This is a genomic window from Vibrio sp. B181a, assembly GCF_030248375.1.
Lineage (GTDB): Bacteria > Pseudomonadota > Gammaproteobacteria > Enterobacterales > Vibrionaceae > Vibrio > Vibrio campbellii.
Window position 1 is genome coordinate 230,685 of record NZ_JAHGAD010000020.1, and the last position, 57,671, is coordinate 288,355.

The following is a 57,671-nucleotide window of genomic DNA, read 5'->3' on the forward strand; positions in this document are numbered from 1 at the left end:
CGTGAGCACAAAGCCAATCAAAAGCACTTGGTGCATATCACGTTGAAATTTCTTGAGAACCCAGAATTGAATCGCAAATGAGTACATAAGGATCAGCAGTGTTGATATAGCGAAATTACCGACGACACCAAGCGCTGCGCTTCCTGCTGTTCCTGCAATTAACAATAGTAGGGACTGCCATACGAGGTAAACAGACTCATACCCCATGATTGAGGGTGTTAAAATTCGGTTGCCGACTAAAGCTTGAAAAATAACTGCGGAAATGGCAACACAGCTGCCACCCACAAAGATCGCCCCGAGCTTAATGAGCCTTTTCGGAATGATGTAATCAAAATCCAATCCGGAGTTAGCGAAAACAAAAGTCATAGATAGAATGCTCAACAGCACCATCGTGACAACTGCGTTTGTGTTAAGAGCTTTCATACACGTGCTCCTTTAAGGAGCAATACCAGAAATAGGGTGCCACCAATCGCACTCGCGGTAAGGCCGATCGGAACCTCAAAAGGAAAGACCACGAGCCTGCTTATCACATCGCAAAAAATAAGCAGTGATGCGCCACCCAAAGCCACGATTGGTAATGTGTTTTTCAGGTGATCGCCATATTTTAATGCGACAAGGTTTGGGATCACTAAACCGACAAAATGAATTGCTCCGACGGTCACGACGGTCACAGCAACGGTCACGGAAACCAACATCAGGCCTAACGCTGCCGTTGTTGCGAAGTTAATGCCCAAGTTAGATGCTGCATCTTCTCCCATGCCCATGACGGTAAATTTATTCGCGTAGAAGTAGGTCAACAGAGTCGTGGGTAAGATCAAGTAAATGATCTCGTAGTGTTCCTGTACGACCTTAGAAAAGTCGCCCATTAACCAGCCAGACATGCTTTGAAGAACGTTATTTTGATAAGCGTAAAATTCAGCGATTGCACTCAATACGCTGCCGAACATCAGTCCAATGACTGGGACCAATGCTGAATTGCTGAATTTAATTTTTCGTACGATCGCGATGTAAATGAGCCCTGCGGCAAAGCAAAATACAACAGCGAAAATCATGCGCTCAAGCTTGTCTGAATTTGGCAGCATGACGATGGACACCAAAATACCAAGCTTGGCAGCATCTAGGCCGCCAGTAGTCCCAGGCTCTACAAAACGGTTTCTGACGATGTGTTGTAATATGACGCCGCATATCGCCAAGCCGGCCCCTGTTAGAATCAACGCAACCAACCTCGGAAGTCTACTAGAAGTAATAGGCAACCAAGCAATTTCGTCCATTTTCAGCAGTAGTGGCCAATCAATTGGATTGGCGCCAATAAAAATGGAAACGATGCACAATAAAAAGAAAACAAAGATGATTTTAGCGTTCATACGGCATGTAGTCCGAAATAAATAAGAGACGAGTGCCTTTCAATTTTTTTGAATGGAAATAATAGTATGAGATACGAATAAAATAATATTCCACGTCCGTATTGATTAGGGGTTAGGAATACAAAGACGCCTTTTTTATTGCTGGATAGTAAGGTCACAACTTCACTCTCAAAAAGCCTTTATCGGCAATTAAAACTGAGATCTATAATTAGATTTCCCATCAATAGGCTAAAAGAATGAGTGAAAGAATTTGTGTCTTTAACTCAGGCTTATTATTAGCTTGACGTAAAATGCAAATCTAAATGATAATTAATCCTATCATTATTGTATCGAGTTCGTATACAGTAAAATACATAAACTTGAAAAAATATTTTCCTGCCTATTGAGCGGTTAAAAAAGAGTCAGAATTATATGTACAACGTCACAGAAGAAACTAAAAAGCGATTACCAATCACCGACGCTGAAGAAACAATATGGATGCAGCAGCTTCAAGAACCAGAAAGCATCTCATGGTTGTTTAATTGCTATATTATTGATAGTAATGGCAAAAACTGGCTTATTGAAGAGGCATTTAAAAAGCTCGCTATCGAAGATTATGAGCTCAATTTGCGCTATGGATTTTCTGAAGAATTTGAGCTGGAAAAATGGCTCGATGCAGAAGGCGAGCAGATAAGCAGTATTATACAAATTCCAAAAAAACAACTCTCAGGTCTAATTGAAACCCTGAAAACGACACCGTGGCAACCTGAACATCAATCTCCATTTAGATTAGTTATCGTAGAAACAGAGCAAGAAAAGTTCGTATTTATCGTCAGCCATCCTATAATTGAAAATCAATTAAGTGACTTTAATGTCATTAATTTTCTCAAGAGTAACTATGACTTGTTGAATAAGGATTCTTTGGTAAGCAGCTTAGTTTTTCAAGAAGTCGATTTATCTGAGTTTAATTGTCATAGTGGTTCTAATGATAATATTAAAGATATAATTTTGACTGAGTTTAGAACGAGCCTTGATGACTCTAGTGTTGAATTAGATGACGACTTTTTTGAAGTCGGTGGACATTCTCTGTTGGCCACGCGAATTATCGGTAACTTGATGAACAATCATGGTATCGAAATCAGCTTTAATGATTTTTTCAAATTCCCAAGTGCTGAAGCGCTTGCCGAATGTGCTTCGTTAAATCAGTCTGCCTCAAATTTCATTCTTGAAGAAGAGGGTATCTCACAACGCTCAATATCGGATGAGGGCGCGCCACTGTCATTTGCGCAAGCGTTCCTTTGGGATGCACACATTGCCACCGGGAAATGTGCGATCTTCAATTTGCCATTTGCCATGCGTTTTGATGCGGAGGTTGATGAGGAGGCATTTAAACTCGCATTTCTAGATCTGTTGATTCGTCATACTGGGCTAAGAACGCTATTCGTTGATATGGACGGTGGAGCCGTTCAGCGTGTGATTCAAAAACAGGATCTTTCAAGCTATGTATGGTTCTGGAACAGCTCAGAGGCGGGTGACGCAAGCTTGAAATCCGAAGCGGCTTACGTTTTTGATTTAGGTAAAGAGTTACCTCTACGAGTTCGCTTCTTTAAAGATGATCAGACTGGTCAACAAGTTCTTTCTTTCCTTATTCATCATATGGTGATTGATGAATGGTCATTGAATAATCTGATGCCGGAACTTTCTAAAGCTTATTTAGCACGTGTTCAAGGTTTAGAGCCTACGTGGGATAAACCGGCGAATTCTATTCATGATTATGCCACTATTCAAAGGGAGCGTGGCGTCAATGCAGTGGACCTTGCTTACTGGGTTGAACGATTACAAGGTGCGACTCGCGGGTTGGATTTAGCCACGTCAGATGTTGGTCAGCTGCCTGCGGATATCAATCCAATTGAAGCTAACTGGTTGGAAATTGATTTAGGTACGCATGCGCATGACGTTGTCTCTTCGATCTCAAGAGAGCAAAACTCGTCGATTTTTAGTGTCGTATACTCGGCAATTGCTCAAGCCCTCCACGAAGCCGGCAATTTAAAAGATCTTGTGATTGGTACATCTGCATCTGGACGAGACGAGGCGAAGTATTTCGATTCGGTAGGGTACTTTACGACCATGGTTGCGCACCGTGTGATGTTTAAACCTGAACAGTCCTTTGTTGAATTGGTTCAAGAGGTCACTCAAACCATTAATGACTCGATGCCACATGCAACGGTTCCTATCGATAGAGTACAGCGGGAACTTGGTTTAGATCCTAAAGATGGACTTATGTTCGACGTTTACGCTCAAATTCATGCAGATAATGCACTATACGGCGCTTTGGAACAGCCTGATGGTGATTCAATTGCGTACCAGCAAATTCTACCGAATAAAACTGAGTCGCTATTTGGCTTGCACTTCGAGATGATGGAGAATGTTGTCGATGGTGAACGAACCTTACGCTTAATCGTGACTTATCAGACCGCACGTTACAGTGCTGAACAAATAGCAAGTATTGGTCAGAAAATGAAAGACCTTCTAACCAATCAAACTGTGTTTAAGCATGAATTAGCCTAGATCCAGCGATAGCAACAATAACTTGTAGAACCAATTACCAGTGTAACCAATGGCCATTGGAGCTTAGAAGGTTGTTGTTGCTTATCTAGCGCTGAAATGGGAACTGGGCTGATGTAGGCCTAGTTCCTGTTTGTTGAGTATCGGAACAGTCTATACCCTCGACCTATCGCACAATTGGTTATTTTGATTCGTTACGCGGTAACCAAATGGGCGTCGCGGTGATACCATCACCCTCGAAGCAGAGCTTATTCACGCCAATTTGCTCACTTCGATTATATTCTTTAATGCTGTGATCAAAGCCGTAGGCTGTCGCTGGTGCCATGTGTTGGGTGACGCCTCGCTGTGTGGCCGTTAATGCATCATGGCCATGTCCGCAGATAACGTCTCGAACCTGATGTTCGGCCAACAATCTAAGTAAGCTCGCGTCGTTCTCTAAGCAAATGGCTTTCATCCATTCTGAACCGACGGGAATAATAGGATGATGGACAACAATAATTGGATTGGTTGTGTCGCGAAGTTGCTTGGTTAAACGCGCGATTCCGCGCTTATCGATCCTGCCTGAGCCCAAAGGATGGCACCTATCAAGCGGTTTGGTGCTGGAATCCAAGAACAAGACTTCACGATTATGGATTCTCGCTTTATTTGTGACTTTAATACTACTGCCGAGCAGTTCTTGCTTCATCAATTTAGCATCATCGTGGTTGCCAGCAATCGCGAAGATATTTTTCCCCTCGACATGAGCCTCTACCAAATTAACGAAGGCGTGATAGTCACCGGGTTTAGGATTGCAACAAAGATCACCAGTAAACAAAAGGGTATCGCAGGAAGCGTCGCTTTGGGCAAGAAGTAATGCTTTACGCAAGTTCTCAAAACTGGATTTATCACTCAAGTGACAATCACTGATCTGGATAATGGACTTCATATCGTTTAGGTTCGCGGGGGAATTAATATTTTTCTGCCAGTCTAACATTCAACTTGATGGCTGCAATCGTAAAGTGAATGATAAGGCATCGCTAAGAGAGCGAAAGAGTAAACATAAGCAATAACGGTAACGTGATTATGCTGAAAAAGTTCCCAAACAGAACCATTGAAGCGACGGTCATTGGCTCAATGTTCAGCCTCTCGGCAAACAAATAGTTCATTACGGCTGGTGGCAGCATGGTGAACAACACCATCATTTGCAGTTGCATCGTAGGCAGTGGAATCAACCAATAAATAATTGCAAACGCTACTGCTCCTGTCACAAGTGATTGTAACGTACACATCATACCAACCTTCAGGCCACTGAGCCTTAGATTGAGCATTTGTGCGCCCAATGAGAGTAGCATAACCGGTACAGCAGCTTGACCAAGTAACGCGGTAGCTTCGTAAAGCGGGTTCCAAACGCTAACCCCGGACAGGTTAATCACTAATGCGAGCGTAGCGGATAAAAAAATTGGCATCTTGATGATTTGCTTGAGCGGATTGCCGCTACTAAGCAGCATGACGCCTAAGCTGATGTGCAAACAGGCGGAGACAACGAACAAGAGTACCGCAGAAGTGAGAGCTAATTCCCCAAAGGTATAAGTGAACAACGGGATGGCAAGGTTTCCGCTATTTCTAAACATATGTGGTGGTGCCCATGTTTTGAAGGATAGCCCGCTTAGCTTTGCGATAGGTATCATCACAACACCCGGTATGACAACGCCAATAATAGCAGCAAGTAAGAGAGGAACTTGGCCCATATTAATCGGCATGCTGACTAGCGATGAAAATACAAGTGCTGGTATAAACACATCCATATTGATGCGATTGATCGGGCGGAAATCTGGCTTTATGTAGCGCCCAACTAAATACCCAACAAAAACTAACGCAAAAACAGGGAATAGAATACTGACGACTTGGTGAAGCATGTTGGTACTCTGACGATGGGGTAGAATGCGCAAACAGTATCAATCTTTCCATTCATCGTCATGGTAATGGACACAGAACTTTGTCTTTGTTCAAGGTTTGATTTTCTGCCGGAACAGCAGAAACAGAATAAAAACTCTAATGAATACAACTGGTCAGATCTATTTGTAGAGTGGCTCAACCCACTGAAAAATTAGGAGGTTTTGTGTCAGTTGTTTGTAAAATGACCAGTATCTGACATTTTTATTAAATAGTGAATAATCTTGTTTTTGTGTCGATTTTTAGGTTATTTAACTGGATAATTTCCATAATTTAGAAGTAATTAAAGTAAAATATGGTATTGGTGGTGGGTAAAGTACTTCGATGATGAAACATTCGGTATATTAGCAAAGAAAAAAGTTGGCGAAAATCATAAGCTTGTCATACACTTCCAAATGTAACCCCGATATGTTGTTGAAATGGTAGGGTAAAACTGCTCTGGCGCTACACTAAGGTAGCATTGTTTAACATAGCTTTGAGGAAAGTTTTATGGCGCTCACAAAAGCCGAACTTGCAGAAAACCTGTTTGATAAATTGGGATTTAGTAAACGGGACGCCAAGGAAACGGTGGAAGTGTTCTTTGAAGAAATTCGCAAGGCACTAGAAAGTGGCGAACAGGTAAAACTGTCAGGTTTTGGTAACTTTGACCTTCGTGACAAAAACGAACGACCTGGTCGTAACCCGAAAACGGGTGAAGATATCCCTATTACTGCTCGACGTGTCGTTACGTTCCGCCCGGGTCAGAAGTTGAAAGCTCGCGTAGAGAACCTAAAGGCAGACCAGTAAGCCATGTAAAATGGAATGAGACCACGCTTTGTCGTGGTCTTTTTGTTTGTGTGTTCCGGTACTTGCTAAAGAACAAATAAAAAGCCACCGCAATTGCGGTGGCTTTTTAGTATTAGTGAGGGTAGAAACGGCTCGCTTACGCAGCTTCTAAGTGTGTTGTTAGGTATGGTTGCCAAGCTTCTTGATACAAGTTTTTCGATTGAGTACGCATGTTACGAATCGATGCCGTCTCGATGTCGTTGAGGCTTCGGCCTTCCACTAACGCTTGTCGTTCGATCTTTTGGATCTGTTCATACAAGTCATGCTCTGGACCACTTTTCACGTCAGCAATGGCTTTAAGGTGCAGTTGAACTTCAGCAATCAAATTCGTTTTAGGAAGACGTACCAGTAAGTTCAAGTCACGGTAACCAGATGCGGTTGGTTTCTTAAATCGGTTTTTCACTTTAACGATAGTTGTTTCACGTTCTAGTGCTTCATATACGGATACAAGGCTTGCTACGTCATCCGCTACGATAGTTGCTCGTGCTAAGTCTGTAATTCGCTCTACTTGACCATCCAATTCGTGAGCAATTTTTTCTTCGGCACGATGTTGAGATTTAACGCCTGCGAAGTAAGGTTGGGCGTCAGTAAGAAGGGCAGTACTTTTACAGATGGTTTCTAACTCGAATTGTGCTTGGTGAGCTTTGCTGTAAAGTACGTCGAAATCTGAATAAGGCTGAGTTGGTTTGGAGTCGATTGACTGAATGCCATACAAACCACTAAGGCTATGCTTAAACAATTTTGAGCAAACTTCGTTTTGGCTAGCAGAACGGTCTTGCTCGTTACTCGGGACATTTGGAAGTGCGGCGAACGCCGGCGCACGGCTTAGTACTAAAAGCATCAATGCTGTAGTACGTAGAAATAAGCTCATTCACTCTCCTTAACTTGCTTGCACTTAGAAAATGGGTAACGAAAAGGCCACTAAGATTCGCAAATCAGGTACTACCTAAGTTAATGGGGGCTCTACGATAGATTCCAAGGTAGGTTTTTAACCTTATAGTGGAATCGAGCTCTAGAGCACCATTTTGCTTTCCTTTACTCCGACATCCATAAAAAGGAAGGGCTCATTCTTGAACGATTTCTATCTTACCATTGCAGTATTAACCAAAGATGAACAACATAGACAAATTTAAAAAAATCATTAGTCTTAGCTCACAAAAGTAAAGCACAAAGCTCGAATCCACAACCAGCCGACAAGTAGAAGTAAAATGAGAGATCAAGAATTTTGGCACAACAAATGGGCGAGTAACCAAATTGGTTTTCACCTTGATGATGTGAACCCACTGTTACCAGCATTTTGGCAGCATACGAACCCGAAGCGTGAAGATACGGTCTTGGTACCTTTATGTGGAAAGTCAGAAGACCTAATTTGGCTTGCAACGAAACACGATGAAGTACAAGGCGTTGAGCTAAGCTTGATCGCTGTGCGTTCTTTTTTTGCAGAGCACTTCTACACACCGACTGTAACGCCAGTCAATGGTATGCACGAGTTGTATCAGTTCGATGAGTTGTCAATTTATACCGGTGACTTCTTTACGGCGCCGGTTTCTAAAGCCGATATCATTTATGACCGCGCAGCACTCGTTGCGTTACCACAAGAGATGCGAGAAGAATACGCAAGTCGCGTTAAACAACTGTTGAACCCTGGCGGACGCATTTTACTTGTGACACTCAATTACCCACAAGATGAGATGTCAGGCCCTCCGTTTAGTGTGCCAGCCGAAGAGATTGAACAGTTGTTTGAGGGCTACAAGGTGACTTGTTTGAATGTCGATCAAGCCGACGAGAATCATCCGAAAATCGCTAAGAAAGGGCTCAGCCGCTTCTCTGAGGAAGTGTATTTAATCGAGACCAAGTAACGGTTTCGTGCCTACACAAAGAAAAAGCGCAGCCAATTGAGCTGCGCTTTTGTTTCTCTTGAGTGAAGCTGCGGAACTAGTAAATGATTTGCACTTTAGAAGCGCTGTTCACCGCATCTTCAATCGAATCTTCAATCGTCTTACGGCGCGTTAAAACAACGCCCAAGCGACGGCGACCATCAATTTCAGGCTTACCAAACAAGCGAACTTGTGTTTGTGGCTGAGCCATTGCTTTGGAAAGATTATCAAATCGGATATCAGTTGATGTACCTTGCCCTAAAATTACCGCTGATGCTGATGGTCCATACTGAACAATATTGTTGATCGGCATACCTGTAAATGCACGTACATGAAGCGCAAACTCAGACATTTCTTGAGATATCATGGTTACCATACCGGTATCGTGTGGACGAGGGGATACTTCGTTGAAAATGACCTTATCGCCTTTAACAAACAGTTCCACACCAAAGATGCCGTAGCCACCTAGTGCATTCACAACTTTCTCTGCCGTGTATTCAGCTGCTTTGATGGCGTTTTCTGACATGGCTTGTGGCTGCCATGATTCACGGTAATCTCCGTCTTCTTGGCGGTGCCCAATCGGGGCGCAGAAATGTACGCCATCAACGGCGCGTACCGTTAGCACTGTGATTTCGTAATCGAAGTCAATAAATCCTTCAACAATCACGCGTCCAGCTCCTGTGCGGCCGCCTTCTTGCGCGTATTCCCAAGCTGTCTGAACATCTTCTTCTGTTTTAATCACGCTTTGGCCTTTGCCAGAGGAGCTCATGACTGGTTTAACGACACATGGAATACCAACATGCTCAACAGCGGCTTTAAAGTCTTCAAAACTATCAGCAAACTGATAAGGGGAAGTGTTTAGAGCTAATTCTTCAGCAGCAAGGCGGCGAATGCCTTCACGGTTCATCGTCAATTTAGCCGCTTTTGCTGTGGGAACAACGTTCAAGCCTTTTTCTTCTAATTCGACTAATTTATCTGTCGCGATAGCTTCAATTTCAGGAACCACGTAAGCAGGTTGTTCTTTATTAATGATCTCTTCCAGTGCCTGACCATCAAGCATGTCGATGACGTAGCTACGATGGGCCACTTGCATCGCAGGCGCATTGGCATAACGGTCGCACGCGATCACTTCTAAACCAAGACGTTGGCATTCAATTGCCACTTCTTTACCAAGCTCACCAGAGCCTAAAAGTAATACACGGGTAGCATGAGTGCTTGTAGCAGTACCGAACATAGTGTTCCCTTACAAAATAAAGTGATGAAACCGAATTTGCAGGGGATCATACTGAATTTTAAAAATGATGCAAACGTTTGCTTTATCGCTGAGCATCTTAGGTTGTAATAATTACTATGCAATTAATCACAATTAGTGATTCTTTGTGTTGAGAGTATATTTCATATTGATAGATTTCATCGCTTCTATAAAAAGGAGCAGTAAAATAATGAAATATATAAGAATTATCGGTTGTGCTATTGCAGTAATGCTTTTGTCTGGGTGTGTCTCTCAAAAAGCGATGGACATTCCGTCAGACTTTTGGCAAACCGGCGGAGAAAAAAATATCGCTGTTGCGTTTGTTCAGCCACCAGAAATGTATGCGCATCGTGCAGGCGGTGAAGGCCTATTGGACATGGCTATCAACGAAATGGTGACTGATAGCGTTGAATCTCATATTCAATCACTTACGCATGATAAGTTTGAAGTAGGTAAGTCCAAGGTTGCGCAGTTGATTGAGAGCCGCGGAAGCCACAGTGTGATTCTCCCGGAGTATTATCAAGCGACCGACGAACATAAACTGCCGAAAGATAAACGCAAAAAAGGTTACTTCGATTACGATGTTTCTGTCGTCAAGGAACAGTATCAAGCTACACACCTACTTGTTATCCAAACCATGGCGGCGGGCACACTGCGTGACTATTACGGATTTATCCCTCTTTCGTCGCCTCGTGGCTATGTGAATGCAGAAGTTACGCTTGTTGATCTGAGTAACAATAAGATCGTAATGGAGCATCAAATCTTGGAAGAAGTTTTGTTGCCAGAAGACGTTGATTGGGATGATCCAGAGAACCAATACCCGGAAATTACGAAGGTTGTAAATTTGGCGTTGGAAAAAGCGGCAAATCGACTAACGGAACTATTGTAATAAAACATTGTTGGAACAAAAAAGAGCCCATGGGGCTCTTTTTTATTAAGCAAAGCTTATAAATTAAACGTTAACAAAGCTCACTGGAATATCAGGATTTAGTGCTTCTAGCGTCGATTGAGTATCAGCTAGGTGGCTGATCTTACCTTGTGAGTTTTCAACTAACGCAGCAGCTTTGATGTCTTCAAACTTCTCACCAGCCATCAGGATTTGAATTAATGCAACCTGCAGTGGTGGAAGGCTAGGGTTGAATGCGGCGTTTTCTGCGTACGCGCCTTGGAATACAAGGCCACTGTTCATCTCAAGTGCAATACCACTCAAGTTGTTTGTGTATGGCGCGTGGCTAATGTTCATAGCATTGACGGCTTTTTGGATTAAAGCATCGCCCTCATCACAAACAAACTCGTGTTCCACCTCAGCCATAAGACCTGACTCAATACCGAGATCTGTCGGACCAAACGCTTCCGGAAGGTAGTGATGAAGTGACTTTTCTTCACGTTCTGGTAACTGGATCTTTAATTCTTTTGCTGTGCTTAGCTCGTTCATGAACTGACGGCAGTGGCCGCAAGGGCTGTAGTTGATAGTGATGTCTTTCACACCACGTTCGCCTTTCATCCAAGCATGGCTGATGGCGCACTGCTCAGCATGAACAGTTTGACCCAGCTGAACACCGAAAAACTCCATATTCGCGCCAAAGTAAAGACGACCGGAAAGGCCACGAACAATCGCACCGACATAGAATTCAGAGATTGGAGCGTAAGAAAACGCTGCGGCAAAAGGAAGTAGAGCAACACGAAGCTCTTTGTCTGAAAGGTTGGTCGCGTTCAGCAGTTCACCAAACTGTTGTTCAGAAATAGTAGCATCAAAATCGTCAGCTAAAACGATAGGAGCAAGATGTGTTGAAAGTGCTTCAGGAGCGCTTGCTAGCGCCTGTTCAATGCGACTTTTCATGTTGAATCCTTGTTATTGCATGGACAGTTATTCTATGTGAAAGATGGAAATGTTCTGTGCTTTAGATCACGTTAATGTGTGTAATGGTAATTTACGTTACATAATTAGAGTGAGCTCACACATGTATTCGATTTCACGACGATTTAACGTTATCTCTGTCCCACTAATAACTATATCAATAGATATTCATATTGCGAATTTTCTGGAAGAGGTTTTGGCTTGCTCAATTTAGATTAAGACTAAGGGGAGCAAGCCAGTCACTTTTTATTGGTATAACCAAACGGCTAGAGCAAAGAAGCTTGGCGCAAGAATAGAAGTGATGATGCCACAAAGCACCAAAGCAAGAGATGAGAAAGCGGCATCGCCCGGTTGTTTCTCAGCACAGGTTGCTGTGCCGAGTGCATGCGAAACCGTGCCCATTGTCAGGCCACGAGCGATAGGGTGCTTAATCCCAATAAGGTTAAAGATTGGGTAAGCTAAAATCGCCCCGAATAAACCAACAATAAGCACTAGAATAGCGGCAACTGCGGCTTCACCACCTAAGTGGCTAGAGATTTCCATCGCAATAGGCGTTGTTACTGATTTGCCCACTAAGCTCGCAATGAGGCTGATGTCGGCTTTGAACGCAACAGCAATAAGTGTTGCCGTTAGCATCGACATCACGCTGCCCAAAGAGCAAGCCAGTGCGATAATGCGCCAATTGGCTTTTATTTGTGGCAATTGCTCATAGAGCGGATACGCTAGCGCAACAACAGCGGGTTGAAGCAAGAAGCTAATGTACTCGTTGTCGGCGTAGTAGGTTTCAAACGGCACTTTTAAAAAGATTAACAAAGGGATCAGTACCGCGATGCTAATCAAAAGCGGGTTAGCGATTGGATTGTTGACCTTGATCGCGATTTGACGTGCGGCAAGGAAAACCACAATAGTGACAAGTAACCACATATCAATGTTTCTCCTTGAGTAAGTAATCCAAGAACCAAGCCAAGCTGATCAATACAATCAGCGACCCACCGACTGCACTTGCAATAATAGGCAGCGCGTTTGCCAACAGCATATCAAAGTGCTGCATCAAACCAACGCTGATTGGGACGAACAGTAAGATCATGTAGCGAATGAAAAGTGTTGCGCCAGGCTTAACCCATTCGACTTTTACCAAGCCAAGAGTCATTGAGAAAAACAGCACAAGCATACCGATGACACTTCCAGGAACAGAAACGCCAGTGAGGCTTTGAATAGTGTTGCCGATGCCAAGTGCTCCCATTATGAGTGCGAGGGAAATGAGCAAATGGACCAGTTGTAGTAATCGATCTTTTATCATTTTGACAGCATATAAAGCAACAAGCACACCCGGAGGTGCGCTTGAACAAGGTAAGAAATTAGGAGGCTAAGCTCTCTACATAACGATAGACAGATTTTAGTATTGCTATCTTCTTTTCGTCACTTTCATGTTCGTGAACTAAGTTTTCTAAATTCAGCATGTACTCTTCAATCTGGCTTTCGAACACTTCGCGACAATGTTGTGCCCAGCGTCTTTGTTCTTGTTCATCCAAGGTGCCTGCATAGTGACGAGCACGGTAACGGAATAACAACGGCTTGATACGTTTGTCATCAAACTCAATATCCAACGCAGCCAGATTATTCGGATCCGTTTCACGAATGATGTCCATCGCCGCGCGGTCTGCAGGAGAGAAGAAGCCGTCATAAAGCTGTGTATCCACGTCGTCGCTCTTTTCGAATTCACGTTCAATAGAGAATAGACTAATTAGCTTTTCGCGGATTTCTGGGTGTTGGCGTAACAACGCTAAATTGCTTAAACATTTCTGACGATCGATACCAATAACTTCCGCATTTTCCGCAGTCAGGGTCTTAGCAGGCGCGAGGATAGGGCACTTGTTCAGGTGCACGAGCTTAACGGGTACAGGCAGTAGGTCACCCAATTCGTCCCGCTTGGTGTACAAACGTTCTTTCAACTCTTCTGCTGAAAGTTCTAAGATCGGCTGAGGATCCTTCGCCAAGTCAATCGTAATAACAGCGTTATTGTTGGTTGGGTGCCAAGCCACAGGCACAATCCAGCTGGTGTATTGGCATTCGCGTCCCAACATGCCCGACACGTGCATCAACGGCGTCATGTTAACAATATCGACTAACTCGTTCAGTTTGCGTTTGTTACGCATCGAGAAAAAGTAATCAAACAGTTTTGGTTGAGCGGCCTTCACTTTCTTCGCCATCTCAATCGTTGCAACCACGTCTGCCATCGCATCGTGGGCATTGCTGTGTTCAATACCATTTGCTACGGATAAATGCTCAAGTTTGAAACTTGTAAAGCCTTCATCATTTTCTGGCCATTCTACGCCTTCTGGGCGAAGAGCATGACACGCACGCATTACATCGAGTAAATCCCAGCGTGAGTTACCGTTTTGCCAGCTCCACGCATAAGGATCGATAAAGTTGCGATAACAGGTGTAACGTGTGACTTCGTCATCGAAGCGAATACTGTTGTAGCCAAGACTAGTGGTATTTGGCTTAGAAAGCTCTGCGTGGATCTTAGCGATAAATTCAGGTTCAGGTAGGCCTTCTTGCATCGCTTTTTGTGGCGTAATACCAGTGATTAAAGCGGCTTCTGGTGAAGGAAGGTAATCAGCGGGCGGACGACAGTACATGACCAAAGGTTCACCAATGATATTGAAGTTTTCATCAGTGCGAACGCCAGCGAATTGGCTTGGGCGATCTTTGGCTGGACTTGTTCCCCAAGTCTCGTAATCAAAAAAGAAAAAAGTGGGCTGATTATCTTGGTGCATTCTGCTTACCGTCTACGGAACCTATAGAGGTATTAGACCATTCAACGCTTTGACTCGCAACGAAAGATGCAAGGTGACGTTGTGAAAATGAAAAAGCCGAACGGTAATCTTCGGCTTGATGTTTTGTGCTTGATTAATGTTTGGGCAATTGCTGATTTTTATTAGCCAAAATCGAGAGTAAGTAGTAAACGAGTTTCACTCGATTGGATGTTAGGCGAGCGATGTACCAAGCCTTTATTTTCATTGCCAATCCAACGTTCACCTTTTAGTAGGGCGACGTCCCCGACAGAAAGGTGTTGGATGTCATTCTCTGCGTTATAAAGCCCCGATTCCGCATCCGGTAGCCCATTGCTACCACTTCCAAGCTTTGAGCGGTCTATGGCATTGTTGGCTAACCATTGTGTGGCGGTTCCATGGTACGTCGTTACCAATCGGCAAGGCACTTGGTCAACGTGAAAGCGAGGACACATCGCGCTATTGAGTGTGGCTAGGCGCAGTCCTGCGTCTTCTAACTCAAATAAATAGCAAAACATGTCGACCAACTCCGCGATATTTCTAAGTAGTAACTCTGGGGCATTTCCGTCAGTTGCGTATTGCAACGTTTCATAAGCACTTTCAGGAGAAACATTCAGCGATTTATTGAAGTTAGGGTGTGAGGTGATGAACTGATTCGTGGCATCGACAAGCTGTTGATCGAATTGTCGTTGCCAGATCGCGATGTTGATATCTTCCTGATAAATGTCCGCTAACACCGTAGGTTCTCTTTTTGAGCTGAAACACGGCGTTTGTTGTCCATTGGCTAAGATTTCAATTGAGTTAGGTTCGGTTAAAGTTGAAGTCATGTCATAACCTCCAGTGTTATTCGAATACAATTTGGAATTATTGAAATGTTATATCATAACAATTGATTTGAGCACACTGATTCGTCGTGCAAGTCACGACAAGATTGCTAAGTGTTTGAAAGGGGAGAGTGCGAGTTGAACGATGGCCCATTTAACTGAGCTCAAAAAAACAAAAAAGCCGATGGTAAAACATCGGCTTTGTAAGACTGTTGATTATTGGGAAGTAATTACGCTTTTTGTTCTTCCAATGCAACTTCATCGTTGGTTGATTTTAGCACGCGGCTGGTAATGGTGCCGGCTGTCATAGCGCCAGAGACATTCAATGCGGTACGCGCCATATCGATCAATGGTTCTATAGAGATAAGCAGTGCTGCAATTGTCACAGGCAAGCCCATCGCAGGTAGTACAATCAGGGCTGCAAAGGTTGCGCCGCCGCCCACACCAGCAATACCAAATGAGCTAATCGTGATGATAGCAATCAGTGACAGAATAAAGTTGATGTCCAGAGGATCGATACCCATTGTTGGCGCTACCATTACCGCAAGCATTGCTGGGTAGATACCTGCACAGCCGTTCTGACCGATAGTGGCACCGAAAGACGCTGACAAGTTCGCAATCGCTGGTGGTACGTTTAACTTTGTGATTTGTGCTTCTACGTTAAGCGGGATGGTTGCCGCTGAGCTGCGTGATGTGAAGGCAAACGTCAGTACTGGCCAAATCTTTTTAAAGTACTCAGCAGGGCTCACACCAACGAAAGACACAAGTAGACCGTGTACAAGGAACATCAGAGCAATCGCTACATAGGAAGCAACAATGAAACCCAGCAGGTTAAGAATGTCGCCTGCGCTCGAGGTCGCAACAACTTTCGCCATTAGGGCTGCAATGCCGTAAGGCGTCAATGCCATGATCATCTTAACCAGACGCATAACGATAGATTGAGCCGCTTCGACAAAAGTGCGGATTGGTGATTCTAGCTCTTCTTTTTCCGCCATCACTTTACGTGCAGCGATACCAACCAAAACACCAAAAATAACCACAGCAATAATTGAAGTCGAACGAGCGCCAGTCAGATCAGCAAACGGATTGGTTGGGATAAAGCTGACCAACATTTGAGGAATCGTTAGATCACTCACTGATCCTGCACGACTCTCTAATACAGCAATACGAGCCGTTTCACGCGCACCTTCAGTAAGCCCCTCAGCAGAAAGGCCAAATGTCGTTGTTACTAGGATACCAATGATGGCAGCGATAGCTGTCGTGACCAATAACACTGAAATTGTGATGCCAGAAATTTTGCCCAGTGAACCGCCTTTCTCAAGTTTTACTACAGCAGAAATCATGGAGACCAGTACCAATGGCATGATGACCATCTTCAACAGGCCAACGTAACCACTGCCGACGATGCCAACCCACTCAAGCGTTTGAGCAATCACATTACTGCCTTCACCATGAATCAGTTGTAGAGCAAGACCGAAAAGTGAACCAGTAACTAAACCAATCAACACAAGACGAGACAAGGTGTTCTGTTTTTGTTGCTGATTAAAAAGAAAGAATAATATGGCGATAAACACCGCCAGAGAGGCAACCACTGCGAAATTCATAATTTGACCTTATCAATCAGCCCAAAATGCTGACTGTTTTTATACATTTGGCTATAGACTGTGGGCGTAAGATAACGCTCGGGATATAACTTTAAAAATGAAAAACAGGTATTAGATAGATCGAAAATGAATATAAAAATGAGACTAATATCTCGTGAAACAGCAAACTAGCACAAGATTTATGCGATTTGGCTCAGTCGTAGTGCTTAATGAGGTCGAGCATTTCCCTTCTATGCAAATAGACGACTGAGTCTTCTTGGTAGCTGAAAACTTGATAAATCATCGCTTTGGCGACATCTTGAGCCTGAATGGGTACAAAATTAGCCAGTCTTCCCAGCATAAGCGGACGAATAACTTTGGAAAGAGTTTGAACAATCTTCTCATCCGTACGAGGATTTTCTCGTTGCCCGACCAAAGGGCCCGGCCTTGCGAATACCACTTCTTCAAAGCCCATCTTTTCAATGTTTTTTTCCATATGGCCTTTGCAAGCAAGGTAATGGGACGATGAAGACACTTTCGCACCTAAACTCGATACGACTGCAAGGCGCTTCACGCCAATCAGCTTCATTTGTTGGGCAACTTTACATACCAACTCGACATCTATCTTCCTTAAACCGTCTTTGCTTCCTGCTTGCTTTAACGTAGTACCGAGACAAATAAAACCCACGCGAGGGGTAGGCTGTTGTTCGTCCCAATCATGAATAGACAGTTCTGCATCCAGCAGTGGGATAATTTTATTGCTTGGATCAGCAATGTCAGTGAGGGCTCGTCGGGAAAGACAATACAGAGTTTCGATACTAGGCTGTGAGATCAGTTTATGGATGACTTCTTTTCCTACCAACCCGGTCGCGCCTGCGATAATGACACATGCATTTGAATCGTTACTCATCGTATTCTTCCTCTTAGAGAACAGTTGCTTAGGCTATTGTAGCTTATTTACTGAGCCAAGCATTAGGCATGCTATCAATGTTTGATAAATGATGTATTTGCTCCAGAGTTTTCCGACATAAATAAAAAGACCCGCGGGACAAACGGGTCTTTTGGACTAGGAGAATGATAAGGGTATGGATCGCCGGGGTAGGCGTTTTTGTATCGGCTTGCCTCTCTTCGTGGGGCGACGACTTTGATTGGCAAACATGCTTTCTCGCTTTAGTTGTTGGGGACGATTTAGTAGAAGCATCAGACATGCCAACTTTATCGAAAGGGGCACATTATTCGGATTTATTTATCTCGTAGTCGTTGTTAGCGCGATATGGGGCGATTTTAAAACCTTAATTTATTCAATTTCTTAATGGTTTTTTCTTTGCAAGGTCTGTGTCGATCGACTTCGTGGTGTTCGATTAAAATTTCTTCATAATATCGAGTGTTAGATTTATTTTTTAATTAAATGAATGAATTGAACTGGCATTTTAGTCAATATAAATATCAAAATGACAAAAGACACGTTCAAAAAGAGAAAATCAGATGAAATCGTACGGGAGAGGGGTACACTTGTTCTCTCAATTTGTCGGGAGCCTCGTTTCTCTCGCGGTTTTCTAAGACCAAGGACGTCGTATGAACATAGATCTCAGTACGCTTGCGCCAACGCAGGTGTACCATTTGATGACTCAAACCGTCATTCCTCGCCCAATCGCTTGGGTGCTCACAGACTCAGGTGAGCAAAACTTCAATTTAGCGCCATTTTCCTACTTTACTGCGGTCTCCAGTCGTCCACCTTTATTGATGATTTCAGTGGGAAAAAAGCCCAATGGGGAAATCAAGGACACCACGCGAAATGCATTAGAAACTGGTAAGTTGGTTATCCATATTGCACCCAGTGATCTCGCGGATAAAGTCACTCTATCTTCTGCCACATTAGAACATGGGGAATCTGAACTGGAGACGACTCAACTTGAGACGGTTGATTTCCAAGGTTTCGAATTACCACGCTTAGAGGGCGCGCCAATTGCATTTGGCTGTAAGCTACATGAAGTCATTGAAATGGGTGAGACGCCACAAAGTTTAATCTTTGCAGAGATTGAACACATTTATGTCGATGAGCGTGTCGTATCTATGGAAGGTGATCGTTTAAAAGTCGACGCTCTAGCGGTTGACCCATTAGCAAGGCTTGGTGGAAATGAGTACGCCACGCTAGAAAAGACGTTCTCTGTTGCTCGACCAAAATAAAGAATAAGGAATCATCATCATGGATCGCTCTTTTGCCTCAGAAATTCAAGCTCGCATTGATAACAAAACCAAGCCTTTAGGCGCTCTTGGTTTGCTCGAAAAAGTGGCGCTAGAACTTGCGTTAATTCAAAGCCAAGATAAGCCTCAAGCGGTTGAAACAATAGCAATTCGCAAACCAACCATGTTGGTATTCGCTGGGGATCACGGCATCGCTGAAGAAGGGGTGAGTATTGCGCCCAGCGCTGTGACTCAACAAATGGTGGCGAATTTTCTCGCCGGTGGTGCCGCCATTAATTGTTTCTGCGATCTCAACCAAATTGACTTTAAGGTCATTGATTGTGGCATGTTGTCACCCATCGATACCTTAGTTCCTGACTTTAAACATCATCCCAACTTAATTGAGAAACGTCTGGGAAATGGCACGGCAAACTTTGCTAAACAAACGGCGATGTCGTTAGAACAAGTCGCACTAGGTTTGGAATATGGTGCAAAGGTCGCGCAGCAGGCGATTCTTAATGGCTCGAACTTGTTGATGTTTGGTGAGATGGGGATTGGCAATACCAGTTCTGCATCGGCATTGTTAACTGCTCTGAGCCCATTGGAAGTCGACCATTGCGTTGGCTATGGTACGGGTATTACTCAAGAGCAGCTAAACCGTAAGATCAAGTTAGTCGCACAAGGTGTGAATCGCTGCCATGACCTTGACACCAAAGGCGCGTTGGCTCAAGTCGGTGGGTTTGAAATCGTGCAAATGGTTGGCGCATTCTTAGAAGCGAAACGCCACAAAACGCCTATTTTAGTCGACGGATTTATCGTCTCTGTTGCCGCTTACGTCGCGACTTTATTGGATGAAGAGACGCGAGGTTACATGTTTTTTGCTCATAACTCAGAAGAGAATGGGCACAAGTTTGTGCTGGAATGTTTGCAAGCGGAACCTCTTTTGGATCTTGGCTTGCGTTTAGGTGAAGGAACCGGAGCGGCGCTTGCTTTGCCACTGGTAAAAGCGGCGGCTCAGTTTTACAACAACATGGCAAGTTTTGAGAGTGCGGGAGTGACGGTTTAGTGTCTGCTTCTGATAATACACTCCATTCAGAGACTCGTTCTTTGCGCTATCAGAGTGAGCTTTTCTTGCTCGCAGTCAGCTTTTTTAGTCGTATACCAGTGCCCGCAGATTTACCTTACAGTGAAACGCGCATGAACCAAGCGGGGCGATACTTTGCTTTGGTCGGTGTGTTGCTAGGGCTACTGTGTGCAGCTGTGTTTTCACTAGCAAGTTTATTGTTCCCAAACTCAGTTGCCATCGTGTTGACCATGGCATTTAGCCTGCTGCTTACCGGCGCGTTCCATGAGGACGGTTTAACGGATATGGCGGATGGCATTGGCGGTGGCATGACGTTAGAGCGCCGCTTAACCATCATGAAAGACAGCCGCATCGGGACTTACGGCGCGGCAACGCTAATGATGGCGCTGTTAGCGAAGTTTGTATTTTGGAGCGAGTTAGCCAATGAGCCTCAGTTTTGGCTGATGATCGTCGTGGCGTACACCGTGAGCCGAGCACTTGCTGCCACTCTCATATACGACATGCCTTACGTTAGTGACGCAGATACCTCGAAAAGTAAGCCGTTAGCGAACAAACAATCGAGCTTAGAAGTCGCGATACTGCTCTTAACTGGTGGGGTTGTAGCGTTGTTACTGGGTGTGACTCAGGCTGCTGTGATTGTATTGGTATTGGCACTGTTTCGTGTGGGCTTTAAACGCTGGCTGACCAAATGTATCGGCGGATTTACTGGCGATTGCCTTGGTGCCGCGCAGCAGCTTGCAGAGTTGCTTGTTTATCTCACTCTTATCGCATTTAGTCATTCATTATGAAGCAACTTATTCTAGGTGGTGCGCGCTCAGGAAAATCGAGCTTAGCAGAGAGCAGGGCGCAACAATGGGCACAAAATAAAAACGGAACGCTTCACTATGTGGCGACGGCATTGCCTTTTGATGATGAAATGAGGCAACGCATTGCTCACCATAAACAGCAGCGAGGGGCTGGGTGGATTGAACATGAATGTCCGCTTAACTTGCCTGAGCTCATTTGTGGATTTTCGTCTCAAGATGTCGTGTTAGTTGACTGCCTCACGCTTTGGCTCAACAACTGGATCTTTGAACTCGATGATGACTGCAACAATGAGCGATTAGAGGAGCAAATTGAGTTGTTGGTGAATGCGGCAGCACAATCAGAAGCGACGCTGATTTTTGTATCTAACGAAGTCGGGATGGGTATTGTGCCGCTCGGCGCCGTCAGTCGTTACTTTGTTGATAACGCTGGACGGATGAATCAAAAACTGGCGACCGTATGTGAGCAAGTCACGTTTGTCGCCGCGGGCTTGCCACTTGAGCTCAAACCACAGGAAGGGAAGCGATGAAAACGCTGAATATCTATCTACTGCGACACGGGAAAGTGGATGCAGCCCCAGGTTTACACGGACAAGCCGATTTAAAAGTGGATGAAGCTGAGCAACGCAAAATTGCTCAAGCCTGGCAACAAACGGGTCGAGAAGTAGAAGGGGTCATCAGCTCTCCCTTGTCACGTTGTCACGATCTTGCTGAGATACTTGCTGAGCTGCAACTTCTGCCTTTAAGTGTGGAACCACAACTTCAAGAGTTGGATTTTGGTGATTTCGATGGTGTCCCATTTGACATGCTTTCTGAGCACTGGAATAAGCTCGATGCATTTTGGAAAGCACCGGCACAACACACCTTACCGAATGCTGAGAGCTTGGATGATTTCTCTCATCGTGTAACTTGTGCTTGGTCTCAAATCATTAATGATATCAATGACAACTTGCTAATTGTCACGCATGGTGGCGTAATTAGAATGATTCTTGCCCATGTTTTGGGTGTAGATTGGCGTAATCCACGATGGTATTCGACATTAGCGATAGGAAATGCGTCAGTAACACATATAACGATTACCATCGATGATCAGATTTACGCCTCAGTTCGTTCGATAGGCGTACCACTATTTGAAAATTAGTCACGGAAGTAGCCAACGCTTGGATCTCTACCGAGTTTAAGAGAGAAAAGAGCTGGCTCGATTACATCAAAAGGAACCATAAATGACCGCTCCTAGCTGGGATTTATCCATCGTTTATAACGATCTCGCTGACCCACGAATTCAAGATGACATTGCCCTTGTAGAGCAATGCATTGACCTACTCAATAAACAGTCTACCGATTGTAACTCTGTTGAAGTGATGCAAAACGCAATCTTAACCAGTGAGGCGGCAAGCCGTTTGGCTGGTACGATTGCTAACTTCGCAAACTGTTACGCGTCAGTGGATGCGACAAATGCAGAGGCGAAAGCACTACTCGGTCGTATGACGCGCATTTTCTCCGAGCTTTCTCAAGCTTACAGTGCCTTTGAGCTTAAACTGACTCATGCTGATGAGGAGTTCATTAGCCACGTTTTAGATCATGAAAACTCAGATATCAGTGGTCAGGCGTTTTCAATCCTGAACTCTCGCAAACTGGCTGACACACGCTTAAGCACCGAAGAAGAAAAGCTATTAGCGGCAATGAGCGTGGATGGAAAATCTGCGTGGGGTAAGTTATACAACAACCTCACGGGCTCTTTGAAAGTGAAGCTTGACTACGCTGATGGTGAAAGTGAAGAGCTTGGCTTCTCGCAAGCAGCAAGCATTCTTTATGGCTCTGAATTTGATCGCCAAGAAGCCGCGTGGCGTGGCGTTCAAAAGGCGATGGCAACACATCAAGAGTCTTTTGTTTCTATCCTTAACGCGCTTTCAGGTTGGCGTTTAACAGAGAACAAAAAGCGTTCTACCAAACGTGATGTCCATTTCCTTGATCCAAGCTTGCATGGCAGCCGAATCAAAGCGGAAACGTTGGATGCAATGATGAAAGTTGCTAAAGACAGCCGTGAAATTGGTCAAAAAGCCGGTTTGTTGATGGCGAAGGTCCACGGTCTGGATGAGATGAAACCGTGGAATCATCTTGCTGCGATGCCTGCTTTGAGTGGTGAAGCGAAAGTTTACCCTTTCGATGAAGCAATTGACGTCATTTGTGAAGCGTTCGAAACCGTGAATCCAGATATGTCCGAGTTTGTCCGCATGATGGTACAAAACGGCTGGATTGATGCCGCGCCTAATGCCAACAAACGCCTTGGCGCATACTGCACTAAGTTACCGGCGACGCGCACGCCGCTCGTGTTTATGACGTGGAGTGGTAGCCGCTCAGACCTGATGACGCTTGCTCACGAGCTTGGTCATGCCTTCCACAACTGGGTGATTCGTGACTTGCCGCTTTGCCAAACGTACTACCCGATGACGTTGGCAGAAACCGCTTCAATTTTCGCTGAAAACATCGTTCGCGATCATCTGATTTCAAAAGCAGAAAGTGTGGATGACAAGCTCGAAATGCTGTGGGAAGAGCTCTCCTCGGCGTTAGCGCTGATGATCAATATTCCAGTTCGTTACGAATTCGAAAAAGCCTTCTACGAGCGGCGCCAAGAGGGCGAACTGACAGCGGATGACTTCTGTGAACTGATGTCAGAAACGTGGAAAGATTGGTATGGCGATGTGATGAGCGAAGCTGATCCTTATTTCTGGGCGAGCAAACTGCACTTCTCAATTGCTGGGCTGAGCTTCTACAACTACCCATATCTGTTTGGCTTCTTGTTCAGTAAAGGTATCTACGCTCAACGTGATGCTAAAGGGGAGCGCTTCTACGATGATTACGTAGATCTATTGCGTGACACTGGCAACATGATGGCTGAAGAGGTTGTAGACAAGCATCTTTCAATGGATCTGACGCAACCCGAATTTTGGCAGCAGAGTGTGGAGCTAGTTCGTGACAAAGTAGACGAATTTGAACGTTTACTCGCACAACGTGGTGAATAAACGCTAAAAGTTGATCAAATCATAATGATCTTCTTTAGGGCTGTGGTAAAGTTCACAGCCCTAACACTTTGTAATTGTTTAAAAAATAAACGCCTCAATGCTTGATTTGAGTGCATGGCGCGAAAAGGTATGGGATTTTAAGTAAATTTAGTGGCTTCTACTCATAAGTGGGATCGCAACAACAAAAATCCTTTGTACAATTTATTAGCATACCCGCCGTGCTATTAAGGAGTAACGCATGACGAAGTCTCTCTTTCGCCAATCGTTTTTAACTGACACGTTAGATGTTCATATTGATGTCGCGCCAGCGGAGCAGGTGCTGTCTAATGGTGTAAAACTTAAACTCTATCAGCGTGGTGTGCTAGAAGTGATTCCTGACGAATACACTCAGGAAACCAAGAACGTCATCATCTCTTGTGGTGTCCACGGGGATGAAACCGCACCGATGGAGCTGGTGGATTCAATTATCAAAGACATCGAATCTGGCTTCCAGAAAGTCAAGTCTCGATGCTTGTTCATTATCGCTCACCCAGAATCGACTCTGGCGCACACGCGATTTTTAGAAGAAAACCTTAATCGACTGTTTGATGAGAAAGAGCACGAGCCAACCAAAGAGCTTGCGATTGCTGACACTCTCAAATTGTTAGTCAGAGATTTCTATCAAGATACGGCAGCGGAAACACGCTGGCACTTAGATTTGCACTGTGCGATCCGTGATTCAAAGCACTACACCTTTGCGGTGAGTCCGAAAACGCGTCATCCTGTTCGTAGCAAAGCTTTGATTGATTTTCTCGACAGTGCACATATTGAAGCCGTGCTACTGTCTAACTCACCAACCAGCACATTCAGTTGGTTCAGTGCAGAGAACTACGGCGCTCAAGCTTTGACGATGGAACTGGGTCGTGTGGCTCGCATTGGTGAAAACGACTTAGACAAACTGACTGCGTTCGATTTGTCACTGCGTAACCTAATTGCAGAGGCGAAAGCGGAGCACTTGTCTAAGCCATGTATCAAGTACCGTGTTAGTCGTACGATTGTGCGTTTGCACGAAGATTTCGACTTTATGTTTGATGACAACGTCGAGAACTTCACATCATTCGTTCACGGCGAAGTGTTTGGTCACGATGGTGACAAACCGCTGATGGCGAAGAACGATAACGAAGCCGTTGTTTTCCCAAATCGCCACGTCGCGATTGGTCAACGCGCAGCATTAATGGTGTGTGAAGTGAAAACGCGTTACGAAGATGGCGAGTTAGTCTACGATTAATGCCATATCGCTTTAATTTCGGCGAATAAAGCGTAAGAACACATTTGCAATTTACCGAGGCTTAACTGTAAGGTTAAGCCTCGTTTGTATTTATCGGCTACTATGGATTTTCAACAACTTATCCTGAACAAGGAACGACGCTGGCAACGTAATCTTTTGATTATGTCAGTGATTCTCGTGCTGCTCTCTGCTATCCACTTGATGGTCGGAGAGGTATTCCTTTCTCCTTTTCAGTCTCTCTCTGCATTTGAACAAAAACTCTTGTTGGATTTACGCCTGCCACGTTTGGTTTCTGCCGCTATTATTGGTGCTGCATTGGCGGTCTCTGGTGCGACCTTACAAGTTCTGCTTGGCAACGTATTAGCCGAACCCGGCGTTCTCGGGATCTCCGGTGGCGCGAGTTTGGCAATGGTGCTAGTCATGTTTGCCTTGCCGGTTTTGCCTTCTCCAATGATCTTTATGTTGGCTGCCATTGCCGGTTCGATGCTGTTTACCGTCATATTGGTTGGTATCGCAAGGGCAATGCACCTCACTACCGCAAGGCTGCTGCTTGTCGGCGTTGCACTGGGTATTTTGTCGAGCGCTATTGTGACGTGGGCATTCTACTTTAGCGATGACTTGAGTCTACGTCAGTTAATGTATTGGTTAATGGGCAGCATTGGTGGGGCAAGTTGGTATCAGCACACCGTCACTTTGGTCATGCTACCTGTGCTGATTTGGCTCTGCTGCAAGGGCAAACCGCTTGATAAGTTGATGCTAGGGGAAATCCATGCCACTCAACTGGGTATTGATGTTCATCAGATGCGCTGGAAACTCATTTTGGCAATTTCCATTCTTGTTGGTGGCTCCGTTGCATTGGGTGGGATCATTAGCTTTGTGGGCTTGGTCGTACCGCACCTGCTTCGATTAGCGTTTGGTACAGAAAACCGTTACCTGTTGCCTCTTTCTGCAATATCTGGCGCAGCCTTATTGGTGTTTGCTGATATCGGCGCGCGTTTGTTGCTCGATTCTGCTGAGCTGCCGCTTGGAGTGATGACCACTTCTATCGGCGCACCTATCTTCATTTGGATGCTGGTGAAAAGTCATGATGCACGTTAAGCACATCGCAGTGGGAAGTCGACTGCTACCGTTGTCCTTTGAATGTAAGCCGGGTGAGGTTGTCCATGTCGTGGGTCCAAACGGCTCCGGGAAAAGCACATTACTTGGTGCGATATCTGGCACCTTAACTCAGCGTGAAGGCGTGAGTGGGGAAGTACTTGTCGACAATGACGACCTGCTCACAATGCCACTTTCAGAACAAGCGCATATCCGTGGGTATTTGTGTCAGCAATCGAGACCTGCATTCAATGTTGATGTCTTTCAATACTTAGCACTTTCGTTGCCAACTGGTGCCAATATCAGCGATGAGAAAGTACGAGACGCAGTCAATATCGTTATTGAGCTAGTGCAGCTGCAAGACAAGCTTCATCGAAGTATTCAGACATTATCCGGTGGTGAATGGCAGCGTGTCCGTTTAGCTGGGGTCTGTTTGCAAGTGTGGCGCACAATTAACCCTTACTCTCAGTTATTGATTTTGGATGAACCCGCAGCGCCACTGGATATTGCCCAAGAAGGACTGCTATATCAGCTCATTAATGCAGTCGCTGCGCAAGGCATCGGGGTGTTGGTCGCAAACCACGACTTAAATCGAACGCTAAGGCATGCTGACAAGGTACTGCTGCTCAATAACGGCGTATTGCATTCTTCCGGTAACGCCGATGAAGTGCTATTAGAAGAAGGATTAGCTGAGGTGTTCAAAACTCAAGTTAAGAAGGTCTTGGTAGAAGAAAGGCCGTATCTGATTTTTGATTAGTATCCTAAAGTAAGACAGAGCATCCAGATGCCAAGCATTTATTTGTTGCGAGACTAAAACAGAGGCATCTGATGTAAATGGGACTTCTTGATATCTAATGGGTTATCGACCCCCTGAAAGTACTCCACCCAAACTTTATTACTTCTCGGAAACTCTCGTCGTAGGGCTTTCTTAACGTGTTTACGCGTACTGACCAAATCTCCTACCATCGTTTGATTGTGATACCCCGTCTCAACAATTTGGAACTGGCTATCTGCTAGGCAATAAATCATAAAGCCGCGATCTCTTTTGTAAGTCTTAAATTCTACCGCTTCTTTAGGCTGCAATTCTTTGAGCTGTTTTTCGACTAACGGCAACACTTGAGATATATGAATCATAGGTAATCCACGATATGGTAACTTAGATAAGGTTATCAGAGAGATAGACCTCAGAAATATCAATAAATACTGAACAGGTGTTTAGTTTTAGCATAACAATGCGGTTGGGGATGCAACTTGCAGATTCAATTTGGATGAGTAGAGCTTTATCAGGGAGTGATAGCAGAAAGGATATGAAAACAAATTATCTAGTTCATGAAGAAATGTATGTTCAAGCGCGCCAAGCCGGGTGGGAAGGCTGGGGTGGTAATGAAAGAATGTCTAAGCCGATTTTGGTGGAACGTTTTCTCGCGCTGGAAGGGTGTCCAACACGAGGAAGATTGCTTGAGTTAGGTTGCGGAGAAGGACATCACTGCAGGGCATTTTATCTACATGGTTTTGAGGTGACTGGTGTCGATATCTCAGAAACAGCAATAGCATGGGCAAGAGAAAAAGCACAATTGGCTGATATAGCTGGGGAGTATGTTGTCGCTGACTTAACTGCAGCATCATTGGAACTTACTGAACGTTATGATGTTGTCATCGATGGTAACTGCCTACACTGCATTATCGGGAATGACCGAACCACATTTCTCAATCATGTGTATCGCTTGTTGTCTGAAAATGGGGTGTTTTTTGTGAGCAGTTTATGCTCGAAAGATGGCAACAGTCATCACACGTACAAAGATGGGTACACTTATCGCTGTATTCCATCAAAAGAAAACCTCGTTTCTGAACTTGAAGAAGCAGGTTTTGAAGTTCGTAATGTAGAGGTATATGAACGAAATGCGTCAAACCATATTACGGTGCATGCTGTGAAAGCTTGAATTCTCGATACTCATTCAATAAAGCTCAGAATAAAAAGCGCCCACAATATCGAGTATTGTGGGCGCTGAATTTTATCTGTAGTGCCTAATCGGCGACTTACTGTGTAAGTGGCTTAAGGTCTGCAGGGCGGTAGTAAACTGATTTTAGGACCTTGCCTTTACGTACCGTTTTGCCTTCAGATACAAAATCTTCTGCGCATTTAGCAATGATGTATTCGCCTTTTTGAACTGCCATCAGCTTGATGCCTTGTTCAGCGTAGAACGCTTCTGTTTCTGTGTATTCTTGTTCGTTGCGACACACTTTGCTCATGTTGCTTGAGTGCACTTCGTCCCAGCAAGGGATAAAGTCGATACCACGGTTCACCGCTACGTTAAGCAGTAGATCGATTAGGTAGCTGATCGCTAGGTTATCTTCAACTTTGCTGTCACCAAGGTGTACTAGGCGACCCATTAGAACATAAACGCTGTCAATGATTGCGTCTGCTTGCTCTGTTTTGCAATCCGCTTCCGCTAGTTCAGTAAGCTCTTCGATCGCAAGAGAAGTGTGTAGCGTATCTGCTTGTGCGTCTAGGCTTGCAACATCCGCCACTGGTAGGTCGAAAGTGCTACGGAACTCGGTGATGTCACGGTATAGGTGATCAAAAATCTCTTGGGTTAGCTTTGACAGTTGCATTCTAATGTCCATTGAATCGATTGAAGTCGCAATCATATCAAACCGATCTTTAATCCCCAAGCGATCCCATTCCAACTGGTTAGAATTCTGTCTCTCGGGGAGTAAGTCTTTAACGGAATAGATAAGGGAAGAGCTTTTTACGTTCTTCTTCTGAAAGCGCTGAGACACGTGCGATATTGGTATCTGGAATGGACTCTGGATCAGGGTAGTGCTTAAGTACCTTTTCCATGCTCTCTTCACGGATCAAATGAAACACTGGATATGGAGAGCGATTCGTCAGGTTTTCATCATCTTCTGGTTCTGCACCGCCAAAGCAGTAATCAGGATGGAAGGTGGCAACTTGGAAAATGCCTTCCCAATCTTGCTGTTTGATCAAGCCTTCAACCCAATCAATGAAGAAGTTGTAATCCCAGAAATCTTGCAGCATGTTTGGAACCACAACCAAGGTTGTCTCCAGCTTTTCTGGCTCGGTATTACTCAGTTCGATCAGCTGCAGCAAAATGTCTTCAAGTAGAGCTTCTTCTTGCGAGGCTTCACTAACGAAGATTTTGATTTGTTTATTGCGCTGTGGCTTAGCGGCGAACGGGCAGAGATTTAACCCGATCACGACATCATTGAGCCATTGATCGACTTGCTCTGTGATCGCGTTGATATCAGTGTTTGATGATTCTTGTGTTGAGCGCGTTGGCATACGACTTTCTTGCTTTTATGAATGTGGCGCAAGCATAGCAGACCAGCGCCACAACATAAAACCAATAAGGCTTAACGCTTTATTAAGCCGTTATGTCTGCGTTATCGCCAGCGTCGATTCGCTCTGTAATGTGTTTTAAGAATGCGATAGCAGCGAACATGGCAATGTACAGTGTGCTACCGCCGATGAGTACACTCGACCAACCGCCGTTTTGCCAGCAATAGAGCAATAGGAATCCACCTAAACTGCCGCCAATATAGTAATGCACGAGATACAATGCGGTCGCCGTCGCTTTTGCTTGTGTTGCGTTTTGTCCAACCCAACCGTAGGCGAGCGTGTGAGTGAAGAACGCACCGAAGCTGATCAATAACAAACCTGTCAACATTGCAGGTATGCTTTCAATTACTGCGATCCACATGCCTGCCATACTGACGATAGAGCCTAAAAACATGCCAAGTATCGGTGAAAAGCGTTTACTCCAATGTCCGGCACAGCGGGAAGAGAACGTACCACCCAAATAGCAAACAAAGATGAGAGAAGCTAACCCGACAGGCACGTTATGTGGCGCACTGACCAAGCGGAATCCCATTACCGAATAAAGATTAACGAACAACGCAAAGTTCAAACCGCCAATCAGCATGGCGAACCACACACGTTGATTTTTGAAGTGTCCGATAATAGCTCGATTGTGATGCCTTAAACTGCTCGAAGAAGGGGTGAAGTTATTCTGTTTTGGCAGTAAGTAATGCACGCTGACCACGCCGATAAGGGTGAATAGCATCATGACTTCGATGGCGACATCGATGCTGAAGTTGTCTGCCAACAAACCTCCGCTGATACGCCCTGCGATCCCTCCCAATGAATTGGCTGCGATATAAGTACCGATCGCCATTGAAAATGCGTGTTTATCTAGCTCTTCCGCCATATAAGCAACGGCAACAGCTGCAAACGCGGCAAGCGCAACACCGATCAAAGCACGACAAACCACTAAGAACAAAAACGAATCGCCAAGCAGCATTAATGCGGAGATAGCAGGGATCGAAAACAGACCAAACATCATTACAGGTTTGCGCCCAATTGATTCAGAGAGCACAGCCATTGGGACCAAGCTAAAGGAGAGAGCCAGTGTGGTGGCGGCGAATAGCCAGTTGACCTGCGTTTCCGAGATCTGAAAGTGCGCCGCAAAGCTTGGCAGCATCGGCTGAAGGAGATATAGGTTCGAGAAAACCAAAAACGAGCCGAGTGCCAGAGATAGCGTAATGCGTTTGTATTCCGGAGTGCCGAAACTGACCATGAGTCCTGCCTAATGCGAGCGAGCAAATATAAAGAAACTGTGATCAATCTATCAGTTAGTTGTGGATTGAAAAAATATATTAAAAATATGGTTGGTATATATTTTTGATCTAATGGAATCGAAACAACTCAAACACTTTTTGGCGGTCGCGGAACATGGCAACATTACTCATGCAGCTAAGGCTTTGCACATTGCTCAGCCAGCGTTAAGCATTTCAATTAAGAAGTTCGAACAGTCTCTTGGTGTGACGCTGTTTCGCCGAGAAGAAAAGAAAATCAGCTTAACCAAAGAAGGGGAAACCTTGTTGGTTCACGCTAAGCGAGTAATTCAGCAGTTACATGATGCGCAGCTAGCGATTGATGAGCTCAAAGGTTTAGCCAAAGGGGAAGTGCGCCTTGGTACGCCTTCAATGATGGGCAGCTACTTCTTTCCCCGAATTGTCATGGCGTTTAAGAGCCAGTATCCAGATTTAAAGCTGACGCTGGTGGAGGCGGGCACTCAGTCTATCCGTCGAATGTTACTTAATGGTCAGCTCGATATTGGCGTGATCAGCTGTGATGATGTACCAGAAGACTTAGAAACGGATCATCTGTTTACTAGCCAAATGGTTGCCGTCGTGGCTCCGGAACATGATTTAGCTCAGCGTAATGCCATCACATTTGATCAGTTTTTCGAGCATGACTTGGTGATGTTCCAACATGGCTACTTCCACCGAGAATTCTTAGACCACGTGAGTGAAGAGCATGGCTTTACGATGAAGTCCTCATTCGAAACTAACTTGCTGCCGCTCATTCTGAGTATCGTTAAACAAGAATTCGCTATTACCGCGCTTCTTGAATTGGTGACACAACATGAGCAGGGTGTGGTGGGTATTCCATTTGAACCGAGCGTTAAGCTCGACCTTGCACTCGCATGGCGAAAACAAGGTTATCTATCCATCGCTGACCGAACTTTTATTGATTTTGTGAAGCGATATGTTTGATTCGTAGCCAATTAAAACCAAACTGTTCAATGGAAAGCCTCCTTTTAATTGGGAGGCTTTTCTTTTTTATGCAGTTATCTCTTTCTCATTAAGTGGTATCAATACCCCAAGAGCCACCATGGCAGCGCCAGCGATTACGGTGAACAATACTCGCTGCGAAAAGATCAATTCAGCCATTTCCGGATTAAAAGGACCTACCGAGACAGTAAGAATAAGCAGCATGATACAAGCTGTGGCAATGGTGTAGTTGTGTTCGAGATACACAAGGATCCCGTATAGCGAAGCGATGACCAAAACCCACATGGTTATTGTCATTGCCATGTCGGAGTTGAACGAGCCCAATAGCAATCCCACAGGCAAATAAACTAATGCACCAAGCAAGGTTCCGTTTAAACGTTGCCAAGCTTTCGGTGCTAAGTCTTTGCTGAACGGGCTGTGGATCATCATAAATAGGTAAGCACCTAAAACGGCTCCTGTGCCACCCCATATACCTAACGACAGCACTAAGCCAATCCCTACCGCTTTGCGACTGGAGTACTTGAGATCAACGCGACCAATTTTATGCGTGGTGTTCGTCGAACCTCTCTGGGCGTTGGTGTTTCTCCAAACCAACGTACTAGCAATGATCGCCACAGTGATGCCAAGCACAACCGATACTGAACGTTGAAGCATAAGTTCTGTGGCAGGGATATCTACTGGCATCATCATCGATAACAACATAAACGTCAGCGGCAGAATGTACTTTGGTACTCCTTGGTGGTGTTTATCGCGCTCTGTTATGACGAGTAAGAAGGCAAACAGCGCACTAGTAAAAGGTGCATAAGTGATAGGCACCATGGAAAGTGGTACCGCAACTAATGTCATTACCAAAGGATGAAGGCTACCTAGTAGGGTGTCTTTTGTCGTACTGAATTTGAGATTGTATAGGTAGTGGATGATTCCCACTTCCACCGCCACAAAAGCTTCTCCGACATCATAAATATACGCACTGATGATAAGCAGCACGATAGAAAGCAAAAACATGCGGTTGCCCAACACAAGGTAAGGCCTTGGTGGGATGAATTTTTGAGCGAGTGAATCGAGCATGGCGTATTTCCCATCCTTCAGTGAATAACAATATGGAAGGTATGAGATTACCAATTTGATGAAATATTCATTGCCAGTTTGCGACAATAGTGATGAAAGCTTGAGCAGCATAAAGTGCCCAAACTTAATGCGACTACGCGGTCTTCTTGTCGCGAGATTCGAAGAAATAGGTGACAAATACCATGTAGGCAACGACCAACACTAACTGCCATATCCGAACGTAAAACTTATCGTCTAGCGCACCGCTGCTCATGGAGGTACCCATTAACACCATAAAGCCCGTAAATGCAGTGGCGTAGACTGGGGCTTTGGCGGGCTCGGTGTAAATCTTGGTCCCAAGTAACGTAATAACCACCAACATCACTAGCATGTAGATGTACATATTTGGCACCAGAGAAATGGTAACGAAAGCGGCGAAAGCGAGTAGTCCTCCTAACACATTACTGATAACAAAAAACAATGATGTTTTGCCCGCTTTGTCGCTGGTTGCCATCAGAGAAAGCAGCATGACAAACGCAACGGTGAGCAATATTTGTGACAGTTGGAAATAGAAATAAAAACAAACCAAGGGAAACGACATCATCCAAGCTCGAATCGCAGCATTCCAACGAACTCCTTGAGTTAGAGGGGAGGGAGGGAAGCCAGCAAATTCAGTCGCATCCTCTTCTGGGAAGTAAACATGCGACACCCCGTAAAGCGCTACGGCGACGATACCAGAAAACGCAAAACCGATGCCCACGTCTAACGCGGCTTGCTTGTCTATAATGGTAACCGATGGAATCAAAATCAGGGCAATCATCAAGAAAGTGGCAAACATTACCCATTTTGGATCGGTAAATAGGTAATAGCTCCACAACATGCCCAACGACAGTACAGCCAGAAAACCTATTTTGTACTCTGGCAAGCCGCTCGATACCAAAAAGCCAATGACCGCGGTGGAGATCAACGCATAGCCAAGTTGTTTGACATGCAGGATATGAAACTGCGGTTTATCGACGATGAATTTTGCCGTCAACAGAGGCGTACAAAATGCCAAAGGCCAGTTAAACCATAACGCGATAAAAGTAGCCAAACCTACGGTGACAACATAGCGCAGTATTCGACGTTCTTGTGCTTGAGTCAGACTATCTAACATAAGAGAACACGCTCACTAGATTGATCCAAATCTTACCCAGAAAGTTAAATAGAGCGTTGCTCTCTGTGTAGATCACCACATCTGCTTGTCCACCGATGCGCATGAAGTCAGCCGCATGTTTATCATCGAGCTTAATGGTCACGGGCATACGTTGTGTATCGCGCAGCCAACCATTTTGATTTTTCACGGTGGCTAAGGTGCCTGGCTGATTATTCGCGCCCCATGCAACCCCTAAATCTACTGAAGATACTGTGCCAGAGAAGGTTTGTCCGGGCGCATAATCGAGTGCAATTTCAACTTTATCTCCGGCGTTAATGTTGCCCATGCTGTTTTCGCGGAAGAAGGCTTCAAGCCATAAACCGTCGCTTTCAACAAACGTCATCAAAGGAGAACCTGCTGTGGCATAAGCGCCTTGAGACAAATTAAAATTGGTCACAGCGCCATCAGAAGGTGCTCGCATTGTCGTGCGTGATAAGTTCAGTTGCGCTTGTTGCAGTTCCAGTAAAGCCGATTGGATCTGAGCGTTCTCTTCACCTGCCGCTCCCACCTGAGCTTTGGCTTTTTCTAAGTTCGCTTTGGCGTTAACGACATCGGCATTCGCTTTATCAATAGCTGCGCGAGTTGTGTCTGCATCTGATTTTGAAACCACGCCTTTTTCTGCCATGGCTAAAACTCGTTGACCTTGGCGTTTAGCATTCTCTTGTGCCACGAGCGCGGTGGTCAATTGAGCTTGTGCTGACATCACTCCTGCCATTTGCGAACCAACATTCTGTCCTGCGATTTTGAGCTTTGCTTCTGCTTGCTTGACCGCAATCTGGTGATCGATGGTATTGATTTGCAGCAGCACATCCCCTTTTTTGACTTCGGTATTTGGCTTAATGCTGACGCTGTCCACTTGACCAGAAACTTGTGGGATCAATGAGACGACATTGCCTTCCACACGGACATTATCGGTCGTCGGAATGATGCGATCTGCCACAATCGCAGTACCAATAGACACCACGGTGAGTGCCAATAGTGCATTGGTTGTACGCTTGATCTTATTAACCGGTTGCGGGGCCTGGGTAGCTTGGTTTTTTATTGCTGTCTCTGACATATTCACACTCACTTATGGTGGAGAAGGACGGTCAGAGTTCACGATCGACGCAAGATAGGGCGCCCCTTAACTGAGACCAGTTCGTTTGAGCGTTAAAATACAGCTTGTACGCAAGTGAAAATTGCCATTACACGACATTCGATAATTTTAAAGAGTCGTTGTTTGAACAAGAGTGAGTAGGAAAAGAAATAGGGTGGGCAGATAGAAAAAGAGCCTCTCTTTGGAGAAGCTCTTTAGGGTAGAGATAACGTAGTAACCAAGCAAATGGATTAATACGTCACTTAGTTGCTGTACATTTTCTCAAAGTTCTTTGGGTTCCAGCCAATCATGACTCGATCACCAATCTTAAGTACAGGTAGAGAGCGAGCACCCAGTGCGTCGAGCTCTTTGCGTCCGCGCTGCATCTTCGCATTACATAGGCGGTAGGTAATATTTTTGGAATCAAGATAACGTTGAGCATCTTTGCAGTGCGGGCATTTGTCTTTGACGTAAAGAACGACACGTTTCATTCAATTTCTCTCCATTATCGTCGGGAGGCGAAGTTTAGCGAGGTTTCGCAACAAAGGAAAGCTTGCGGGACTATACCGTAACCCAAAGTCTCCAACCCACCAAAGTAAGACTAGCCACACCATAGATTTGATTTTGAAAATTAAAGGTACGCATGCTGGTATAACTTAATGGTATAGGGTACACTAAAATAATTACAGAACGCTATTCATTTATACATCAATAAAAAAGGAAAGTTAGATAGGCAGGAAGCCGATATAACAATGGAGAAAGACATGAAAAATAAAGGCTTCAGTTTAGTTGAGATGGTTGTGGTTATTGTACTACTCGGTATTTTGGCGGTTACCGCAGCTCCGAGATTTTTAAACCTTCAAGATGATGCGCGAGATGCAACTCTGGAAGGTTACGCAGGTGCGTTGCTTGCTAGTATTGGAATTATTGCAGGCAAACATAAAATTGAGGGTGAACCCGATACCTTGGTTGTTGACGGTACAGAACTATCATTCTTTACCACAGAAGATGGCAACACTCAGTCGTTTGAATACCCAACAGCGACAGATGTCGAGCAATGTATGGATATCTGGAACATTGCGGTTAATGGTATTAGAGCTAAAGGGGCTGATGCCAAAAAAGGTGAGTTAAAGACGACTTTTGATCGTAATGAAGCCACTTGCTCCTATGCAGATTTACAACACGGTGCTGTGACATATAAATCCGGTACAGGGGATGTCCGAGTAGATATTTAACAACGGTAATCTAGGTTGGGTAGGGGCTTGTGATGCTCCTATCCAAAATGCGACTCTCTTTTCAACTCTCCTCAATATGACTGCAAAAGCTGCGCAGGTGCTGTTAATAATTAGAATGGTTATAACCCTAGATGAAACTCTTGCTCATCTCAGGTATATTTAGCGCCTTTCTTTTGTCATAGCAGACTTAATACGCATGCATCCGTCACTTCGATACATTCAAGGTTATCCGCAGAACATTATCGAGCAAGTCAGTTCACTCATCGACAGTGGTAAGCTGGTGCCTTGGTTCGAAAAACGCTACCCAGGTAGACACCAAATAAAAAGCGAAAAGGCACTCTACGAATACGCAATAGCGATCAAAAACCGCTATATGAAGAAAGCCGCGCCAATTAGCAAAGTGGTCTACGATAAGAAAATTCACGCTGTAAACAATGCACTTGGTTTGCATAGCGTGATCAGCCGCAACCATGGTGGCAAGCTAAAGTCGAAAAATGAGATTCGCATTGCGAACGTGTTTAAAGATGCACCTGAAGCGTTACTGCGCATGCTGGTGGTACATGAGCTGGCACACACGCGTGAGAAAAACCACGACAAAGCCTTTTACCAACTGTGCTGCTATATGGAACCTGAGTATCACCAACTCGAATTTGATGCTCGTCTGTTTATGATTTACCTCGATTTAAAAGCGAATTCGAATGAAGACCAATAATCACAACGCGAACCAAGCTCAGCCAAAAACGGCGAAGTCTAAGCCGAGCAAAGAAATCACCAAGATCAAACCAAAGCGTGTGAAAAATAAACCGACAGCAAAAGCTGCAAAAAGCACAGGTCTGAAAACTAACGCCGCTAACAAAAGCAGCGATGTGGAAGTGATCAAAACTGCCAAAAGTGGATTGCATGAGCGTAATGCACATCGAGGTCGTTACGATTTCAAAAAACTGATCGCAGCAGAGCCGCAGCTTAAATCATTTGTGATTAAAAATCCAAAAGGGGAAGACTCAATCAACTTCTCCGATCCAAAAGCCGTCAAGATGCTCAACAAAGCACTGCTGGCGGCGCATTATGATATTGAATACTGGGATATTCCTGATACTTACTTATGTCCGCCAATTCCTGGGCGCGCGGATTACGTTCATCGCGTAGCAGAGTTGCTTGATGGTGAAGTAAAAAGCAAGTATGCACACCATAAAGTGCAAGCGCTTGATGTGGGTGTTGGGGCAAACTGTATTTACCCAATCGTCGGTGTGACTCAATACGGCTGGCATTACACGGGTAGCGATGTTGACCCGAAATCGATTGAATCAGCCCGCACAATTGTAGAGCGTAACACCTCGTTAAACGGTAAGGTCAAGCTGATACAACAAACCAGTGAGTCCAATATTTACCGCGGTATTATCCAGCCAAACGATCGCTACGATATTACGACTTGTAACCCGCCATTCCATCGTTCAGCTGAAGAAGCGGCGATGGGTAGTCAGCGTAAGCTGGATAATTTAAAGGCAAATCAGCGTAAGAAAGGCGTGAAGGTTCAAGCTAATCAAGCGAAAACAGCTCAAGTAAAAGCCAATAAACCCGCGCTTAACTTTGGTGGGCAAAATGCTGAGCTATGGTGTGAAGGTGGTGAAGCTGCGTTCATCCGCAAGATGGCGAACGAAAGCCAAGCATTCAGTGCACAAGTGCTTTGGTTTACCACGTTAATCTCAAAGAAAGACAATGTACGCCCGATGCGCAAACAGCTTGAAAAATTGGGTGTAAAAGCGATCCGAATAGTGGAAATGAGCCAAGGGCAAAAAGTCAGTCGTTTTATGGCTTGGTCGTACATGGACAAAGCTCAGCGCAAAGCGTGGATTGAATTAAAGTAATTATTTAGAGAAAGCTATCCAAATAATTAAAAAATAGCACCACTTTGTTGGTGCTATTTTTTAACAAGAAATTCATTAATTTAATAACTATAACAAGTTTATTTTCTCTTTCTGTCAAATTATATGGTAGGGCTATCAAGTTAAAATAACATGGGGTACTATCCAGTAAAGAAATAGTATTAATATATGCCCAGCGATGTCCGATAACGAACTGATCATCTTCCCTTGGAATCACAATTTTGAGACAGGGATGACAAAGATTGATGAACAACATTACCATCTATTTTTATTGGTGAATAAATTAGCCAATACGCTGATTTATGATGATCAAATCGAGGTAGATGGCGTGTTTGGTGAATTAAAAGACTATGCACAATACCATTTCTCATATGAAGAAAGTGTATGGAATGAACACTTTTCTGATGATGTTTGGAATCATGAACATAAAAAAAGTCATGCCTCTTTCGTTGATGAAGTCATTAAAATTCAATCTGAGTCCAGAGACCTTAACTGGCAAGAGTCGATTGAACATATCCTGCAATTCTTAATTCGTTGGCTCGTATTCCATATCATCGGTGACGACAAGAAAATGAGCGTTGCAGTGAAAGCGTTGGAATCAAGCGATTCTTTAGAGATGGCCAAAGTGAATGCAGTTGATACCTTACAGGGTATTAACGGCTTAGTCGCTGATACGGTTCTCAAAATGTATTTTGAAGTCTCGACTCAATCGATTGAATTAGTAAGAGAAAAGCATCGTCGTTTCGTGGCAGAAAAAGAGTTGCGATGTCTCAATAAGAAGCTTCAAGAACTTGCTATTACTGATGAACTATCGGGTCTGTATAATCGCCGATACTTTAACATCATGACGCCAGATATCCTCTCCAAAGCACAAGCAGGCAATCAAACGGTCAGCTTTGTTTCTATTGATTTAGACTACTTCAAGCAACTTAATGATGAGCTCGGCCACCTAAAGGGCGATGAGGCCATCACCAAGGTTGGGGCGTTATTATCCTCGCAATTCAATGGTGTTGACGAAATCGCTTTTCGTATGGGCGGGGAAGAGTTTTTGATTGTGCTTGTCGGATCAGAGCATCACCGCTGCGTGAGACGTGCAGAGAAAGTTAGAGAGTCCATTGCTACGCTTTCAATTCAGTGCGACCGTCACGAGCAGAGTCACTTTTTGACGAGCTCTATAGGTGTGTACAGCCAACAATCAGAAGCTAATGTGGATATTCGTTACTTTTTAGATAAAGTAGATAAATGCCTATATAAAGCGAAGCTGACAGGGAGAAATAAGGTAGTTTCAGAGTGTCTATGACTTAATAGATGTGAATTACCAGTCGTCTCTTCTAAATATTTTTTATATCAATATCCGGTATTATTTCCTTGTTTTTAATCTGGGTATAATACCAGTATTGAGCCTGAGCTTACTCATAATTCAGCTATTTATTTCATTAGTTATAGTCTTTTCTATCTTTAAATTGTTTTATATTTTAATACTATCCTTATTCTTGAGCGCAATCACAACTATATATATTCAATTCTATTTTAGGATTTATTCCTTGAAAGGTGAGCGATAAAAAAGATAATCCACCTTCCCTTAAAGGAGGATTAAATGAATAAATACAGTATCCTAGCAGCATTAATTTTATCATCCCCAGTTTGTAGCCAGACGTTCTCTATCACTCCCTCAGTAAAAGCAGGGCTGCCTACCGTTTTAGAACAGCCAAATTTATATCAAGCACCTGTTTTTGATTTTTATGATTTCTCCGAAGGCTATCTAGAGCAGCGCGCTGAGTCTATTGCTGAGCTTCCTATGGCATTAAGCCATATCAACAGAGTTTGTATTCAAAATAGATTTAGTGAGATCGATAAAAGTGAAGACTATGGTCAATCTGGTGTCTTGTTATACACCTACAAAACGAATGACCGAGGAGAGAAGATTCATAACACAACAATAGGGGATAGAGCGCCTTTAGAAAGTATCTCTGAACACTGCTTTGATGAATCAACGTGGGTTTACAAACATTGGCTGGACGACGGTGCAATTGCTTTTACACCTTACAGTACAAAGTTTTCTTTCCTAGAAGACGTAAGAGTGGTGGTTGATGGAGAGCTCGAATTACCAACAAATTCTACGCTGTTAGTTCAGCACTATTTTGACTTTATAAGCAAAGTGGGTTTCGACCAATCTGCCAGCTTTTATCATCCAAATGGTATAGCGAAACTTAAATCGATCATTATCGATGGCCTTGAGAGTAACAACGAAAATATCATTACACTGAAAAATATATCTTTTGGTGAAGATACCTCTCTTTTCGATATTGCGTTAATGTCTAATGATGAGCTTATGAATAAACTTTTGAGCCTAGTGAAAAAGGTGAGTGGGAAAAACACCCTCAACTTTGAATCCCTGCGCATCATTAATGAATTTGAACTCGACGACAAGAAGTATATTAATGTTCAAAGAAAGGATTGGGTGTTAGGGCGGCTCATCACGGTCAATGAAGTGATTATCCTTCAAAGATATGGTAACCAATGGCTTATTGAAATGCCTGAAAGCATTAACGATATGCTATCTAAATAAAAATATAGGCGGCAATTAATGGCATTGCCGCTTTACTAATTAAATTTTCATGATGCTTCATATTCTTTCTTATATTAACTTTATCTGTCACCACTTGGCGCGCCGTTGTTAATTTGAAACTTCTAATATATTTGAGTATTTCTTAAATTTATTGAATAGCCGTAAATAGTTTGTTAGTTATATAAATTCAGTTGCACTTTATAAAACTAATTATTATGAGAAAAAAACTATTAACGACAGCATTGGCTTCGGCTTTCATTAGCCCTTACTCGCTATCTAGCGAAGAAGGGAATGATATCCATATATCAAACTCAGTTTATTCGTCCTCGACTTTTGAAGAAAGGCAGTATCAAGCCGGTTTTAACGCCTTCCTAAGCGCTATGCGTAGGACGCGAGATTCAATATTAAACAGTCCAGCAAACAGGCGGCTGGTATCGGATATCAAATCAACGTTGAGTAAAGAAGGGCATTGGACGGTCAAGGCTCGCCAGCAATACATATTGTTGAAGTCGAACGTACATCAAGACTTTTATGATGCTTACTCTTCAACGAAACCTCCTGTCTTGGTGCCTCTGAATGTGGAGGAGAGTGAGATTGTCTATCAAATGTTGCACCATCTCGATGCGTCTTCTTCCGATCTAACGATCAACGTGCAGGGCTTTAGCGATCGCCCAATTTCAGAGGTTTCCAAGTTAAGCTTTATCAGCAGCGCGACTTCTGCCCGTTTTATTCCAGAAACGTTTTATTCTGAGCCAGAATCTCGGTCTCTTTTTACTTCTCGAATTACCCTCAATTTTACCAAAGAGTACTTACCGCAAGTGATTAGCGCTTTCAGCCATTTGTACTCTGGTGAAGTCGCAGATGTTGTTAGGCAGGCGAAAATTATGGGGCCGGCATATTTTGGCTCATTGACGGACCAAGCTGTGTTGTATCTTGAAGGTGCGGACATCAATAATGCTCAACGAGTCATCGACTTTTTAGCGCAAAGTATCCCGGAACAAGCTTGGGTTGAACACACTCCATTGGGAATGGTTTCACTCGCTAAGGGCCGAAACTATTCAGAAAGTTCTCGTTTCGCTTTTTCTAGCCACGGTGGTGCAAGATCGGTTGTTGCGACCGATGCGATTCTTGAAAACCTATTTGGCGGTGAGAGCCTAGCAATCTTGTTACCTGAGGCACTCAGTGCTCATGGTTATGATCCTGCGCGCATTCCTCTGCTTGATCCTGCTTTTGATTATAAGTCTGAGCAAATGGACTCAACGAGTGCGGCTTCAGATTTTATACGCGATCCGCAACGTTTCCTCAAAGAGCATACGCTTGACGTCACGCCACTTATCGGCGAGTACTCAGCGCACAAAGGTAGGCCGATGATGCAGTCCGGCACAGATGGATTCCAATTAGGTTTTGAGAGTAATGAACTATCGCGCAGTAACAAGTTAAGAGTGATTGGTGAGCCTTTGATGGACAATATGCCTTCGTTTGTCGATGTCGCTAAGTCAGCCAGAGTCGGCCAGGTTTTAGTGGCGGCCTCCAACAATGGAGGAACGATTGTGGTGGTCGATCAAGACGCTGATCATTATCGTATTTACTTCGACAAGCGTCCGCACGCCTACGCTTTATACGATGATGTTGTTGCATTGCGAGATTTAAGTTCAGGGTATCGCGTTGGAGATGTGACCAAGTTTGATAAAGGGCTCGATGTCACCTTCTTTGTTTTTAATGAAAAAGGTTGGCAAAGCGTCGTACAGAAGCAGTCATTCAATAGTTTTAGTGATTTAGAGGTGCGTCGTACGGGCTCCACAACGGCGGTGCCTTTTATGCCAGTCGGTGAAAATTTAACGCAACTGTTTGAGCAAAATCGTACAAGCTTGCAGAAAGAGGTGCTTGAGCTGGCAAAAAGGTTTGGTTTGTCTACGGCTCAGATTGAAGACCTACCTTATGACCCAATGGAAGCAAAAGTACTGGAAACGCACTCGAGCTTAAAGCGGTGGAATGAGCTGAGAACTCAACTAAATAAGAAGATCTCAGCGCAGAGAAAATCGCTTGCTAGACAAAGAATTGCTGAGCTCGCCAAGTTAAAACTACCCGGTAACTCAAATAACGCACAATCGATGAAGAAGCTATCGTTACTGCGTGCCAGCTTGTTGGAGCTAGACAACAATGCTCAATCACTGATTACCTTGTCTGAGCAGGTCGATCAGATGTGGCTAAACGTACAACAAAAGTCAGAAAGTGGCCTAGGGCAGCTCATTGTTACAGACAACAGCCTAAGGACTGGCAATTTTGATAAGGGCCAAATACACCAACGTTTCTTGGTAAAAGAGAGAGCAATAAAAGATCTATCAGGCAGTAAAAAAGCCGCTTACGAGGACGGGTACAATAATTTTGAAGCGATTTGGATTCCTGATTACGACGATTCAATGACTCTGACGCAAAAGCAGCTATTGCTATTGGGATCTAATGATCTCGATGCTCGGCAGCAAGGAGCGCTAATCAGGCGAATCAGCAATCAGATTACCAAAGAGAACATCACGAAGAACTTAGATTTTACCGCTAAGTTTAATCGAGAAATGTCTCGTTTAGGTGGCCGAGTCGTCGCGAGCCTACCTCAAGGGTTTGTGCTGACGCTGATGGGTGATGGTAGTGGGCGTTGTTACCCTCTGGTGCGCGCGATGTCTGTTGCGATGTCTAGGGGTACAGAGTCTATCCGAAACTTTTCTGACAAGCTGTTTATCGGTGCGGCAAACCCACATGATGCGGAAAGCCATTTCTTATTAGATGCACTACGAAACCTGCACTCGAATTATGAAGCGAGAGAAAGCAGCCAAATGATCGGCCAACTCGATATTGCGGGCATTATAGCGGCCGTAAACCGTGGGCTCTCTGAGCAAGGACAGGTCTCACTGGCGGTCAATACGAGTACACATTCAGTTGGTGTTGCTGCGATCAATGATATGGGACAGAAGCGCTTTTACTTCTATGATCCTAACTTTGCTGTTGTTGAATTCTCTTCGCTGAAATCTCTCAAAAAAGCGTTAGAAGCGCATTTTGTGATGCATGAGATGGCGGAGTACTATCTATCAATGGGGACCAAGGCGAACCCTGAATTCAATGTGTTAGCGATTGATACATCCAAAATGTCTCTAGTAGAAATTTTACCCGGTCAGCAGGTTTTCGACCTCTCTTCTTCAGAGCCGCTTAGCCCGGTGGGAGATGGAGATTCTATCGTTACTGTGAGCGACGAGGATTCCATTGTCACTATTGATGATGATGCATCGATCATGACGATTGACGATGATGAGTCTATTATCGTTTTAGAAAACTCAGAGAGCAGAGTACAACAGGATCTCGCTCTGAGAATGAATCTAACCAAAGTTAAAGCTTATGAGCATGCCAGCCTATTATCTAACGCTGTAGAACGTGCGAGAACTCAGTATCGATTGCCAGAAGAGTGGTTACCAGTGATAGGGAGCATCGAGGAGTCATCTCCCGGATATTCCGCTATCACTTTTGTTTCACCAGATGGGGCAATGGAACAAAGGGTACAAATTCAAGGGCGAGAGTTGGTCCGAGTGAGTGAGTATCTCCATGAGCAATATGCCAACGTTAAGGCTCGCTTTGATCTTCGCACTGGCCAACGTGTTCCAACCTTTGAATTTGAAGACGTGCAAGGATTCGATGGTTTGAATGCAGGTTTTGCGGTTCAGTCGGTTATCACTTGGTTTCAAAACGAAAAAAGAAGTCAAATCTCGGGCGAGAAAAGCAGTGCCTTACAGAAAGCGCTGGAGATTCACAGCTACGTCATGGCAGGACAAATCTCCCACGGCCTTCTGATGGATGCTCAGCACATGGTGAATTTATTTAAAGTTGCCGCTGCTACCGATGCTGAGCTTGTTAACGCTACAGTAAACAGCCTATCAGGTATTGCGAATCAGGGCGTTGGATTGGTATTTGGTGCTGTGAATGTCAGTTTAAGCGCTTATGAACTTGCCCATGCGCAAAATGCTCAACAACAAGCAATCTTCGGGACTCAGCTTGGTTTCAATGCGGTCGGCACTGCTATCGGCGGGGCCGCTTTGGGCGCTGGTATTGCGGGAGCTTCTACGACTGCTTTAGTACTGGGAGAAGCTGGAGCCATCGTCGGTGGTTTAGCGGTGGGCTTTACTGCATTAGCTGAAGCGTTTGGTGATATTGCGATGGATGCGCAACAAGTAGGGCGCTACTTCTATCAAGTCGATCATGCTTACCGTGAAGGTGGATACCGTTATGATGCTGAGAAGAACGTTTTGTTGCCAATTCCTGGCGCGGTCATTAACCAAATTGATTTATCAAACGGGCAAATAGAGCTTGGTAGTCAAGCCCTTTACTCTTCTAAGCACGGTAAAACCGGGTCCGGTTGGTTGAACTACTTCTTTTGGGCGGGCGATCTACCAAAAGCATTGAGAGACAAGTCTAAGGCTTTACCGCTAAGAGAGCGCCTAGGCTATGGCTCGTACGTTGGTATCGATTCCCACAGCTCCACATTAGTGCTACCTGCAACAGGCAAGTCGTACATCGACTATGACTATGAAATCCTACCAGGCTCGACCACTAGGAACGACCAAGGATTCAGTATATTAAGATCGCTTGAAACGCATCTTGATTTCGACTTCGACTTTTACGTTTTCCCATCGGAATATGTCATACGCACTATGCGAGAGCAGTTCGTTCCGCACACGGTATCCGTAAAGCTGGGGGCTATGGAGCGTATTGTTGTCACGCCAGAGATTAAAGAGCTTGGCTTGAGAAAGCTGACTTACCATCTGAGTGCTGAATCGGGTAAACAAGAATTGATTGTACAGCCGCACGCGAAGTTCGTGCTTTCAGAAGACTCTGCAGCATCGATCAAGTGGGTAGTTGACGCGAGAGCTATTAAGGGAGCCACACCTGAAGTGACGAATGGTGTGTTGAAAATTGGCACCGTCACCCTTGATATCTCCTCGTTGAGCGAGTCAGTTGTCGAAGTGTTTACAGACCAAGGTGAAATCTGGCAAGTGGAAGACTTAACACTGTCGTTGATCGCAACAGACGCTCAAAAAGAAGAGAGCAGCTCTCATGTTATTGAGCACCTTGAAGCGTTAGCTGAAAAGCATCAGCTTCTTGGTGATTATGTTGTTATCAATAATTATGAAGAAGCCGGAGAACCTCTTGGCACCGCTTATTACGACATTAATAATGATCGTGTGATAGTGAGCCGCGATGTTTCTGTCGAACTCTCGCAGCAAGCGCAATTGCTAACGGCAACCATTGATGAAGCTTGGCTGTTTAATCAGCAGTATGGCTTATTATGGAAAGTTGATATTGTCACTGGCGAGATGACGGGCTTTTACACGTTATTCCAGCCGTCTAGGCCTTCTATTTCTGTCAGCTTCAATGCTTGGACGGAGGCGAACGTTGTTCATGTTGCTGCCACGTATCATATGCCTGATCAGTCGCAAATTAAATACCTGTACCGTTTAACGGAAGGCGGGTTAATGCTGACAGACATTCATGGCAATGAGCGGTTGTACCAAGCTCTTGTTGCGCCAGTCGATTCGGATCACAGACGCTTAATCTCGGATTCCATGAGCTCGAGCGAATTTACACCATTTGATCTTTCGGCTTACGAGAAAATGCCAACACAACTGGCTGATACCGTTAAAGTTGCCGTTGAAGGTGAAACGCCAGTGTGGAGCATTGTTGGTAAAGAAAAGGCAACAGTCGTGAGTACGTTGCCTGTTATGGAAGAGCTCAAGCTGCTGCTTGTCGATGAGGATGTCGCGTATTTTTATAGTGAGAGAGAACAATCTATTTACCTTCAAAAAGAGGGACGAATTAAAAACGTTACTCTAAAAGAAGGTGACAAGGTTACTGCCCACGAGCATGTCTATATCGCGAGTGACAATGGCGAAATTCATGTGTTAACGCCTGAAGGTACGAAAAGCCTGATCGCAATTAACCAGCAATGGATGGAGCAGTATCAGTACAACTGGCAAGATACGTTGGTGACCAAATTTAACGGCACCAAACATCAGCTTATGATTTTTGGATTGTCAGATTTTGATGGTAAAGCTCTAAAAGCGTGGTATCTGCCGTCAAGTGAGCAGTTTGTTTTAATACCAAACCAATGGAGCGATAAGCAACTAAAACTGGTTGGTAAGAAAGACGACCAATCTGTTTGGCTGTTTGAGCCAATGACAGGCAAGTTATATGCTCAGCCTTCTTTCTCTTTAGAACAAATGTATAACTTTACACCGGACTTCCGATTCATTGCCGACGGACAACTGACTGAGCCTGTTGAGTCTGACTTGATTGGCGAGGCTTTGACGGATGTTTATGTGAGTGATGACGGTTATCGAGCAGAAACAGAGAGCGGATTGGTGTTTGAGTTGACGGCGAATGAACCGCCAAAGCTCGTCGAAGTCAGTGAACATTGGCTGATAGAGAACGAGGGGATGCTAAACACTTTATCAGAACGTTTTGAAACGGGGGCCGTTATTCACCTAGGCAAAAACAGTGATCGCTGGCTTGTGGTCGAAACGGGCAAAGAGATTCGTCTTGGCAAATCAGGACAAGCCATTTGGATTGGCTCGGTGGAAGGCCCTGTAGTGCGTGAACTGTTCTTCGTACCAGAAACCAACGAGCTGATTCAATCCGATGATCAACATGGGAGTATCTCGATAGGAAGCTACCAAGATGTGTTTAGAACTGGCGATGCTTGGTCACTCATTTCGGAGCCTACTCGTGGTGAGCTGATTGAAGTGGTCAAACTCGAAGGGACAGATGCTATTGTTCTTTCGACATCGGGCCGCAGTAATGGTTACGACATAAATGATGCTATTGGTCGGTACAAACAAGTGTTCATCAACGATAACAGCCATGCTTCGTTTATTGACTTATCGGACTTTGATCGTGACCAAGTTGTCATTCAACACGAAGGAAACCGGCTGAAATTGGTGATCGCTAACAGTACATATGTCGTGATTGAAGAGGCAGAACGCGCCTCGAAGAATAAATTAGCGTTGAGGTTTGCAGGTGATGCGCAGCCTGTTCGACTTATCTACATAATTTCAGCCCTTGATGCCCGTAGTATCGATGGCATTGTTGAAATGAGCGAGCTAGATTTGTAGGGAGTCACTTTGCTTAACATTTAAAGTCCCCAAAAGGGGGCTTTAAATGTTTTGAGTCTGCATACTGTCGAGCACACGTATTTCAATGGCAAAAATTCCATGAATGGGGATCATCTCTCTATATTCATGAAAGCTAAAGAGTAATTCTACACCCTCATCTAACGTGGAGTACAAAGTAGAGAGTACCTCTAGCCCTTCGCTAACCAAAAGCTCTCTCGGGTTTTTATAGTGACGGACATCCAGTACTTCGACGGTTAGTGCATCCGGCTTTATGATCTCTAAGCCTACAAAAGGAGGACCAGATATGACTTGAAAAGCGATTTGATCGCCTGCTTTAAGCTTGTCATAGGCGACACTTTCGTAACTGTTATTGGTTCTGATCTCAACTTTTTTTTACCAGTGATGATCGCATTAAGCGGTGCTTGATAGATCTCTAAAGAAAATGTACGCATTTGAGTGGCTCGCTAAGGTTATATCTGATTAATTTTTTAGTAGTCGTTAGGTTTAGTATGCTGGATTAAAAATAATACTTAAGTATAGGACTAAAATTACGCACTTGTAATTATAAAATACATTATGGCAATGATTTTTTTTGATTGTTTTATCACTGTTATTTTAGTTGAAAAGTAATCGTTGAAAATAATTACTTAAATTATTCTTGTCAGTGATAATTACAAAAAATCGACTGTTTGTTATAAACATATAGTTTTGTGAGTGTGATATTTGTTTTTCATGTGCAATGCATTTGAAATAATATCAGAAGGAAAAGAAAGAATGATAAAGAAAACATCGCTATTGGCAATCATGGCAATAGCACCCTACCCATCGAGTACATTTGCTGTACAAGCTGATACGTTTATAAAGGCACTTCACCACAACGATACGGCAAAGAGGTATACCGATGAATATGTAAAAGATATATTTCTGCTACAGCCAGATTCAGACTACTCTAATATCGACTACAGTTCAGAGTGGTTACTTAATGACATTACTTGGCAACAAGCCTGGGGAGACTTTAAAAGCCATTATGATGCAGAACCGTCTGAAACTGTTTCCCTGAGTTTGTTTACCAAGGAAGCCGGTTACACTAAAGCGAGGCCAAAAGTCGAGTTTTCCGAAGTTCAACTTAATCCGGGTAGTGTCTCTGTCCCAGGCAGCTTTTTCTACCACAACGACCCGTTAGCTGTTAGAGCAAATGTCGTGAAAGCTCAAGTTGATCCTGATATTTATCACAAAGCGTGGAGTATTTTCTCAGCTGAAGATGACTATTATAGTTTTAATGTACATGCACTAGTTTCAAAGTTTGCGTTAGCAGTTCAAATTGTGCGAGATAAGAGTCATATAATCGAAGAATCTAGTTGGAGAAGAAATGGGATTTATACCGATGTCATTGATAGATTTTTGAATGATACTTATCGATTAAATCAGATATCGGAAAGTGATAAAGAGTACTTAATAACGGTATTAAACGGTTCTATTAATTCTGTTATTAATCCATATAAGCATAACCGTAAATATCTCAAAACACAGTATCGATTAGCACGCCTTTCAGCAGCACTTGTTGATCGTGTGGGTTACATTGACTTCCCTTGTAATTCAGACTTTGAATACCGAGGCTCACAGAATACACGAAATCAGTGTTTTGTTGATATGACAGACAAAGCACTTTGGACTTGGTATACGCAAGAGTTCTCTCAAGCGATAACGCCAAAATATTCCCACACCAGTCAGCAAAAAAGCTTCTTAACTAATTTGCTTAATACGCTTTTACCATTAGCGGTGGCGATGGAGGGGTTGAGTTCGTTTGACTTCTTTACTACTAGCGAAGCTGCTGAATTAGGAGCGGAAGGTCTCTGGGAAGATGAAGAGGTTGCCGCGAGCCAAGAGGCATTTATAACTGAATATTGTGAGATAGATTAAGGAAAAAACAATGAATAATAAAACAAAAATAATAGCGCTGCCGCTTGCTATCTTCTCTGCTTCCGTTTTTTCTGCCGATGTCAATGTTTCCCGGGTTACTGACTCTGAGAGCGTAGCCACTACATTACTTAATGACACTGTAGATAGAATTGTTGACTCTTATGGTCAGGCATATATTGACATTGTATCTCCGGCCAACTTTAAAAAAAGTGATGTAGAGCGAGGTGTCCAGAGAGTCGGCTCAAAGTCGATTGCACGATTTGAATATCATTACACAATGCCAAATGGAGAACGTGCTACTCGTATATATCACTCTTTTAGTGGTGAGACACCAACTCCGGGCTTACAAGGTCATAATGTTGACTTTACCCAAAAAATTGAGGCTGAAATGAGGGCTAATGAGCGCCTCGTGACGGGAAAGATTACAGAAGAGGAGTATCATAGTGGCGGTCGTTATTTTAGAGCTTCATCTTATGCAAGGGCAAATGATGCTGAAATAAAAGCAATGAGAAAAATCGAAAAAGATATTCTCAGTGGAGACCTCGAATCGGGGGGAAGTTTAACTGTGTTTGTGAACCAACTTCCTTGTGAATCGTGTACTCCGTTGTTTGAAGAACAGTTGGCGGCATGGCCTCATATCACTACTGCAGATGTTAGCTATTTAGGTCAGATACCAGAAAACTTTAATGATCTAGAGAATAATTCATGGTATCAATACATGAGTGAAAACGACGGTTTAGCTCTTGGTGAAGAGGCTCAGTTACAAGTTAGTTTTACCGCACATCGCAAGGAAAGAATAAAGTTTAATTTGTTTAAAAAGCGTGTTTTATCGCGAAATGAAATAAGGAATGGCGCTAAACCAACATCAGCTTGTAGTCTTTAAGAGTTAACGCGACTATTTTGTTATTGGATTGATGATATAGTACCAATTATCGATGGATACTATATTAGCTATTGTTAAGAAAGAAAAAGCTCGCTCATCCAATGAAGCGAGCTTTTTAGTCTTTGCAAAAGCAATAAACCTAGAACTTTACTTTTGGCACTGACTACCTTAGTTAAAAATTATAATGCTGCGATAACGCCTGCCAATTCTAAAGCTTCTAAAGCCGCCGATGAAAATTCTTCTACTGTCATTCCCGGTTGGTATGAATTGTGAATAACACTAGATGCTAAAAAGCTTACATCCTCGGGAATAGAGCTCCAACCAATACCCGCTAATCTAGAAGAATTGTATATAAAAGGTAGACTATCAACAATATATTGATCGAATCCGTTTGAGATAGCGAAACGAGATACAAATTCACCAATTCCCATTTGACCAGCCGAACCAAATTCGAACTCAGAAGCACTGTGTAAAATTATCACAGACTCGTGTTCTGCTATCACCGCATTCGCTTCTTCTTTTCCAATCATCACACTAATGCTATTGACATATTGATGGATGCCAGGTTCCGCTGTTTCTTCTCTAAGAAGATATGAATCCAATTGTCTTGCGAAGTTTGCGGCTTGTACTTGAGAGTCAAACTTTATAACTGTTTGTTCTTCTATTGGCGCAGTTTTAGAAACGATCTTTGTAATATACTCAGCACTTTCCTCGAATGTGAGTTGGTCCGCTGGCATACCAGTTTCTACATTGCGGAAACCCATCTGAGCCATGTAATTTAAATCGGTTGGTGTTACCGCATTTCTGAAATATTCTTCAGCATACTCACGAGTCGGGAACGTTAAATAATTCTCCAGAACCTGTTGCCCACCGTTCCCCTGCACAATTTCATACATATCATCAAGTGCTCGTGTTAGGTGCATTGTCTCAGTGCCTGGACCAACAGAGGTTGAAGTATAACCAAGATTGTTAAAGACATTGTTTATAATCCCTTTCTTTGCAAGGTATACAGCGGTTGCCGCTGAGCCCAAAATTGCGACACCAGAAGAGGCAATCAAGGCGACTTTGCCATCACTCACTCCTTTGTCGGCAGTGACGTCATCGAAAACCATAACATTCGACAGCATTAACGGTGAAGTTTGAGCTCCATCGCTTGTTAGTGCTTTGCTAGTAAAACTGAGCGATGTTTGCTGCTGAGATGCAACAAACTGTAATTCAACTTTTTCCCAGTGGTCTCGACCATTTTCTCGGTTGTCCCAAGGTGCATATGAGTAACCAAGATTTCCTCTAATCCAAAACTCTGTTTTAAAAAGAGGATGCTGTTTGTTTAAAAACACAGTCTCACCACCGACGTTGACCACAGAGTTTACAGGCTGGTAGGTATAAGAAAGGCCGGGATATTTTACGAATTCCCCTGTCATTTCGAAGGATAGAGTGTAAGTATGCCCTGGAACCGTCTGTAATAATGTTGTGATAGTAGCTTCAGTATTGGGTTTTCCAACAATAAGGGAATATCCACCATTCGGTGCTTTACTTTCATCAATGCGAGCATTTGTCCCGAAAGGGCTAATAGGACCATTACAGCCTGATTTAGGGTCTTTAAGACACCATCCGGTAATACCATTGCTTGTTGGTATGAATCTTGGGTTGGAAACGTGCTGATGTTTTAATAAGTAAAAAATAGACTCTGCTACTTCTTGTTTTACAGCGTCATTTTTAGTGCGTTCCTCATCATAGTTTGGGCCTGACACATCAATATCTTCTACTTGTTTCAAATAGTTTGTTGCTAGGCTATTCAGTTGGGTAGGGGACATGCTATTTAAGGCCATGTTTAGCAAAATATCCGCTTGCCCTGAAAGCTCTCCATTTGCTTTAAATTTATGCTCATGAGAGCCATTCATCATCGACATTTCATTCGGGTCTGCCAAAGAAAAGGAGCTGTTAGTTGCTAACGCTATTAAAAGCGTAATAGTATTTATTTTTTTCACTTTAAGCCTGTTGTATTTTTAATTTTTATTCCAATAAATGGATACGTTACACATCGAATGGTTGAGATCTTTCAATAGATTGATGTCTAATTTAGTTGTTTTTATCTTTGAACTTTCTTACAAGATATTTGTTTTAATTTTTATCTCGATTTTTCCTTTCTCAATCTTGTTGTTTTTACACACTAAATTAAATTGAATTTTATAGCAAATTTTATTTATGTATTTGGCTTAGTATATTAATGATTGATTTGTGTTTTATTTTTTCTACATATTAAATTTTAAGGTTAATCAATTAAAACTCTATATTTATGATTAACATATTAATAACTTTTAGTTTGCACTTTTAATTACTAGGCTGTTTTTAAATTTGACTTTTAGAGTTTCAATCATCCCTTATTCAAGCGGTTTTTTGATTAGGATCTCGCAGGTAATAATGGCCTAGAAGATTGGCTCTACGCTTCTATTTGGTAGATTTTGGAGTTACGAAGTCCTTTCTGGACAACGTGATTATGTCAACTATTATTTTTTTGAGCATTACTTATTGATCATTCAAAGTAATTTTTTCGTAACCAATTCTGAGAAGCGAGATAGTTTTAAACGTGTGGTCCTCGCAAAACCAACGGCAACAAGTGAGACTATTATGGAAAATCTGGTTAAAAATTTTATACCGCTCCTTAAATGGAATCGTAAGCGTAACTTGCATTTCAACATAATATTGGCCGCAGCCGCTATAGTTTTCCCTAATGCAGCAAATGCGGCAGCCAATTTGCAACCCAATGACTTTGTGGGTATTTCCTTCTGGCTAATCTCGATGGCCTTGATGGCTTCAACTGTTTTCTTCTTGTGGGAGACGCAGGGAGTAACAGCGAAGTGGAAGACGTCATTGACCGTTTCTGCATTGGTCACTTTGATAGCAGCAGTTCATTACTTCTACATGAGAGATGTTTGGGTCGCCACAGGCGAAACACCAACTGTCTACCGCTACATCGACTGGCTACTTACTGTCCCACTGCTGATGATTGAGTTTTATCTCATACTTCGTGCTATAGGTGCAGCCTCCGCTGGTATATTCTGGCGCCTTCTTGTTGGTACTCTGGTAATGCTAATTGCAGGCTTCTTGGGTGAGGTCGGCTATATCAGCGTTACAGTGGGCTTCGTCATCGGCATGCTCGGGTGGTTCTACATCCTGTACGAAATATTCCTCGGCGAAGCAGGCAGAGCAGCGAAGCATCAAGCTAGCGACTCAGTGAAATTTGCTTACAACCTAATGCGTTGGATCGTAACCGTTGGTTGGGCGATTTATCCTCTAGGCTACGTTTTGGGGTACATGATGGGAGCGGTTGATGAAGCTTCTCTGAACTTAGTGTACAACCTAGCTGACGTAGTAAATAAAATTGCGTTTGGCCTGCTAATCTGGTACGCAGCGACTTCGGAAAGTCAAGACGCCAAGGCATAACACGCGGTATTTAAACCCATACGAACAGGGGGCTTTGCTCCCTGATTCTTATCTGCAATTACTTGAATGAATAGAAGGGTGTTGACAATGAGCAGTTCTTCTCGAAGTAAAGCCAGTCAAAAAAGGGATACCTACCAAGATTGCGAGGAGTTCCTTTTGTCCGCCGTATCTGGCAACCAACCCGCTTATTATCATTTAATGACAGGTGGAAGCCGTATTAGAATGCGCGTCTGTTTAGATACATCATTGTGCCTGGGAGTTAATGATGAAGATGCCATGAGATTAGCCTCCGCCGTTGAGTTGTTGCACAACGCTTCGCTTATACACGATGACATACAAGATGGTGATTCATTGAGGCGTGGCCAGAGTGCTGTTTGGGTTAAATTCGGGACCAATGTGGCCATATGTACCGGAGATTATCTTATAGCGAGAGCATTCGGTATTCTGGCTAATATTTCTTCCCCGAACGTTTTGCCGCAGCTCCTCGAGGCTACACAAAATGCCGTTTCGGTCACGGTAGAAGGGCAAAATGCCGACCTGACGGCGAAAGAACACATAAGTCCCCAAAACTACGAATCCATTGCTGAAAAAAAGGCAGGTCCGCTACTCGCTCTGTCGCTTGAATTACCATTAATCAGCAGTGGCAGGTTGAATGAAATTCCAACAGCTAGGCATGCGGCATCCAGTCTGGCAATCGCATATCAAATATTAGATGACATCAAAGACAGTGTTGAAGATGCTACACGAGGTCGTCCAAACCTTTTGAATTTAAATCTGTTAGACAGAAAGCCAGAAGATGCCATCAAGCTCACTCAAGCTCGGGCTGTTTATTTAATCAAAAGCTGTGAACGTGATTTGTTATTGATGCCGACTGTGCACAGCGAGAGCCTGCAAGGCGTGATACGAAAACTACTTTTCTTGGCACAGGGGAAGCAATGTGGTGGCTCATAATCATTCCGAAGTCTCAGGTAGAGCGATAGTCATTGGTGCAGGTTTTGGCGGTATTGCATCTGCGCTAAGACTTTGCGCTAGAGGTTACAGTGTAACTCTGGTAGACAAAGGGGATCAACTGGGCGGGCGTGCCAGGGTGTTCGAACGCAACGGTTTCATTTTTGATGCAGGTCCAACCGTCATTACGGCTCCTTTTTTAATTGAGGAACTGTTTGCCCTATTCGGTAAAAAGGCTAGCCAGTATGTTTCGATTGTACCAGTGACACCTTGGTACCGCTTTTATTTCCACGATAATACGACATTCGATTATGGGGGCACTCTTGAAGCCACGTTGGAAGAGATAAAAAAAATCTCTCCAAATGATGCAATCGGTTACCAAAATCTTTTAGCTACCTCCGAATCTATTTTCGACATTGGCTTTACACAGCTCTCGGATGAGCCTTTTCACAATCCACTATCAATGATTAGGCAAGTACCTAACCTGATTCGTTTGGGGTGTTACAAAACAGTGTGGCAATTGGTTTGTGAGCATTTAGAGCACGAGAAATTAAGACAAGCATTTTCTATACAGCCCTTGCTTGTTGGCGGAAACCCCTTCGACACGACAAGTATTTATAACCTCATTCACTTCCTAGAATTAAAATGGGGAGTGCACTTTGCCATCGGTGGGATGGGCGCATTAGTGAACGGCCTGGAAAAACTCATGCGCGAAAACGGTATAAATATTCAATTGAATACTGAAGTGAATAGTGTTGTCTCTCAAGATGGAAAAGTGTCCGGGGTCGAGATTTCTAATGGTGATCTTATGGCCTGCGACGTGTTAGTGTCGAATGCTGATCCAGCCTTTTTATACCGAAGGATGATTGCTAAGAAGGACCAAACCCTGTCGGCCAGACTCAAGTCACGCCATGCCAAGTTCTCGATGGGGCTTTTTGTGCTGTATTTCGGGACGACACAAAAGTACGAGGACGTCGCTCACCACACTATATGGTTGGGGAAGCGTTATGAAAGCTTACTCAATGACATTTTTCACGATAAAGTTCTAGCTGATGATTTTTCTCTTTATGTCCATAGACCAACCGCGACAGACCCCAATATGGCTCCAGAGGGATGCGATAGTTTCTACGTGCTTGCTCCAGTACCTAACCTAGAGTCCAATGTTGATTGGGAAACGGTAAAAAATAAGTACAGCGATAAGATCGTAAACGCACTCAGTGAAACTCTATTGCCAGGTCTGAGCGATTGTATTGTTGAACAATTTTGTATGACACCTAGTGACTTTCAGTGCGATTACAACAGCATAAATGGAGCGGGATTTTCCATAGCGCCCACCCTCACACAATCGGCTTACTTTAGATTTCATAACCGAGGAGAAGGGCTAAAAAATCTGTTTGTCGTTGGTGCGGGCAGCCATCCAGGAGCCGGTCTCCCTGGTGTTCTTTGTTCCGCAAAAGTGTTGGATAAAATTGTCCCTGAAGTTACGGGAGACGATGCTAGAGGGCGTTCGAGCGGCACCCTTTTGACAAATAGTGACACTGCGAAACCGCGTATGAATTTGTCTAGTCGTTTGTCTGGAGATAACCATGGAAAATACGGCTCTTAAGTGTTTGTCGAATCATGGCAAAACGTGGAGATTTGCCAGTTTTTTGCTCAGTAAACAACAGGTGGAGCAAGCCGCTAGGCTGTACTACTTTTGCCGTTGTATTGATGATATTGCCGACAGTACAGCTAATAAACAGCTGGCTTTCGAAAGTTTGGAGGAAGTACAGCGACAGCTGTCGTTGGGAAAGTCTGATGAGCCGTTTGTCGACGATTTCCTCCAGCTTTCATCTCAACTCGATATTCCGGTTATGCACGCTTTTACTTTGGTGAGAGGCGTGCAAAGTGACATTGACTCGGTGCTCATCCAAAGTGAATGCGAATTGATCCAATATGCTTACCGAGTTGCTGGCGTGGTAGGGTTGATGATGTGCCCGATTTTAAAAGCGGATAATAAAGGGATGCCTTACGCCATTGATCTGGGGATAGCATTACAACTCACAAACATTGCCAGAGACGTCCTTGAAGATGCTGAAATGGGGCGTCGGTATTTACCTTATCAGTGGTGTCCGATTGCACCTGAAGACATTGCCTCGGATGAGCGGGAATCTGTGAGAACCACAGTAAGTGATGCGATAGTGAGACTGTTGACGCTTGCAGACCAATACTACAGTAGTGCTCGTCAAGGGTATCGATTCCTTCCACCACCAAGTCGTCGTGCAATCATTGTTGCAGAGTCTGTTTACCGGCAAATTGGAGTCAAACTTAGAAAAAGGGGCTTGCAGTACTGGAAAGGCCGAACAGTAGTAACGCCGTCTTCCAAAGTTGCCGTTGCTATGTCCGCTCTATCAACCAGTGCTCTCGAAGCGACTGA

49 protein-coding genes and 1 pseudogene (2 of these 50 cut by a window edge) are annotated in these 57,671 nt (G+C 44.0%); 27 read left to right on the top strand and 23 right to left on the bottom strand.

Going from position 1 to position 57,671, the window contains the following annotated elements:
* Both KIO97_RS10200 and KIO97_RS10205 read right to left on the bottom strand, forming a co-directional pair.
* On the bottom strand, positions 1-423 hold the start of the coding sequence (locus KIO97_RS10200; protein WP_285382324.1) for an iron chelate uptake ABC transporter family permease subunit. 531 nt of this gene lie to the left of the window's left edge; only the first 423 of its 954 coding nucleotides appear in the window; its start codon is at positions 421-423; its stop codon lies beyond the left edge, outside the window.
* Positions 420-1,364, bottom strand: a complete 945-nt coding sequence (locus KIO97_RS10205; RefSeq protein ID WP_285382326.1) for an ABC transporter permease — start codon at positions 1,362-1,364, stop codon at positions 420-422. The genes KIO97_RS10200 and KIO97_RS10205 overlap by 4 nt, the downstream gene beginning before the upstream one ends.
* Positions 1,365-1,775: 411 nt before the next feature.
* Here KIO97_RS10205 and KIO97_RS10210 point away from each other — a divergent pair, with 411 nt between their 5' ends.
* Positions 1,776-3,911: a condensation domain-containing protein gene (locus KIO97_RS10210; RefSeq protein WP_285382327.1), complete on the top strand. Its 2,136-nt coding sequence runs from the start codon at positions 1,776-1,778 to the stop codon at positions 3,909-3,911.
* 178 nt (positions 3,912-4,089) lie between these two features.
* Here KIO97_RS10210 and KIO97_RS10215 read toward each other — a convergent pair whose 3' ends face one another.
* Both KIO97_RS10215 and KIO97_RS10220 read right to left on the bottom strand, forming a co-directional pair.
* Entirely contained in the window at positions 4,090-4,833 is a 744-nt protein-coding gene (locus KIO97_RS10215; RefSeq protein ID WP_285382329.1) for a metallophosphoesterase, read from the bottom strand.
* A gap of 91 nt (positions 4,834-4,924) precedes the next feature.
* The gene (locus tag KIO97_RS10220) at positions 4,925-5,803 is read right to left on the bottom strand and encodes an AEC family transporter (protein ID WP_285382331.1); all 879 of its coding nucleotides are present in this window, start codon (positions 5,801-5,803) and stop codon (positions 4,925-4,927) included.
* Positions 5,804-6,329: 526 nt separating this feature from the next.
* On the opposite strand from KIO97_RS10220, the gene ihfA reads away from it, so the two are divergent.
* The gene (ihfA, locus tag KIO97_RS10225; protein ID WP_005427969.1) at positions 6,330-6,626 is read left to right on the top strand and encodes an integration host factor subunit alpha; all 297 of its coding nucleotides are present in this window, start codon (positions 6,330-6,332) and stop codon (positions 6,624-6,626) included.
* A gap of 136 nt (positions 6,627-6,762) precedes the next feature.
* Here the strand turns inward: ihfA and KIO97_RS10230 are convergent, their stop codons facing one another.
* On the bottom strand, positions 6,763-7,536 hold the full coding sequence (locus tag KIO97_RS10230) for a RelA/SpoT domain-containing protein (RefSeq protein ID WP_005533411.1): 774 nt from the start codon (positions 7,534-7,536) through the stop codon (positions 6,763-6,765).
* Positions 7,537-7,873: 337 nt separating this feature from the next.
* Between KIO97_RS10230 and KIO97_RS10235 the strand changes: the two genes are divergently transcribed.
* A complete protein-coding gene (locus KIO97_RS10235) occupies positions 7,874-8,524 on the top strand; it encodes a thiopurine S-methyltransferase (RefSeq protein ID WP_285382334.1) in 651 nt (216 codons plus the stop codon).
* A gap of 76 nt (positions 8,525-8,600) precedes the next feature.
* Here the strand turns inward: KIO97_RS10235 and purT are convergent, their stop codons facing one another.
* Complete coding sequence (gene purT, locus KIO97_RS10240; protein WP_285382336.1) at positions 8,601-9,776, bottom strand: formate-dependent phosphoribosylglycinamide formyltransferase; 1,176 nt, start codon at positions 9,774-9,776, stop codon at positions 8,601-8,603.
* 208 nt (positions 9,777-9,984) lie between these two features.
* Between purT and KIO97_RS10245 the strand changes: the two genes are divergently transcribed.
* Positions 9,985-10,683: a cytidine deaminase gene (locus tag KIO97_RS10245; RefSeq protein ID WP_285382338.1), complete on the top strand. Its 699-nt coding sequence runs from the start codon at positions 9,985-9,987 to the stop codon at positions 10,681-10,683.
* Positions 10,684-10,746: 63 nt separating this feature from the next.
* Here the strand turns inward: KIO97_RS10245 and cdd are convergent, their stop codons facing one another.
* From cdd to KIO97_RS10280, 7 genes are all read right to left on the bottom strand, one after another.
* Positions 10,747-11,634: a cytidine deaminase gene (gene cdd / locus KIO97_RS10250; RefSeq protein WP_285382341.1), complete on the bottom strand. Its 888-nt coding sequence runs from the start codon at positions 11,632-11,634 to the stop codon at positions 10,747-10,749.
* Between the two features lie 264 nt (positions 11,635-11,898).
* Complete coding sequence (locus KIO97_RS10255) at positions 11,899-12,576, bottom strand: LrgB family protein (protein WP_005428010.1); 678 nt, start codon at positions 12,574-12,576, stop codon at positions 11,899-11,901.
* 1 nt (position 12,577) lies between these two features.
* Positions 12,578-12,952 (bottom strand): CidA/LrgA family protein, encoded by a 375-nt coding sequence (locus KIO97_RS10260; protein WP_029388781.1) that lies wholly within the window; start codon positions 12,950-12,952, stop codon positions 12,578-12,580.
* Positions 12,953-13,010: 58 nt separating this feature from the next.
* Positions 13,011-14,432 (bottom strand): exodeoxyribonuclease I, encoded by a 1,422-nt coding sequence (sbcB, locus tag KIO97_RS10265; protein ID WP_285382343.1) that lies wholly within the window; start codon positions 14,430-14,432, stop codon positions 13,011-13,013.
* Between the two features lie 161 nt (positions 14,433-14,593).
* Complete coding sequence (locus tag KIO97_RS10270; RefSeq protein WP_285382345.1) at positions 14,594-15,274, bottom strand: DUF1826 domain-containing protein; 681 nt, start codon at positions 15,272-15,274, stop codon at positions 14,594-14,596.
* A 227-nt stretch (positions 15,275-15,501) separates the two neighbouring features.
* Positions 15,502-16,875, bottom strand: a complete 1,374-nt coding sequence (locus tag KIO97_RS10275) for an L-cystine transporter (protein WP_045378534.1) — start codon at positions 16,873-16,875, stop codon at positions 15,502-15,504.
* 193 nt (positions 16,876-17,068) lie between these two features.
* Positions 17,069-17,764, bottom strand: a complete 696-nt coding sequence (locus tag KIO97_RS10280) for an NAD(P)H-binding protein (protein ID WP_285382348.1) — start codon at positions 17,762-17,764, stop codon at positions 17,069-17,071.
* A gap of 665 nt (positions 17,765-18,429) precedes the next feature.
* Between KIO97_RS10280 and KIO97_RS10285 the strand changes: the two genes are divergently transcribed.
* The 9 genes from KIO97_RS10285 to btuD all read left to right on the top strand — a co-directional run bounded on the left by KIO97_RS10285 (position 18,430) and on the right by btuD (position 27,067).
* Positions 18,430-19,041: a flavin reductase family protein gene (locus KIO97_RS10285; protein ID WP_047479213.1), complete on the top strand. Its 612-nt coding sequence runs from the start codon at positions 18,430-18,432 to the stop codon at positions 19,039-19,041.
* A gap of 19 nt (positions 19,042-19,060) precedes the next feature.
* Positions 19,061-20,104, top strand: a complete 1,044-nt coding sequence (cobT, locus tag KIO97_RS10290; RefSeq protein WP_285382353.1) for a nicotinate-nucleotide--dimethylbenzimidazole phosphoribosyltransferase — start codon at positions 19,061-19,063, stop codon at positions 20,102-20,104.
* Entirely contained in the window at positions 20,104-20,910 is an 807-nt protein-coding gene (locus tag KIO97_RS10295; protein WP_285382354.1) for an adenosylcobinamide-GDP ribazoletransferase, read from the top strand. Before cobT ends, KIO97_RS10295 begins: the two co-directional genes overlap by 1 nt.
* Positions 20,907-21,455 (top strand): bifunctional adenosylcobinamide kinase/adenosylcobinamide-phosphate guanylyltransferase, encoded by a 549-nt coding sequence (gene cobU / locus KIO97_RS10300; RefSeq protein ID WP_285382356.1) that lies wholly within the window; start codon positions 20,907-20,909, stop codon positions 21,453-21,455. The genes KIO97_RS10295 and cobU overlap by 4 nt, the downstream gene beginning before the upstream one ends.
* Positions 21,452-22,066, top strand: coding sequence for an alpha-ribazole phosphatase (cobC, locus tag KIO97_RS10305; RefSeq protein WP_285382357.1), 615 nt, complete (start codon positions 21,452-21,454; stop codon positions 22,064-22,066). The genes cobU and cobC overlap by 4 nt, the downstream gene beginning before the upstream one ends.
* Before the next feature lie 82 nt (positions 22,067-22,148).
* A complete protein-coding gene (locus tag KIO97_RS10310; protein WP_285382359.1) occupies positions 22,149-23,948 on the top strand; it encodes a M3 family oligoendopeptidase in 1,800 nt (599 codons plus the stop codon).
* A 238-nt stretch (positions 23,949-24,186) separates the two neighbouring features.
* A complete protein-coding gene (locus KIO97_RS10315; protein ID WP_105065211.1) occupies positions 24,187-25,215 on the top strand; it encodes a succinylglutamate desuccinylase in 1,029 nt (342 codons plus the stop codon).
* A 102-nt stretch (positions 25,216-25,317) separates the two neighbouring features.
* The gene (gene btuC / locus KIO97_RS10320) at positions 25,318-26,313 is read left to right on the top strand and encodes a vitamin B12 ABC transporter permease BtuC (RefSeq protein WP_009697375.1); all 996 of its coding nucleotides are present in this window, start codon (positions 25,318-25,320) and stop codon (positions 26,311-26,313) included.
* Positions 26,300-27,067: a vitamin B12 ABC transporter ATP-binding protein BtuD gene (gene btuD, locus KIO97_RS10325; protein ID WP_285382362.1), complete on the top strand. Its 768-nt coding sequence runs from the start codon at positions 26,300-26,302 to the stop codon at positions 27,065-27,067. The genes btuC and btuD overlap by 14 nt, the downstream gene beginning before the upstream one ends.
* Before the next feature lie 53 nt (positions 27,068-27,120).
* Here the strand turns inward: btuD and KIO97_RS10330 are convergent, their stop codons facing one another.
* A complete protein-coding gene (locus KIO97_RS10330; protein ID WP_285382364.1) occupies positions 27,121-27,444 on the bottom strand; it encodes a hypothetical protein in 324 nt (107 codons plus the stop codon).
* 110 nt (positions 27,445-27,554) lie between these two features.
* On the opposite strand from KIO97_RS10330, the gene KIO97_RS10335 reads away from it, so the two are divergent.
* Positions 27,555-28,250 (top strand): bifunctional 2-polyprenyl-6-hydroxyphenol methylase/3-demethylubiquinol 3-O-methyltransferase UbiG, encoded by a 696-nt coding sequence (locus tag KIO97_RS10335; protein ID WP_285382365.1) that lies wholly within the window; start codon positions 27,555-27,557, stop codon positions 28,248-28,250.
* A 97-nt stretch (positions 28,251-28,347) separates the two neighbouring features.
* Here the strand turns inward: KIO97_RS10335 and KIO97_RS10340 are convergent, their stop codons facing one another.
* From KIO97_RS10340 to KIO97_RS10350, 3 genes are all read right to left on the bottom strand, one after another.
* Positions 28,348-28,923: a nucleoside triphosphate pyrophosphohydrolase family protein gene (locus KIO97_RS10340; protein ID WP_045490183.1), complete on the bottom strand. Its 576-nt coding sequence runs from the start codon at positions 28,921-28,923 to the stop codon at positions 28,348-28,350.
* A gap of 109 nt (positions 28,924-29,032) precedes the next feature.
* A complete protein-coding gene (locus KIO97_RS10345; protein ID WP_005427978.1) occupies positions 29,033-29,614 on the bottom strand; it encodes a DUF1415 domain-containing protein in 582 nt (193 codons plus the stop codon).
* Positions 29,615-29,696: 82 nt separating this feature from the next.
* Positions 29,697-30,908, bottom strand: a complete 1,212-nt coding sequence (locus KIO97_RS10350; protein WP_285382368.1) for an MFS transporter — start codon at positions 30,906-30,908, stop codon at positions 29,697-29,699.
* 112 nt (positions 30,909-31,020) lie between these two features.
* Between KIO97_RS10350 and KIO97_RS10355 the strand changes: the two genes are divergently transcribed.
* On the top strand, positions 31,021-31,890 hold the full coding sequence (locus KIO97_RS10355) for a LysR family transcriptional regulator (RefSeq protein ID WP_009697387.1): 870 nt from the start codon (positions 31,021-31,023) through the stop codon (positions 31,888-31,890).
* A gap of 66 nt (positions 31,891-31,956) precedes the next feature.
* On the opposite strand, the gene KIO97_RS10360 is transcribed toward KIO97_RS10355, so the two are convergent.
* The 4 genes from KIO97_RS10360 to KIO97_RS10375 form a co-directional block, all read right to left on the bottom strand.
* A complete protein-coding gene (locus tag KIO97_RS10360; protein WP_285382371.1) occupies positions 31,957-32,976 on the bottom strand; it encodes a hypothetical protein in 1,020 nt (339 codons plus the stop codon).
* Positions 32,977-33,109: 133 nt separating this feature from the next.
* Positions 33,110-34,111, bottom strand: a complete 1,002-nt coding sequence (locus tag KIO97_RS10365) for a DUF2955 domain-containing protein (RefSeq protein ID WP_017818019.1) — start codon at positions 34,109-34,111, stop codon at positions 33,110-33,112.
* The gene (locus KIO97_RS10370) at positions 34,101-35,207 is read right to left on the bottom strand and encodes an HlyD family secretion protein (RefSeq protein WP_285382373.1); all 1,107 of its coding nucleotides are present in this window, start codon (positions 35,205-35,207) and stop codon (positions 34,101-34,103) included. The genes KIO97_RS10365 and KIO97_RS10370 overlap by 11 nt, the downstream gene beginning before the upstream one ends.
* Positions 35,208-35,488: 281 nt before the next feature.
* Complete coding sequence (locus tag KIO97_RS10375) at positions 35,489-35,716, bottom strand: glutaredoxin family protein (RefSeq protein ID WP_010647589.1); 228 nt, start codon at positions 35,714-35,716, stop codon at positions 35,489-35,491.
* 273 nt (positions 35,717-35,989) lie between these two features.
* On the opposite strand from KIO97_RS10375, the gene KIO97_RS10380 reads away from it, so the two are divergent.
* The 6 genes from KIO97_RS10380 (at position 35,990) to KIO97_RS10405 (ending at position 48,060) form a co-directional block, all read left to right on the top strand.
* Positions 35,990-36,460, top strand: coding sequence for a type II secretion system protein (locus tag KIO97_RS10380; RefSeq protein ID WP_285382376.1), 471 nt, complete (start codon positions 35,990-35,992; stop codon positions 36,458-36,460).
* A 196-nt stretch (positions 36,461-36,656) separates the two neighbouring features.
* Entirely contained in the window at positions 36,657-37,172 is a 516-nt protein-coding gene (locus KIO97_RS10385) for a M48 family metallopeptidase (protein ID WP_285382378.1), read from the top strand.
* A complete protein-coding gene (gene rlmF, locus KIO97_RS10390; protein ID WP_285382379.1) occupies positions 37,159-38,325 on the top strand; it encodes a 23S rRNA (adenine(1618)-N(6))-methyltransferase RlmF in 1,167 nt (388 codons plus the stop codon). The genes KIO97_RS10385 and rlmF overlap by 14 nt, the downstream gene beginning before the upstream one ends.
* Positions 38,326-38,521: 196 nt before the next feature.
* Positions 38,522-39,643, top strand: a complete 1,122-nt coding sequence (locus tag KIO97_RS10395) for a GGDEF domain-containing protein (protein ID WP_050904941.1) — start codon at positions 38,522-38,524, stop codon at positions 39,641-39,643.
* Between the two features lie 297 nt (positions 39,644-39,940).
* Positions 39,941-40,912, top strand: coding sequence for a hypothetical protein (locus tag KIO97_RS10400; RefSeq protein ID WP_285382380.1), 972 nt, complete (start codon positions 39,941-39,943; stop codon positions 40,910-40,912).
* A gap of 380 nt (positions 40,913-41,292) precedes the next feature.
* Entirely contained in the window at positions 41,293-48,060 is a 6,768-nt protein-coding gene (locus KIO97_RS10405) for a TcdA/TcdB pore-forming domain-containing protein (protein WP_285382418.1), read from the top strand.
* Between the two features lie 42 nt (positions 48,061-48,102).
* Here KIO97_RS10405 and KIO97_RS26955 read toward each other — a convergent pair.
* Positions 48,103-48,512 (bottom strand): annotated as a pseudogene (locus KIO97_RS26955) (hypothetical protein).
* Between the two features lie 322 nt (positions 48,513-48,834).
* Between KIO97_RS26955 and KIO97_RS10410 the strand changes: the two are divergent.
* Complete coding sequence (locus KIO97_RS10410) at positions 48,835-49,980, top strand: hypothetical protein (RefSeq protein ID WP_285382381.1); 1,146 nt, start codon at positions 48,835-48,837, stop codon at positions 49,978-49,980.
* Positions 49,981-49,990: 10 nt separating this feature from the next.
* The gene (locus KIO97_RS10415) at positions 49,991-50,863 is read left to right on the top strand and encodes a hypothetical protein (RefSeq protein ID WP_050905082.1); all 873 of its coding nucleotides are present in this window, start codon (positions 49,991-49,993) and stop codon (positions 50,861-50,863) included.
* Between the two features lie 179 nt (positions 50,864-51,042).
* Here the strand turns inward: KIO97_RS10415 and KIO97_RS10420 are convergent, their stop codons facing one another.
* Positions 51,043-52,851, bottom strand: coding sequence for a hypothetical protein (locus KIO97_RS10420; protein ID WP_228173998.1), 1,809 nt, complete (start codon positions 52,849-52,851; stop codon positions 51,043-51,045).
* Positions 52,852-53,491: 640 nt separating this feature from the next.
* Here KIO97_RS10420 and KIO97_RS10425 point away from each other — a divergent pair.
* The 4 genes from KIO97_RS10425 to KIO97_RS10440 all read left to right on the top strand — a co-directional run.
* Positions 53,492-54,307, top strand: coding sequence for a bacteriorhodopsin-like (locus tag KIO97_RS10425; protein WP_373417318.1), 816 nt, complete (start codon positions 53,492-53,494; stop codon positions 54,305-54,307).
* Positions 54,308-54,394: 87 nt separating this feature from the next.
* A complete protein-coding gene (locus tag KIO97_RS10430; protein ID WP_285382383.1) occupies positions 54,395-55,258 on the top strand; it encodes a polyprenyl synthetase family protein in 864 nt (287 codons plus the stop codon).
* Complete coding sequence (crtI, locus tag KIO97_RS10435) at positions 55,248-56,861, top strand: phytoene desaturase family protein (protein WP_285382385.1); 1,614 nt, start codon at positions 55,248-55,250, stop codon at positions 56,859-56,861. The genes KIO97_RS10430 and crtI overlap by 11 nt, the downstream gene beginning before the upstream one ends.
* On the top strand, positions 56,842-57,671 hold the 5' portion of the coding sequence (locus KIO97_RS10440; protein WP_285382387.1) for a phytoene/squalene synthase family protein. The gene runs 91 nt beyond the window's last position; the window shows 830 of its 921 coding nt (coding positions 1-830); its start codon is at positions 56,842-56,844; the stop codon falls past the right edge of the window. Before crtI ends, KIO97_RS10440 begins: the two co-directional genes overlap by 20 nt.

Excerpts from the sequence above, each read along its gene's own strand:
- KIO97_RS10205 (WP_285382326.1), bottom strand. The coding sequence starts at position 1,364 with ATGAACGCTAAAATCATCTTTGTTTTCTTTTTATTGTGCATCGTTTCC.
- KIO97_RS10210 (WP_285382327.1), top strand. The coding sequence starts at position 1,776 with ATGTACAACGTCACAGAAGAAACTAAAAAGCGATTACCAATCACCGAC.
- KIO97_RS10215 (WP_285382329.1), bottom strand. The coding sequence starts at position 4,833 with ATGAAGTCCATTATCCAGATCAGTGATTGTCACTTGAGTGATAAATCC.
- KIO97_RS10220 (WP_285382331.1), bottom strand. The coding sequence starts at position 5,803 with ATGCTTCACCAAGTCGTCAGTATTCTATTCCCTGTTTTTGCGTTAGTT.
- ihfA (WP_005427969.1), top strand. The coding sequence starts at position 6,330 with ATGGCGCTCACAAAAGCCGAACTTGCAGAAAACCTGTTTGATAAATTG.
- KIO97_RS10230 (WP_005533411.1), bottom strand. The coding sequence starts at position 7,536 with ATGAGCTTATTTCTACGTACTACAGCATTGATGCTTTTAGTACTAAGC.
- KIO97_RS10235 (WP_285382334.1), top strand. The coding sequence starts at position 7,874 with ATGAGAGATCAAGAATTTTGGCACAACAAATGGGCGAGTAACCAAATT.
- purT (WP_285382336.1), bottom strand. The coding sequence starts at position 9,776 with ATGTTCGGTACTGCTACAAGCACTCATGCTACCCGTGTATTACTTTTA.
- KIO97_RS10245 (WP_285382338.1), top strand. The coding sequence starts at position 9,985 with ATGAAATATATAAGAATTATCGGTTGTGCTATTGCAGTAATGCTTTTG.
- cdd (WP_285382341.1), bottom strand. The coding sequence starts at position 11,634 with ATGAAAAGTCGCATTGAACAGGCGCTAGCAAGCGCTCCTGAAGCACTT.
- KIO97_RS10255 (WP_005428010.1), bottom strand. The coding sequence starts at position 12,576 with ATGTGGTTACTTGTCACTATTGTGGTTTTCCTTGCCGCACGTCAAATC.
- KIO97_RS10260 (WP_029388781.1), bottom strand. The coding sequence starts at position 12,952 with ATGATAAAAGATCGATTACTACAACTGGTCCATTTGCTCATTTCCCTC.
- sbcB (WP_285382343.1), bottom strand. The coding sequence starts at position 14,432 with ATGCACCAAGATAATCAGCCCACTTTTTTCTTTTTTGATTACGAGACT.
- KIO97_RS10270 (WP_285382345.1), bottom strand. The coding sequence starts at position 15,274 with ATGACTTCAACTTTAACCGAACCTAACTCAATTGAAATCTTAGCCAAT.
- KIO97_RS10275 (WP_045378534.1), bottom strand. The coding sequence starts at position 16,875 with ATGAATTTCGCAGTGGTTGCCTCTCTGGCGGTGTTTATCGCCATATTA.
- KIO97_RS10280 (WP_285382348.1), bottom strand. The coding sequence starts at position 17,764 with ATGAGTAACGATTCAAATGCATGTGTCATTATCGCAGGCGCGACCGGG.
- KIO97_RS10285 (WP_047479213.1), top strand. The coding sequence starts at position 18,430 with ATGAACATAGATCTCAGTACGCTTGCGCCAACGCAGGTGTACCATTTG.
- cobT (WP_285382353.1), top strand. The coding sequence starts at position 19,061 with ATGGATCGCTCTTTTGCCTCAGAAATTCAAGCTCGCATTGATAACAAA.
- cobU (WP_285382356.1), top strand. The coding sequence starts at position 20,907 with ATGAAGCAACTTATTCTAGGTGGTGCGCGCTCAGGAAAATCGAGCTTA.
- cobC (WP_285382357.1), top strand. The coding sequence starts at position 21,452 with ATGAAAACGCTGAATATCTATCTACTGCGACACGGGAAAGTGGATGCA.
- KIO97_RS10310 (WP_285382359.1), top strand. The coding sequence starts at position 22,149 with ATGACCGCTCCTAGCTGGGATTTATCCATCGTTTATAACGATCTCGCT.
- KIO97_RS10315 (WP_105065211.1), top strand. The coding sequence starts at position 24,187 with ATGACGAAGTCTCTCTTTCGCCAATCGTTTTTAACTGACACGTTAGAT.
- btuC (WP_009697375.1), top strand. The coding sequence starts at position 25,318 with ATGGATTTTCAACAACTTATCCTGAACAAGGAACGACGCTGGCAACGT.
- btuD (WP_285382362.1), top strand. The coding sequence starts at position 26,300 with ATGATGCACGTTAAGCACATCGCAGTGGGAAGTCGACTGCTACCGTTG.
- KIO97_RS10330 (WP_285382364.1), bottom strand. The coding sequence starts at position 27,444 with ATGATTCATATATCTCAAGTGTTGCCGTTAGTCGAAAAACAGCTCAAA.
- KIO97_RS10335 (WP_285382365.1), top strand. The coding sequence starts at position 27,555 with ATGCAACTTGCAGATTCAATTTGGATGAGTAGAGCTTTATCAGGGAGT.
- KIO97_RS10340 (WP_045490183.1), bottom strand. The coding sequence starts at position 28,923 with ATGCAACTGTCAAAGCTAACCCAAGAGATTTTTGATCACCTATACCGT.
- KIO97_RS10345 (WP_005427978.1), bottom strand. The coding sequence starts at position 29,614 with ATGCCAACGCGCTCAACACAAGAATCATCAAACACTGATATCAACGCG.
- KIO97_RS10350 (WP_285382368.1), bottom strand. The coding sequence starts at position 30,908 with ATGGTCAGTTTCGGCACTCCGGAATACAAACGCATTACGCTATCTCTG.
- KIO97_RS10355 (WP_009697387.1), top strand. The coding sequence starts at position 31,021 with ATGGAATCGAAACAACTCAAACACTTTTTGGCGGTCGCGGAACATGGC.
- KIO97_RS10360 (WP_285382371.1), bottom strand. The coding sequence starts at position 32,976 with ATGCTCGATTCACTCGCTCAAAAATTCATCCCACCAAGGCCTTACCTT.
- KIO97_RS10365 (WP_017818019.1), bottom strand. The coding sequence starts at position 34,111 with ATGTTAGATAGTCTGACTCAAGCACAAGAACGTCGAATACTGCGCTAT.
- KIO97_RS10370 (WP_285382373.1), bottom strand. The coding sequence starts at position 35,207 with ATGTCAGAGACAGCAATAAAAAACCAAGCTACCCAGGCCCCGCAACCG.
- KIO97_RS10375 (WP_010647589.1), bottom strand. The coding sequence starts at position 35,716 with ATGAAACGTGTCGTTCTTTACGTCAAAGACAAATGCCCGCACTGCAAA.
- KIO97_RS10380 (WP_285382376.1), top strand. The coding sequence starts at position 35,990 with ATGAAAAATAAAGGCTTCAGTTTAGTTGAGATGGTTGTGGTTATTGTA.
- KIO97_RS10385 (WP_285382378.1), top strand. The coding sequence starts at position 36,657 with ATGCATCCGTCACTTCGATACATTCAAGGTTATCCGCAGAACATTATC.
- rlmF (WP_285382379.1), top strand. The coding sequence starts at position 37,159 with ATGAAGACCAATAATCACAACGCGAACCAAGCTCAGCCAAAAACGGCG.
- KIO97_RS10395 (WP_050904941.1), top strand. The coding sequence starts at position 38,522 with ATGTCCGATAACGAACTGATCATCTTCCCTTGGAATCACAATTTTGAG.
- KIO97_RS10400 (WP_285382380.1), top strand. The coding sequence starts at position 39,941 with ATGAATAAATACAGTATCCTAGCAGCATTAATTTTATCATCCCCAGTT.
- KIO97_RS10405 (WP_285382418.1), top strand. The coding sequence starts at position 41,293 with ATGCGTAGGACGCGAGATTCAATATTAAACAGTCCAGCAAACAGGCGG.
- KIO97_RS10410 (WP_285382381.1), top strand. The coding sequence starts at position 48,835 with ATGATAAAGAAAACATCGCTATTGGCAATCATGGCAATAGCACCCTAC.
- KIO97_RS10415 (WP_050905082.1), top strand. The coding sequence starts at position 49,991 with ATGAATAATAAAACAAAAATAATAGCGCTGCCGCTTGCTATCTTCTCT.
- KIO97_RS10425 (WP_373417318.1), top strand. The coding sequence starts at position 53,492 with ATGGAAAATCTGGTTAAAAATTTTATACCGCTCCTTAAATGGAATCGT.
- KIO97_RS10430 (WP_285382383.1), top strand. The coding sequence starts at position 54,395 with ATGAGCAGTTCTTCTCGAAGTAAAGCCAGTCAAAAAAGGGATACCTAC.